Source organism: Streptococcus pseudopneumoniae (genome assembly GCF_001068775.1).
Lineage (GTDB): Bacteria > Bacillota > Bacilli > Lactobacillales > Streptococcaceae > Streptococcus > Streptococcus pseudopneumoniae_N.
The window spans coordinates 1-41,190 of sequence record NZ_JWAJ01000075.1; the positions used below are offsets into that span (position 1 = coordinate 1).

35 protein-coding genes and 1 pseudogene are annotated in these 41,190 nt (G+C 39.7%); 13 read left to right on the forward strand and 23 right to left on the reverse strand.

The window, feature by feature from the left end; genetic code table 11:
- Together ADF68_RS02680 and ADF68_RS02685 are read right to left on the reverse strand one after the other, a co-directional pair.
- Positions 1-336: transcriptional regulator (locus ADF68_RS02680; protein WP_049548525.1), on the reverse strand; the 336-nt coding region annotated here is incomplete at its 3' end.
- A gap of 401 nt (positions 337-737) precedes the next feature.
- Positions 738-1,064 (reverse strand): helix-turn-helix domain-containing protein, encoded by a 327-nt coding sequence (locus ADF68_RS02685; RefSeq protein WP_042901951.1) that lies wholly within the window; start codon positions 1,062-1,064, stop codon positions 738-740.
- Positions 1,065-1,251: 187 nt separating this feature from the next.
- Here ADF68_RS02685 and ADF68_RS02690 point away from each other — a divergent pair, with 187 nt between their 5' ends.
- From ADF68_RS02690 to ADF68_RS02710, 5 genes are read left to right on the forward strand one after another with little or no spacing between them, the layout of a single operon-like run.
- Positions 1,252-2,106, forward strand: a complete 855-nt coding sequence (locus ADF68_RS02690) for an excalibur calcium-binding domain-containing protein (protein WP_239665527.1) — start codon at positions 1,252-1,254, stop codon at positions 2,104-2,106.
- Positions 2,084-2,536, forward strand: a complete 453-nt coding sequence (locus ADF68_RS02695) for a thioredoxin domain-containing protein (RefSeq protein ID WP_239665528.1) — start codon at positions 2,084-2,086, stop codon at positions 2,534-2,536. The genes ADF68_RS02690 and ADF68_RS02695 overlap by 23 nt, the downstream gene beginning before the upstream one ends.
- A 3-nt stretch (positions 2,537-2,539) precedes the next feature.
- Positions 2,540-3,334 carry a hypothetical protein gene (locus tag ADF68_RS02700; RefSeq protein ID WP_049548526.1) on the forward strand — a complete coding sequence of 265 codons (795 nt, stop codon included), beginning with the start codon at positions 2,540-2,542 and terminating at the stop codon, positions 3,332-3,334.
- Between the two features lie 10 nt (positions 3,335-3,344).
- Positions 3,345-4,082: a hypothetical protein gene (locus tag ADF68_RS02705; protein ID WP_049548527.1), complete on the forward strand. Its 738-nt coding sequence runs from the start codon at positions 3,345-3,347 to the stop codon at positions 4,080-4,082.
- A gap of 6 nt (positions 4,083-4,088) precedes the next feature.
- Entirely contained in the window at positions 4,089-5,168 is a 1,080-nt protein-coding gene (locus ADF68_RS02710; protein WP_049548528.1) for a DUF6287 domain-containing protein, read from the forward strand.
- Positions 5,169-5,889: 721 nt separating this feature from the next.
- On the opposite strand, the gene ADF68_RS02715 is transcribed toward ADF68_RS02710, so the two are convergent.
- Both ADF68_RS02715 and ADF68_RS02720 read right to left on the reverse strand, forming a co-directional pair.
- Positions 5,890-7,431 carry a DNA primase family protein gene (locus ADF68_RS02715; protein WP_049548529.1) on the reverse strand — a complete coding sequence of 514 codons (1,542 nt, stop codon included), beginning with the start codon at positions 7,429-7,431 and terminating at the stop codon, positions 5,890-5,892.
- Positions 7,432-7,559: 128 nt separating this feature from the next.
- Positions 7,560-7,847 (reverse strand): hypothetical protein, encoded by a 288-nt coding sequence (locus tag ADF68_RS02720; RefSeq protein ID WP_065426685.1) that lies wholly within the window; start codon positions 7,845-7,847, stop codon positions 7,560-7,562.
- A gap of 182 nt (positions 7,848-8,029) precedes the next feature.
- On the opposite strand from ADF68_RS02720, the gene ADF68_RS02725 reads away from it, so the two are divergent.
- Both ADF68_RS02725 and ADF68_RS02730 read left to right on the forward strand, forming a co-directional pair.
- A complete protein-coding gene (locus tag ADF68_RS02725) occupies positions 8,030-8,569 on the forward strand; it encodes a helix-turn-helix domain-containing protein (RefSeq protein ID WP_049548531.1) in 540 nt (179 codons plus the stop codon).
- A 55-nt stretch (positions 8,570-8,624) separates the two neighbouring features.
- Positions 8,625-9,788: a tyrosine-type recombinase/integrase gene (locus ADF68_RS02730; protein ID WP_049548532.1), complete on the forward strand. Its 1,164-nt coding sequence runs from the start codon at positions 8,625-8,627 to the stop codon at positions 9,786-9,788.
- Positions 9,789-9,883: 95 nt separating this feature from the next.
- On the opposite strand, the gene rpsD is transcribed toward ADF68_RS02730, so the two are convergent.
- The 7 genes from rpsD to ADF68_RS02765 all read right to left on the reverse strand — a co-directional run bounded on the left by rpsD (position 9,884) and on the right by ADF68_RS02765 (position 18,273).
- Positions 9,884-10,495, reverse strand: a complete 612-nt coding sequence (rpsD, locus tag ADF68_RS02735) for a 30S ribosomal protein S4 (RefSeq protein ID WP_000092756.1) — start codon at positions 10,493-10,495, stop codon at positions 9,884-9,886.
- A 201-nt stretch (positions 10,496-10,696) separates the two neighbouring features.
- On the reverse strand, positions 10,697-11,731 hold the full coding sequence (locus ADF68_RS02740) for a sensor histidine kinase (RefSeq protein ID WP_049548533.1): 1,035 nt from the start codon (positions 11,729-11,731) through the stop codon (positions 10,697-10,699).
- Positions 11,728-12,426: a response regulator transcription factor gene (locus tag ADF68_RS02745; protein WP_049548534.1), complete on the reverse strand. Its 699-nt coding sequence runs from the start codon at positions 12,424-12,426 to the stop codon at positions 11,728-11,730. Before ADF68_RS02745 ends, ADF68_RS02740 begins: the two co-directional genes overlap by 4 nt.
- Before the next feature lie 123 nt (positions 12,427-12,549).
- Positions 12,550-15,261 carry an SSURE domain-containing protein gene (locus ADF68_RS02750; RefSeq protein WP_049548535.1) on the reverse strand — a complete coding sequence of 904 codons (2,712 nt, stop codon included), beginning with the start codon at positions 15,259-15,261 and terminating at the stop codon, positions 12,550-12,552.
- 156 nt (positions 15,262-15,417) lie between these two features.
- The gene (locus tag ADF68_RS02755; RefSeq protein WP_049548536.1) at positions 15,418-16,083 is read right to left on the reverse strand and encodes a potassium channel family protein; all 666 of its coding nucleotides are present in this window, start codon (positions 16,081-16,083) and stop codon (positions 15,418-15,420) included.
- Positions 16,084-16,096: 13 nt separating this feature from the next.
- A complete protein-coding gene (locus ADF68_RS02760; protein ID WP_049548537.1) occupies positions 16,097-17,476 on the reverse strand; it encodes a TrkH family potassium uptake protein in 1,380 nt (459 codons plus the stop codon).
- A gap of 32 nt (positions 17,477-17,508) precedes the next feature.
- On the reverse strand, positions 17,509-18,273 hold the full coding sequence (locus tag ADF68_RS02765; protein WP_049548538.1) for a nucleoside phosphorylase: 765 nt from the start codon (positions 18,271-18,273) through the stop codon (positions 17,509-17,511).
- Between the two features lie 188 nt (positions 18,274-18,461).
- Between ADF68_RS02765 and ADF68_RS02770 the strand changes: the two genes are divergently transcribed.
- From ADF68_RS02770 to ADF68_RS02780, 3 genes are all read left to right on the forward strand, one after another.
- Positions 18,462-18,914 carry a DUF3290 family protein gene (locus ADF68_RS02770; RefSeq protein WP_049548539.1) on the forward strand — a complete coding sequence of 151 codons (453 nt, stop codon included), beginning with the start codon at positions 18,462-18,464 and terminating at the stop codon, positions 18,912-18,914.
- Complete coding sequence (locus ADF68_RS02775; RefSeq protein ID WP_006154046.1) at positions 18,911-19,543, forward strand: DUF421 domain-containing protein; 633 nt, start codon at positions 18,911-18,913, stop codon at positions 19,541-19,543. The genes ADF68_RS02770 and ADF68_RS02775 overlap by 4 nt, the downstream gene beginning before the upstream one ends.
- A 116-nt stretch (positions 19,544-19,659) precedes the next feature.
- Positions 19,660-19,863: a CsbD family protein gene (locus ADF68_RS02780; RefSeq protein WP_006153995.1), complete on the forward strand. Its 204-nt coding sequence runs from the start codon at positions 19,660-19,662 to the stop codon at positions 19,861-19,863.
- 162 nt (positions 19,864-20,025) lie between these two features.
- Here ADF68_RS02780 and ADF68_RS02785 read toward each other — a convergent pair whose 3' ends face one another.
- From ADF68_RS02785 to ADF68_RS02800, 4 genes are all read right to left on the reverse strand, one after another.
- A complete protein-coding gene (locus tag ADF68_RS02785) occupies positions 20,026-20,649 on the reverse strand; it encodes a TetR/AcrR family transcriptional regulator (RefSeq protein ID WP_049508119.1) in 624 nt (207 codons plus the stop codon).
- Between the two features lie 39 nt (positions 20,650-20,688).
- Positions 20,689-21,771: an ABC transporter permease gene (locus ADF68_RS02790; protein ID WP_006154045.1), complete on the reverse strand. Its 1,083-nt coding sequence runs from the start codon at positions 21,769-21,771 to the stop codon at positions 20,689-20,691.
- Between the two features lies 1 nt (position 21,772).
- A complete protein-coding gene (locus tag ADF68_RS02795) occupies positions 21,773-22,489 on the reverse strand; it encodes an ABC transporter ATP-binding protein (protein ID WP_021144116.1) in 717 nt (238 codons plus the stop codon).
- Positions 22,490-22,624: 135 nt separating this feature from the next.
- Positions 22,625-23,851 (reverse strand): carbohydrate-binding domain-containing protein, encoded by a 1,227-nt coding sequence (locus ADF68_RS02800; protein WP_049548550.1) that lies wholly within the window; start codon positions 23,849-23,851, stop codon positions 22,625-22,627.
- A 207-nt stretch (positions 23,852-24,058) separates the two neighbouring features.
- Between ADF68_RS02800 and ADF68_RS02805 the strand changes: the two are divergent.
- Together ADF68_RS02805 and ADF68_RS02810 are read left to right on the forward strand one after the other, a co-directional pair.
- Positions 24,059-24,835: pseudogene (locus tag ADF68_RS02805) on the forward strand (polyphosphate polymerase domain-containing protein).
- Positions 24,828-25,511, forward strand: coding sequence for a DUF4956 domain-containing protein (locus ADF68_RS02810; protein WP_049548540.1), 684 nt, complete (start codon positions 24,828-24,830; stop codon positions 25,509-25,511). The pseudogene ADF68_RS02805 and the gene ADF68_RS02810 overlap by 8 nt, the downstream one beginning before the upstream one ends.
- 137 nt (positions 25,512-25,648) lie before the next feature.
- Here ADF68_RS02810 and ADF68_RS02815 read toward each other — a convergent pair whose 3' ends face one another.
- The 3 genes from ADF68_RS02815 to ADF68_RS02825 all read right to left on the reverse strand — a co-directional run bounded on the left by ADF68_RS02815 (position 25,649) and on the right by ADF68_RS02825 (position 33,770).
- Positions 25,649-26,212 (reverse strand): sugar O-acetyltransferase, encoded by a 564-nt coding sequence (locus ADF68_RS02815; protein WP_007554540.1) that lies wholly within the window; start codon positions 26,210-26,212, stop codon positions 25,649-25,651.
- Positions 26,213-26,463: 251 nt separating this feature from the next.
- Positions 26,464-30,126, reverse strand: a complete 3,663-nt coding sequence (rpoC, locus tag ADF68_RS02820) for a DNA-directed RNA polymerase subunit beta' (protein WP_049548541.1) — start codon at positions 30,124-30,126, stop codon at positions 26,464-26,466.
- 32 nt (positions 30,127-30,158) lie between these two features.
- Entirely contained in the window at positions 30,159-33,770 is a 3,612-nt protein-coding gene (locus ADF68_RS02825) for a DNA-directed RNA polymerase subunit beta (RefSeq protein WP_049548542.1), read from the reverse strand.
- A gap of 428 nt (positions 33,771-34,198) precedes the next feature.
- Here ADF68_RS02825 and ADF68_RS02830 point away from each other — a divergent pair, with 428 nt between their 5' ends.
- Positions 34,199-35,056 (forward strand): 5'-nucleotidase, lipoprotein e(P4) family, encoded by an 858-nt coding sequence (locus ADF68_RS02830; protein WP_049548543.1) that lies wholly within the window; start codon positions 34,199-34,201, stop codon positions 35,054-35,056.
- A gap of 143 nt (positions 35,057-35,199) precedes the next feature.
- On the opposite strand, the gene ADF68_RS02835 is transcribed toward ADF68_RS02830, so the two are convergent.
- From ADF68_RS02835 to nt5e, 5 genes are all read right to left on the reverse strand, one after another.
- Complete coding sequence (locus tag ADF68_RS02835; RefSeq protein WP_049548544.1) at positions 35,200-36,702, reverse strand: zinc ABC transporter substrate-binding protein AdcA; 1,503 nt, start codon at positions 36,700-36,702, stop codon at positions 35,200-35,202.
- Positions 36,703-36,710: 8 nt separating this feature from the next.
- A complete protein-coding gene (locus ADF68_RS02840; protein ID WP_049548545.1) occupies positions 36,711-37,517 on the reverse strand; it encodes a metal ABC transporter permease in 807 nt (268 codons plus the stop codon).
- Positions 37,510-38,214, reverse strand: a complete 705-nt coding sequence (locus tag ADF68_RS02845; protein ID WP_049548546.1) for a metal ABC transporter ATP-binding protein — start codon at positions 38,212-38,214, stop codon at positions 37,510-37,512. The genes ADF68_RS02840 and ADF68_RS02845 overlap by 8 nt, the downstream gene beginning before the upstream one ends.
- On the reverse strand, positions 38,214-38,654 hold the full coding sequence (adcR, locus tag ADF68_RS02850; protein ID WP_049548547.1) for a zinc-dependent transcriptional regulator AdcR: 441 nt from the start codon (positions 38,652-38,654) through the stop codon (positions 38,214-38,216). Before adcR ends, ADF68_RS02845 begins: the two co-directional genes overlap by 1 nt.
- A gap of 244 nt (positions 38,655-38,898) precedes the next feature.
- Positions 38,899-41,073 carry a cell surface ecto-5'-nucleotidase Nt5e gene (gene nt5e / locus ADF68_RS02855; protein ID WP_049548551.1) on the reverse strand — a complete coding sequence of 725 codons (2,175 nt, stop codon included), beginning with the start codon at positions 41,071-41,073 and terminating at the stop codon, positions 38,899-38,901.
- Between the last annotated feature and the right edge of the window lie 117 nt (positions 41,074-41,190).

Here is a 41,190-nt window from a genome sequence, read left to right on the forward strand (position 1 = left end):
CAATTCATGAAGGGCGTAGTAATCATCCAGCCACAATCCTCCTTCTGGTAGGCGATGGCTAATTTCCCCTACTTCTTCATAGGCCATACGGTCCAGGCGACGTTTTTGACTCTCTTGTTTTCTGACGCTATCTAGGATTCGATTGCGGAATTTTGTTTTGAAGTAGACGTAGAGTTTCTTTTCCTCTTCCACTAATTCTGGATGGGCCTCAAGGAGTTCATAGAGACAGATCAGTCCTTCTTGGTCCCAATCCTCTTTTTCCCACAGGTGGAGATAGTAATCTTTTCGACATCTATGGACAATTCCTTTTACCTTCTCATAATACTTTTCAAGCATTTGCTTTCCCCCTTTCTCTGCTTGTAGTATAGCAGAGAAAGGGGGAAAGAAGGGCTTTGGTTTCTGTCTTGTGTTTTTGAGTCTGTAATGTTATCGATTATAAGTTTGTAATTCACGTAAAGTTAGCTAGTTTTTCATAATCTAATTTTAAGACAAAGCAAAAAGCCCACTGTTGTAGGCTTTCTGTAAGACATTTCTTAAAATTAAAGCATTTTGTTGTAGAATAGATTTTATATAAGTTATACTTCATCATACTTTATAAAAGTTGATTCCATCAAGTTTTTATAATTCCTTCATTAAATAGAGTAAATTAAACTTCACTCAATGGTAGACAAATTAGAGTACAAATTTCAAAATTGATGAGTTCAGCAGGCAAGCAGAAAGTACCGTTTAGGTGCTTTTTAGTTTTCCTGACTTAATTCCAATATTTCTATCACCTTTTGAACAATTTCCCTATGCTGTGGGTACTTTTGAACTTTTAATAGAAGCTCTGTCATCTCTGTATCTTGTACTACCGAATAAGGTAAGAAAAAATCGCTTAATGGAATATCTAAAGCATCTACAATCTTGATAAAAGTTTCTAAAGATATATTCCTATGCCCATTCTCTATTTGACTAATATAAGGAACGCTTAAATTTGTTCTTTCTGCTAATTCTTGTTGTGTAATCTTCTTTGAAACTCGTAAATCTCGGATTTGATTACTTATAGTTTCTAGTATATCATTCATCCTATTGACCTCTGTGTTAAATCTACTATCTATCTTATAGATTAAACAATCTGGTTTACACTCTCTATAGTTAAATTTTGTAGAAAAACTTATTCTATAGTTTAACTTTGTGTGATATAATTATAACTATAGGGAAATAATATTTTAATTTATTTAATTAAAGTTAAAACACAGGAGATTTATAAAAGTGAATAAGAGATTTATAAGAATAATTAAGAAACTTAAAGAACTGAACAAAGACGTTAAAATAGCAGGTGGTATTGCATTACTGTTTATCCTCTTTATGTTTTTTACACTAATAATTACACATGAAAGCAAGCCATCACAAGTCGACAATAAAAACAGTAGTTCCGTAACACAAACTTCACAAGTTAAACAGTCTAGTTCATCTTCCTCTACTTCATCTTCCAGTAGTGAAACTAACTCTAAAATAGAGAAATGGTCTCCAACTGGACATATAGCTGTGGATGCTTACTTAAACACACCTCAAATCAAAGTCATCCTACGAGCCAAAGCACTAAGAGAGGTAGAATATAAACACTCTAACACAGATAAAATCTATGAAGTTGAAGCTGAAGTAATTGGGATTGAAGAAAAAGACGAATATCGTGAGTACAACATAACAGGTAAGAAGCTCCTAATGCGTACACCTAAATCACTAGCTGTGAAAATAAATGAACTTATGGTCTATACAGGAAACACAGTATCTATAGAAAAATATGGTTCAATTGGTAAAGGTTCATTAGTAATCAGTGAAGTGAGAAAAACAGAGAAAGCACAAGAAGAGGAAAAAGCAAGCATCGAAGCCTCAAAATCAAAAGAGGAAGAAAACAAATCATCTTCACAAGAAAAAGAACAAGTTCCATCTGACACTACAACCACTCCTACACAATCGTCTACAACTGCTCCACAATCAAATTTAAGACCTTTTAAAAACTGTAGGGAAGCACGTAAAGCAGGACGTGTAAACATACCTGCTAGCGACCCACAATATGGTCCATGGTTAGATAGAGATAAAGATGGATACGGATGTGATGAATAGCAAAAAAAATCTTATTCTACTATTACTACTACTTATTGTAATTACCACATTCACAGCATGTTTGACTACTAAGCCACAGACAAATTACCAGACAACTGTGAACAAGCTACAAAAGATAAGTTTAGAGAAAGTAGAACAGAAAATACAACAGCAAGAAACTTTTTACCTATATACAGGGAGGGAAAGTTGTCCTTACTGCCAAGAGTTTGCTCCAAAACTAGCAAAAGCAGTCGATAAAACTAAGAGAACTGTGTATTACTTGGATAGTGAGCATATAGACAAGTCTAGTTGGAATAACTTCAAAAAAATCGTAGGATTCAAAACAATCCCTAATCTCACTTACTTCACAAATGGTACAGTATATGACATATTACCGAAAGCAAGTCAAGCCAGTGTTGAAGTGATTGAATCATTTATAAGAAAGGAATAAATAATGAACCAAGAAAAAATTTCTAAATATATTGTAGGTTTTCTAGTGATATTTACTTTATTATTTGGATTATTTGCTTATATTGCAATAAGCTATGGTAATCAACAATATGTGAAAGATACGGAACGTGTTACTAAGCTAGTTGAAGCACTAGAAAATAACACAACAAATATAAAACAAAATATAACGTTAGAGGAAGCTTTGAAGCTTGTTTCTGATGATAGTGAATTGTCATCTGTTAAAAAGGAAATTAAATACCTAGAAGATAGATATCCAAACGACCACGAGTACAAAATTAGTAGTTTGTCCTCCCGTGTAAACGAAGTGGAATTAAAACTTAATAAACAAATCGAAAAGATTAAAGAAGAAAAAGAGCGGCAAGAACGGGAAGAACGGGAAAAACAGAAAAAATTGAAAGAGGAATCTGAGAAAAAATCTAAAGAATCTGAGAAAAAATCTAATGAAGAAAACAGAAAAGTAGATTTAGATGCTTTCTATAATGCAATTCAAGAAGGTGTAGATAAAGTAAATACGCAATTAGGAGCAAATATGCTTGAAATGGAAAAAATATCTGTAACACCTGGCATCAGAATCATTCTCACAGAAAATAATGCTTCGTATTCAAACAAAGAACTTAGAGCAATTATCAGTGCATTAAACAAATCTTTATATAAAATTGCCAAATCCCACGGAGTAAATAGCCCTAGATTCTATTACACTCTCAGTGGGGAAGAAGTCGCTGTAAATCGTTATGTAATGGCACCTGATGAAGTTAAGTTTTCTGGAATATTAAAATAGGAGAGTACTAATGAACATAGGGAAAATAATTAAAATAACTGAAGATACTATTTATATAGGTTATGAGGATGGAAGTTTAAAGGAAATTGCTATTGAAACTTGTGACTTTGAACCTAGTATAGGGGATTATGTAGAAGTTTATGAAGGTGTTGTCATAAAAGTCGACATCAACAAAAACAACATAGAGAAAAAGAACCAATATAAAAAAATAGGAATTATAGTCACTCTACTATTACTGTTTGTAATTATTGTTATAAGTTTTATAAATACTAAAGAACAAATTTCAAACAATCAAACAACTTCAAGTTCAACATCAAAACAAATTTCATCATCCAAAAAAAGTAGCTCTACCTCTTCATCTTCCTTAAAGGAAAGTAGTTCCAGTTCATCATCCTCAGTACCATCAAAACCTAAGATTACTGTAGATAATGATAAAGCAAATTATGGTGAAGTAGACTATAACAAGTGGAATCATGATGAAATAGCCGTAGATACTAAAGTAAGAGTATATGGTAAAGTTTTACAAGCTATGGAAGATGGGAAAGCCTATACACTGCGTGTAGCCATAAATGATGACTATGATAAAATTATTTTGGTTTCTATTCCTTCTGAATACAACAATAGAGTTATAGCCGAAGATGACCATATAACATTGTACGGACTAGTAAAAGGAAGACAAAGTTATGAAACGGTCTTTAAATCCACAAAAACACTACCTCTCATGGTTGCCTATATGTACGAGAACTAATACTACATGAAAAATAAAAAACATAACCAAATTATTCACGTTTCAGAAACACATATTATCATTCGACTCCACACAAACGAGACTCTAAATGTTCCTATCAATGAGTTAACTTTTCATCCTAAAGTAAATGATATTGTTGAAGTTTACCAAAATCAGAATCACGTAGTAGTTTGTCCTCTACCACAGAACAACAAGCTTTGGATTCTTATATCCTCAATTACACTTCTACTTCTTATCATTATAGGAGCTACTTTTTTATTCTTTAGACATTCAGATAGGAATATAGAAACCGTAGATAGTCACTCTTCACAACAAATCTCATCTACTACTTCTAGTTCCTCTGCATCATCCAGCTCTTCTTCCAGCACATCTACTACAAGCTCTAGCTCAAATGAAGATACTATCATAGATACGACAGCCGAAGAGCTTCGAGAAATGGAGAATGATGGTAGATTAAAGACTGGTCAACGATACCGCTTCACAGCAGAACTAACACGCCAAAAGTTTTGGGAAGCATACGTAGGACACTTTAAAGCTCTAAATACATACCATACTATTTGGGTAAAAGCTAGTAATGCTCCTATGACTGGTGTACAAGTACAAATTAAGAAATCTATGATTGAGGGATGGCAAGAAGGAGCGACCGTTACTTTCACAGTCAAAATCATGGAAGACTCTGAAAAATTTCAATTCTGGGTTGCTACTGATGCCACACTTATCACGACTCCCACAGAAGAAAAGCAAACAGAAACTGAGCCACTAAAACTTGACTCACAGGCTATTTTACAAGGAGATTACTCAAGTATAGCTGGTACGTGGAGGAACGGATTTGGAGAAGAAATAAAATTTGATAAAAGTGGTTTAGTAAATGGTGAAATAATTACAATTCCAACAATTGGGAACCAAGGTGTCATCAGTTTTAGTATGAGATTAGATTCTGTAAAAGGTGGCATCATGATTTACCCGCCTAAATCTACTGTCATTACTAGGAGTGGTGACAGTTCGGATAAAAACCAAATTAGAATTATGGTCATAAAAGATGCACCCCGCTCTAGTAAAGAAGCTTACTATTACATAGGTAAATAAATCGTTCTTACATACAGTAGTAACCTGTAAGCACTTGATTATATAACGTATGCAAAATCCCTGCAATTACTCATTGCAGGGATTTTGTATATCCGTTATATCACATGAACCTCCTTCAGAAAATTCCACATTACTAACATATTTTTGATATAGAGAGTTAATCGGTGAACAGCAAAATTCACATACATCCTTTACTATTCTATTTTTTAATCGACCCTTAGAAATCCCATTATCACGCGCATTACTAACCACAAACATAGAGAGAGAAATTGATACTATTGTACAGTAAAAACTGATAGCTGAATCAAGTCAACACTACAAAAACATGAAATCCTATAATGTAAAACCTCTTTAAATAGCTATTTTTATTCTCTATTTTATCTCACAAGCATACGCCTTTATGCCGTGAAAGCAAATTGACAGTAAGTAGGCACAAAGTACGCTAAGAACGTCTCAGACGAAAGGCTTTAGTTTTTCGGATGGACAGTTCATTTGTACGAGAGTGCCTTGTTTCTTGCTGTCAATTAGACCATGGAATAAATTAGGCGTGTTTGGTACTTAACAAAGTGTTTCACTCCTTTGCCTTCGCTCGTGGCGGGCTAGTCGTTCACACTTTGTATATCTCCAGAATGATACACTTGATACACTAATTTCTAACTTCTTAGAATAAATAAAACAAATAAAATTGAAAATAGAAATGAAATTTACTGTTTCAAGTGTATCAAGAGCATGACTTCATTACATACCCTTTATATCTCTTTGTAGAATCCAAATTAAAAGACTCAGAATGAATAAAATAAACAGAATCACCCTCATCAAAATCTTTACAAGTAGATAATGTTGGCTTAAATACCCAGTCTGATGGAAGTGCATCTTTTAATTCTTTGTGAAAGGCTTCCTTAGTTTCTCGTTCTAAACCATTTCCTTCACAGAATTGTTCATATGCCCATAGCATAAATGAATTCGGCAAGAAAGTAGATTTCACACGACTAAACAGATAAGATGAAAACTGTTCAACACTTGTCATAGACTTCCCATGAATTTCCTTGATAGCAGGGTGGTGACTGATATCCTTGAATCCATCACTGATATCATATTCTAATGCATTCTTCAATACATATTCTAATACATCCTGACGTTTTAGATAAACCTGCTTTATTTCTCTCTTGTAACCATCTTTGTTAAATTCAGAAACGAAGGGAAGTATGAAAGTTCTTCTTGCTATAGCTTCTTTGTCTCCTTGAATCTTAATCAATCGATTAGATGATTGAACAATCACAGGAGTAAGTCGAGCAGAATAGGCCTGTTTGCCTTTCTTTTCGATTGTGACAATATCATGAGTAACTAGAGAAAACATAGTAGAAGGGTCTGTTACCACCTTATCAATAGGATTATCATCTCCAATAACCAGATGTTTACCTATTAACTGTGAAGTGGCAAAACGGTTTCTGCCATCTAATTCAATTAGTTTCATGGAGGCTGTATTTCTCCTACCTACTAAGTTAATTAACAACTCTTGGAAACTACCCTTACCTGTTCCTCCTTTTCCAATCAGCCAAATAATTCTCTCATCAGCATAACCACGTATCACTGCCAAAATTGTTTGCCATGCTAAGTGAATTAGTTCAGCATCATTATTAAACAGTTCAGTTAACCAAGAATCAATAGACCAATCACCTAATACTGGAGAAGTTGCTTCTGGATTATAATTTACTTGTACTTTATGTGTAAACACAATTGAAGGACTGTATTTCATTCCATACCGATGATAAGTATCATAAATACAATTCCCTAACGCTACGTAACGTAAACCTTGGTATATACTTACATTTTTACAGTTACAACTTAGTGCACAAATAATCTCGGATATATCAGCACTTCTAAAAGAAGGTTCTAATCTTCTTACTAATTTAGTAACTATATCCCAAGCAGGTTGATAAATCCCCTCTTTTGGATTGTACACAAATAAGCTACCTTCACCAGTATCCTCTATTTCAGCTATAGTAACCACAATGAGATGAGCCATTAAAAAGTCTGCCATAATATGAAACGGAGGTTTTCTCTTTTTCAGCTTCTCTTTTTCTGAAACATCTATGTGAGGGATAGAATCAATTACCTCATTTTTAAATATTCGCCATTCTTCCTTATATTTATCTATTGGAGTAGAGTTATCAAAAGCTTGAATAGCGCTCTCAGGGTAAGTTTCAAAATCATAGTCCAATTCTAACACAGAATCCTTTGGTTTAATTTTAATTATTGACATATTTATGTTCCTTCCGTTTATAAATAGTGTATTTGAGCGATTGAATTTGTAATTCAACATGGCGACCACTTCCTATGTATTTCAAGTAAGCATAGGAAGTTTCAACTATATTTCTTCACATAGTATAGTTACTCCCTTCTAGTAATTGAAAGGAACTTCATAACATCTGATTTCTTATAGAAGACTTTACGAGTTCCTTCTATTGGTGGACAGTATCGGATTAACCCTAAACGCTCCCACTCATGCAGAGTTACTAAACTAATACCTAGTTCTTTGATTAACTCTTTTTGTTGTATCAAGCCAAACGAGTCACTGTGAGATGAAAGCACTGCGTGTGATAGGTAATCTTTTATTAAAGATTCAATCTTTCTCAACAATGCTAGTTCTGCTTCTTGCGATAGTAATCCTTGTGTCATACTATATATGTCTACCTTCTTTCTTTCTTATTTATGCAAAACCGTTTTCACACCTCATTACAGCCTGCCTTTTTACCTAGGTTATTAAACCTTGGTTATGTTTTAGATTTTATCAGTTTTTAATTTACATGTCAAGAGTTTTTTGATAAAATATTACTAAAGTTATTAAACGGAGGTTAAAAATGATAGGAGCTTATCTAAAAAAATATCGTAAGGAAGCAAACATAACTACCAAGAAACTTGCTGAATCACTAAACGTATCTCAATCCTACATCTCACAAATCGAAAATGACAAAAAGATTCCCAGTGTAGACAGTCTATATGAGATTGCACTTAACATTGCTCAACACGCCATAAAGGAACAGTGTCAAAGAGACGGACTAGATTCTGTTGGTTTCTATGCAGAATCCCAAACTTCAGCTAGTTCTTATATCGATGACATAATTAGCCATGTCAACATGGATTCAATTCACAATGATAAAGAGAAGCAACTTTTAAAGGATTTAATCGAACTAAGGAATAGCAAATCCTTGTTCTCAACATTAAGAACATACAAAGACATTAGTCAAGATATTATCAATGGAGAAAATATTAAGATTAACCTTGATTATATCTTTAGAAAAAATGTAAAAATAACTATTAATGGTCAAGCACTCACAACTGAGGACTTAACCGCTCTACAAATACTAATTGACGGTATTCGTTCTAGACACAAATCATAATATCTATTTTCATAACCTCTTACAGCTTGCCTGCTGATGTTAGAAAGGTTAAAAAATGAAAATAGCAGAAATAAAGAAACAAAATGGTAGCACTGTATATCGTTCTAGAGTATATCTTGGTATAGATTCACAAACTGGAAAAAGAATACAGGCTAATCTAACCGCTAGAACTAAAACTGAATTGAAGAAAAAAGCTCAATTAGCTAAAGCTGATTTCCAAAATAATGGTTTTAGTAAGAAAGAGAACATTCCACTAACAAGCTATGAAGAAGTAGCTCAATTATGGTGGGAAAGCTATCAACACACAGTAAAACCAAACACACAAGATTCTGTAAAGCGACTACTATCTAACCATGTGATTCCTTTATTTGGGTCTTATAAGCTAGATAAATTAACTACCCCTACTATTCAGCGTATTGTTAATCAACTAGCTCTACGCGCTAACAAAAGAGAAGACGGAGCATTTCTGCACTATGATAAAATTCACGCGCTAAATAAACGTATCCTACAATATGCTGTCACAATGCAAATTATTGATATAAATCCAGCCCGTGAAGTCATTCTTCCTCGTAAAATAAAAAAAGGGAGAACAAAAGTTAAGCACTTTAATAACTTAGAGTTAAAGCAATTCCTCAGTTATTTAGAAGAGGCTGACTTAGCAATATACAGAAATATCTATGAAATTACTTTGTATAAGTTTCTTCTTGCTACTGGTTGCCGTATTAACGAAGCCTTAGCTCTACATTGGTCAGATATTGACCTGCATAATGCGACTGTGAATATCACAAAAACACTAAATCATTTAGGTGAGATTAACAGTCCAAAGTCTGAGGCAAGTTATCGTACAATTGATATTGATGCACAAACTATAGAGGTCTTAAAAGTGTATCAAAAAAGACAAAGACAAGAAGCTTGGAAACTTGGTCGAACTGAAACTATTGTCTTCTCAGATTTTATACATAAATACCCAAACAATAAAACACTAGCAACTCGTTTAAACACACGTTTCAAACATGCTGGTGTACCTAATATTGGATTCCACGGTTTTAGGCACACACACGCTAGTTTATTGCTTAACTCTGGAATACCCTACAAGGAACTTCAGCACCGTTTAGGTCATTCCACATTGGCTATGACCATGGACACTTACAGTCATCTCTCCAAAGAAAAAGCAAAAACAGCCGTCTCATTTTATGAGAAAGCTGTTCGTTCATTATGAGTGATGACAAAAATGATGACAAACCCAGAAATCAACGTTTTAAGACAAAGCAAAAAGCCCACTGTTGTAGGCTTTTTGTAAAACAAATCTTAAAATTAAAGCATTTTGTTGTAGAATTCAACGACAAGTGCTTCGTTGATTTCTGGGTTGATTTCATCGCGTTCTGGCAAGCGAGTCAATGAACCTTCCAATTTTTCAGCATCGAATGATACGAATGCTGGACGTCCAAGAGTTGCTTCTACTGCTTCAAGGATAGCTGGAACTTTCAATGATTTTTCACGAACTGAGATCACTTGACCTGGAGTTACACGGTATGATGGGATATCAACGCGTTTTCCGTCAACAAGGATATGGCCGTGGTTTACGAATTGACGAGCTTGACGACGAGTAGTCGCAAGACCAAGACGGTAAACAACGTTATCCAAACGACGTTCCAAAAGAAGCATGAAGTTGAAACCTAGGATTCCGCCTTTGATTTTTGTAGCTTGTACGAACAAGTTACGGAATTGTTTTTCACCTACACCGTAAGTGAAACGAAGTTTTTGTTTTTCAGCCAATTGCAAACCGTATTCTGACAATTTAGAACGGTTGTTTGGTCCGTGTTGTCCTGGTACATAGTTACGACGTGCCAATTCTTTACCTGTACCTGTAAGTGAAAGGCCAAGGCGACGAGCTTGTTTCCAAGATGGTCCTGTATAACGTGACATGTGAATGTCCTCCTGATATAAATAATATTTCGGTGGAAATAGTCACTTAGAAAGCCCTGATTCGTGCAGATGCCCTTCGCCTAAACAGCCAAGGTTACTTATCATAAGACACCTGTTGACGAGCTTCATGCTTTCCTGCTGATATTTCACACAAAGGATATTGTACCATGAATGGTTAGATTTGTAAAGGGGTTTTAAGCTTTATTTTAGATTGAGAAGGAGGGTAAAGGTGCTTCCTAGTCCGTACTGGCTACTGACTGTAATTTCCCCACCCAATTGATGGGCCAATTCACGCGCAATCGCAAGTCCTAATCCATGACCACCTGTTTTCATATTGCGCGAAGTTTCGACACGATAAAGGCGTTTGAAAATATTCTCCAAATCCTCTGGGGCAATCCCCTGCCCCTCATCCGTCACACTGATTGAAAGCTGGTTCTTCTCCAGCTTAGCCACCACTTCCAGCTTGGTTCCTGTAGCCGAGTATTTAAAAGCGTTATTGACCAGATTTACCAAGATACGAGAAAGTTTAGCATAATCTCCTTCAATCCGGGCAGACTCTGGGACTACCTGCAAGTGAACATCTCGCTCCTCCTGCTCAATCAAGAACTGAAATTCACTCATACACTCAATCAAGAGCTGATCCAGAAAAATGCTGTCTTTACTAGTCGTCTCCGCCTGATTGCTAGCTGTGTTTAAAGTCAAAAAATTCAACTCTTCAACCAGTTTATTGAGTCTTTCCGTCTGACGCCCAATGGTTGCTAGATAATGGTCCTGTTCTCCTTCCTTGATAACCCCATCCAAAATCCCTTCTACCGTCGCTTGAATCGAAGTAATGGGGGTCTTAATATCATGCGACAACTGTGCAATCATCAAGCCCTTTTCTCGTTCGCTTTCTTCCAAGGAATCAAAGGTCGCCTGCAAATCATGGGACATTTCATTAAAAGCTTGGCCTAATTGTTGAAATTCTACAGGGCCTTGAACCTCCAGATTGGAAGGAAAGTCCTTGTCTGCTACCCGCTTAGCATGTTCCTTAAGTTTGCTCAACGAAGTAAAGACAGGCGATAGGAGAAAGAGACTAATCCCAGCACCGACAAAACTAGCCATGAGAGTCATCCCCACTAGGAAATAAATTTCTCTTTCTTCAATTAACATTCGCTGGATGGCCCAAAAGACCACGATAATCGTTAGGAGTGTTGAAATGACATACCCCACTAAAATGTAACTTTTTAATTTCATTGACTCCCTCGTGCTTTCTCAATTTTGTAGCCCAAGCCCCAGACGGTTTTGATGTTGGGCGTTTCTGCACTGGCATGTTTAGCCAACTCCTGTCGAAGAGCATGAATATGAACATTTAAGGTATTGGTATCATCCACATAGTCTTCTTGCCAGACCTTTTCATAGAGATCTGTCTTAGAGAAAACTCGCTTTGGATTGCTGGCTAAAATCCATAAAAGCTCGAAGGATTTGACTGTCAAATCAAGTGCTACATCTCCTACTTGAGCCTCATGACTACCGTGATTCATTCGTAAATCCCCGAGACTGACAACCTCTATCTCACCCCCACGATGAAGGCGACGCAAGATATTGTGGACACGTAAAACAAGCTCACGAGGACTAAATGGCTTGGCAATAAAGTCATCTGCCCCCAGGCTTAGGCCGTAAATCTTGTCCTGCTCGCTTGTCTTAGCCGTAATAAATAGAAAAGGCTGATCTGGAGATTGATACTGAACCTCACTAATCAAATCATAACCATCCATCCGAGGCATCATGATATCTGTAATAATCAAATCAATCGATTTTCGATTGAAGATTTCCAAGGCCTCTACTCCATCATGAGCCACCAAAACCTGATACCCTGCCTGAACCAGATAGCGTTGATGAATATCTGTGATTTCTACCTCGTCGTCAACGAGTAAAATGGTCTTTCCCATCTGTCTCTCCTTTGAAAAAAACAGTGCTATACTACAATAGTATAACACTATTTTAATCACTTTACGAACATTCTAAACCATATCTGGATTTTTCAAATCCTGGATAGAAAGTCTGTAACTGGACTAGTCATTCTCCTCTTTTTTAGCTTTCAAACTGAGGCCACCTAACAGTCCGGCCAAGGCGAGTCCAAGGAAGCCAATAGGAGCCATTGATGTTTGGGCTTCACCAGTATATGGAAGCATGTCTTTTTGGTCTTTCATTTGATCAGCCATCATTGGACTTGATACCTTGTTATTAGATGCCATCTTGCCTTCATCAGACATTTTACTTGAGGCTGCTGGATCTTGATCTTGTTTCATGCTTGGTGTTGCCATAGGCTGACTAGCATTCATGGTTTTGTCCTGCTCTTTGTTAGGCATCATCTTATCCTGACTAGCAGCTGGCATTTTAGATTTCATATCATCTTGATTGACACTAGGCATTTGAGCGTTCATCTTAGACGCATCTTGATGACTATTCATCATTGGAGCCGGCATAGCTGAACCATTAGAAGATGGGACGAAACCTGACTGCATCTGAGTAAGAGACTGATGTCCATTCAAGTTTACTGTCAAATCCTTAGTCGCTACAAGGTTGCTCAAATCGGCCTTGCCGTCTTTGGCACCGTACACTTTGATGGTTGCCTTGTAGCTTTGTGTACCATTTTGTTTCAACAAGTCAAGAAGCTCTTTATCTGATTTACCTTGAGTACCTGCCAAGTCCACTTCGTAGAAGTAGAGGCCTTTGCCCAATTTCTCTACTGGTGGGAGAGCAGGATTTTTAGCCGAACCATTGTCTGACCATGGAGCTTTGTCGGAGGCTTTCAAGATAAGGCGAGTTAACATACCGTCACCAGCAAAGAATTCATATGGAATGACTTGGTTGACACCAGCTGTGAATGGGCCAGGGAAGTTGGCTTTATCCAAGTAAGTGGCTGGAACATCTACTGTGTCTTTAGTGTTGTCGGCCACACCTTTTTGTACTTCAGCTGGAGTAGTCAAGCCATTCAAGTTGACATCCAAATCTTTAGTCGCTACGAGGTTGCTCAAATCAGCCTTGCCGTCTTTAGCACCGTACACCTTGATAGTAGCTTTATAGCTTTGTGTACTATTTTGTTTCAAGAAGTCAAGAAGCTCTTTGTCTGATTTTCCTTGAGTACCTGCCAAATCTACTTCATAGAAGTAAAGGCCTTTGCCCAATTTTTCTACTGGTGGAAGGGCCGGATTTTTAGCTGAACCGTTGTCTGACCATGGAGCTTTGTCTGAGGCCTTCAAGATAAGGCGAGTCAACATACCATCACCGGCGAAGAATTCATATGGGATGACTTGGTTGACACCGGCTGTGAATGGGCCAGGGAAATTCGCTTTATCCAAGTAAGTGGCTGGGACATCTACTATGTCTTTGGTATTGTCGGCTACGCCTTTTTGCACTTCAGCTGGAGAAGTCAAGCCATTCAAGTTTACTGTCAAATCCTTAGTCGCTACAAGGTTGCTCAAATCGGCCTTGCCATCTTTTGCACCGTACACTTTAATAGTAGCTTTATAACTTTGAGTGCCGTTTTGTTTCAAGAAATCAAGAAGCTCTTTATCAGATTTTCCTTGAGTGCCGGCCAAATCCACTTCATAGAAGTAGAGGTCTTTGCCCAATTTCTCTACTGGTGGAAGAGCGGGGTTTTTAGCTGAACCGTTGTCTGACCATGGGGCCTTGTCAGTAGCTTTCAAGATAAGGCGGGTCAACATACCATCACCTGCGAAGAATTCGTATGGAATAACTTGATTGACACCGGCTGTGAATGGACCTGGGAAGTTGGCTTTGTCCAAGTAAGTTGCTGGGACATCTACTGTGTCTTTGGTATTGTCTGCCACACCTTTTCGAACTTCAGCTGGAGTAGTCAAACCATTCAAGTTGACATCCAAATCCTTAGTCGCTACTAGATTACTCAAATCAGCCTTGCCGTCTTTCGAACCGTACACTTTGATAGTTGCTTTATAGCTTTGCGTACCATTTTGTTTTAAGAGGTCTAGAAGCTCTTTATCTGATTTACCTTGGGTACCTGCCAAATCCACTTCATAGAAGTAAAGGCCTTTGCCCAAGTTTTCTACTGGTGGAAGGGCAGGATTTTTAGCTGAACCGTTGTCTGACCACGGAGCTTTGTCTGAGGCTTTCAAGATAAGACGAGTCAACATACCGTCACCGGCGAAGAATTCATATGGAATGACTTGGTTGACGCCAGCTGTGAATGGACCTGGGAAGTTGGCTTTGTCCAAGTAAGTTGCTGGGACATCTACTGTGTCTTTAGTGTTGTCGGCCACGCCCTTTTGCACTTCAGCTGGAGTGGTTGCTGGTTGAGCTTCATTTGCTTCACGGTCTTGTCCAGAAACTGTAGGCGCAGGATTTGTCGCAGGTTTAACCGCATCCTCTGTTTCTTTCTTAGATTCTGGTTTTGCTTGCACTTCTTCTTTTGGCGCTACCACTTGGTCTTTATCAGCTACATTCACTTTTTCTGGAGAGCTTGTAGTATCCAAGCTTGCTTTAGGTGCTGAGTCTGCCTGTTCTGAAGGAAGAGCAGTATCGACTGCTTCTTTGAGAAGTTCTACTGGTAAGTCACTCTTTTCACTCACCGAAGTAGCATCTGGCCCAACTTGAGCCGGGGTTGGATTGACCACATCGGCACGTACAGAACTTGGTTGACCAACTAGGACAAAGAAGCCACTAGCCACAACAACTGAGGCAACACCGACACTAAGACGGCGGATAGACCAACGAGTATATCTCTGATTTGGATTGAATTTCATAGGATTCTCCTTAGAGTTTTTCTTTATTTGATGACTCTAGTATAATCTCCTAAAATTAAAAAGGATTAAGAAAAAGTTAAAATTTTTCTTAAATCCCTCTTATAAATTACTTATATTGACTCAATAGTCGTTGAAAAAAGAATAGTCATTCCTCTTCTACTCACTAAGGCTTGCTAGGGTATCCAAATATTGGTTATTAATCACCGCCATGATATAGGTATCCGGTTTTAATAAATCATTTGGTCCAAACTGTACATCTAAGGGAGCATTTTCGTAGTCACGAAAACCGAGGATATTGAGATTGTATCGTCCTCGAAGGTCTAGTTGACTAAGACTCTGCCCTGTCCAGGACTGTGGAATTTTCATCTCGACAATTGAGACATTCTTGTCCAACTGAAAGACATCTACACTGTTATTAAAGAGAATCGTCTGTGCCAACGAACGACCCATCTCAAACTCTGGTGAAATGACTGAATCTGCACCGATTTTTTCAAGGACTTTTTTTGCTGTATGACTTTTAACCTTAGCAATAATAGTCGGTACCCCTAGACTCTTGCAATGCATGACTGCAAGAACACTAGACTCTAGATTTTCACCAGTTGCGACGACTACGGTATCGCAGGTATCAATTCCAGCCGATAGCAAGAGGTCCTCATCTGTTATATCTCCAACAACACCACGCACCAAGACTGGTTCAAATTGATTGATTCGTTCCTCATGGTTGTCAATAGCGATAATATTTACATCATGCTTGGCGAGAGCAGCCAGAACACTACTCCCAAAAATACCCAAGCCTAAAATTCCGATTGTCCGATCTGACATAGTTTATCCTTTCTTATCCTATGGTAATATCTGCTTTCATATAGTGGATCATATCTTTCTTATCTGGTCGATACTCAGCCAAACTAACTAATAGCGTCAGAGGTCCGATTCGCCCAATAAACATCAGTAGCATGATGACACTAAGCGCTAGCTTACCTAACTCTGGTGTCAAATTAGCAGTTACTCCAACCGTGGCAAGCGCTGAAATAGTTTCAAACATCAGGTAGATAAATTTCGGATTCCCTTCTGCTGTTATTCCTAGTAAAATCAAGCCAACCAGAAAAGTCAATAAAAAAATAATGAAGACACTGAATGATTTTTGGACTGTCCGAGGTTCAATCGTTCTCCGAGCTACATTGGCATGGGGTAATCCTAAAAGTTCACTGCGTGCAAATACTAATAATACAAAGAAGGTTGTGATTTTAAGCCCCCCGGCTGTTCCTCCAGGTGCCCCACCCAGAAACATCTGCAAAATATAGATCATCAAGGTAACAGGTCTAGCCTGAGTAAAATCAATAGAAGCAAAACCGGCTGTTCTCATGCTGACAGTTTGGAAGAAACTAACCAGCAATTTATCAGGGAAGCTGAGATTGCCAATCGTTCCCGAATTGTTCCACTCTATCAAGAGGGTTGAAACTGTTCCAGCAAATAAAATCCCCGCTGTTAAGAAGAGGACTAGCTTAGTATGGAAACGAAGACGACGCTTTTTCTTCTTTCCTAATTGGGTAGCCAAGTCGAACCAAACCATGAAACCTAGACCACCCGTAATAATCAATCCTGCAATCACTAAATTAATCAATGGGTCTGTCTGAAAGGCTAGCAAACTCGTGCTACCAAAATTATCAAATCCAGCATTACAGAAAGCTGAAATAGCTACGAAAATGGAAGTAAAAATCCCCCGTCCCCAACCAAACTCGGGGACAAAACGAAAACTTAGCAGAAAGGCTCCGAATCCTTCTACTAGAAAAGTCGTCACGAAGATGGAACGTAGAAAATCCCTCAGAGACTGGGTTTCTTCGAAGCTAAAGCTCTCCAGAATCGTTTCTCGACCTCGAAGACTGAGTTTTTGCTTGCCCTGGATATAGAAAATTCCGATAAAGGTCATGAGACCCAAACCACCAATCTGAATCAAGAACATACAGATCAGCTGCCCCCAGACATTGTAGGTCGAAGCGACAGGTAAGGTAAAAAGTCCTGTCACACAGACCATAGATACGGCTGTAAATAAATGATCAAAGTAACCGGCATGAGATGTTGGAGATTGTGCAAATGGCAGACTCAAAAGGAGAGACCCCAAGAGAATAACCAAAGCAAAACTTAAAAAGATTCTCCGAGCGGGTGATAAACGTCCTAGAATGGTATTTATTTTTTCAACAATTGATTTTAATAACATAGCTACATTGTACCACAAAAATCTGAGAATACTCACATATGACTAACAATCTCAAGGCAGAGACCTAGCGCCTTATCAAAAGCTTCTGCACCCCAATCGCGTTGGTCATAGTTATCAAGATCTGCCAAAGAATCTGCCGTAAACAACAACTCACCCCAAACTGCTCCGCGAAGCTGAGCTACTGCCGCAAGAGCTGCACACTCCATCTCTACAACAGCACAGCCTTCTTCCTTGCGATAGGCAACTTTTTCAGCTGTTTCCCGGTAAAATCCGTCTGTCGACCAAGTCATGACTTCTTCGTAAGGGACACCTAGTTGTTCCAAAACTTGCTCGATAGCAGAAACAACTTCTACATGCACATCCATATAACGAGAAGGTGGTGCATAATGGTAGCTGGCTCCTTCATCGCGTAGGGCTCGAACTGGAACTAGAAAGGCATTTTCTTCTATATTACTCAGCACCCCGCAGGTTCCCGTGGAAATGATTTTCTCCACACCGTAACCAATCAACCAGTCCATAAACTGGGCCGCAGGGGCAGAACCAACAGGAGCTTGGGCCAGACACACTTCCTCACCCTTGTAACTCATGACATAAACGGGGTAGGTCTTAGTGGCAGACACAAACTCCCCAACACACTCCGCCCCTACTTCCTGAGCAAAGCGGTCAATCTCCTCCTCCAAAAATGCATAAACACACTTCTTTGGTAACTGTAAATCCAAGCCTTCATGGTTGGGCATAATAACTGCCTGAGGATTGTCATCAAACTCTAAAATAGGAATAGCGTGTTTTTGAATCATAAAGTACCTCCTCTAAATTTTTACTATTGTATCAAATACAAAGGGAAAGTCAAGTTCTGGTCTAAGTTCAATAAATAAACCTACCTTAAGTAGGAAACAACAATTAAATGCTTTTTTCGTCATAATAAACTTGCTATAGCTTAGGAATTATCTTATAATAGATTTAATTTGAAAAAGGGAGAAATCTTATGAAATTCTATTCCTATGACTATGTGCTCAGTCAGATCAGTCAACAGAATTGGGCCATGATTATCGTATCAGCTTTACTGCTTATCGTGACTGGATTTTTTGCATTTAAAGCTTTCAAAGATAAAAAAGGGAGCAAGTTCCGTGAATTATCGCTCATTTCTATTTTGACCTTAATCGCATTCGTTTTGATAAGCATTACGAATCTTCAAAACAGTCAATCCAACGATAATCAATTCCGCTCTTCCCTAAACTTTATCGAAGTCGTTTCAAAAGAATTAGGTGTAGATAAAAAAGAGGTCTATGTCAACACATCAGCAGTGACTGATGGGGCGATTATTAAGGTTGGCAACAATTTTTATCGTGCCATTAGCGGGACTGACCAAGATAGCTATTTATTAGAAAAAATGGAACTCTATAAATCAGATGTTGAACTCGTGGAGGTTGAAAAATGATAAGCTTTTTTGCTACGATTGCAATTAAATTAGCCTTGGGGCTACTTTCTCTTGTTTTTGTTATTAACGTAACAGGTAAAGGAAATTTAGCACCAAGTTCTGCAGTAGATCAAATCCAGAACTTTGTTCTCGGGGGTATTATCGGTGGGGTTATCTACAATAGTTCTATCACCATCATCCAATACATTGTTATCCTCATTATTTGGACTATTCTCATTTTACTCCTCAAATGGTTGAATACCAATGTTTCCTTCATTAAACATCTGATTGACGGAAAACCTACGATTATCATTAAAAATGGAACATTAGATCCAGAAGCCTGTCGCTCAAAAGGTCTAGCTGCTGCTGATGTTGCTCTTAAATTGCGCGCTCAAGGAATCTTTCAATTAAAGGATGTCAAGAGAGCTGTGATTGAGCAAAACGGACAACTAATTGTCGTAAGAATGGGTGACGAAAATCCTAAGTACCCAGTCATCACAGACGGTGTTGTCCAAGTTGAAATCCTAGAAACCATTGGCAAATCCGAGGAGTGGCTAACTGAGAAATTGAAAGAAGAAGGTTTCGAAGAAGTCTCAAATATCTTTATCGCTGAATATGATAAAGGTCAATTGAATGTTGTAACCTATTAAAAAATAAACTGATGCTTTTCGTATCAGTTTTTTGCTTTTTAGCATAAAAGGGTATATACTTAAACCAATATCTGATGTAATTTAGATAATACAAAAAATTAACGGAGGTATCCCCCATGTCAATCGAAGAAAAATTCAACCAAGCTAAAGGTTCTGTTAAAGAAGGCTTTGGTAAACTAACTGGCGATACAAAAACTCAAACAGAAGGAGCTGCAGAAAAGGTAGCTTCAAAAGCTAAAGAAGTTGCTGAAGATGCAAAAGAAGCTGTCGAAGGTGCAGTATCTGGCGTAAAAAACATCTTTAAAAAAGACGGAGAATAATTCTTTCTCGTCCTAATAACATAAGAAACTCTTATTCCAAGCTGTTAATATGCTAGGGATAAGAGTTTTTTCTTTAAATTATTATGTTTTTTAATATTAGAAAATACTTCTTATGATGTGTTGCTCAACCTAAAGCAAAAAGAACTAATTCCTATACTCCTCCTATTTCCACAAACCACCTAAGATTTGTTTTTCCAATAAGCCTAAGTCCTCTTCTCTCATTTCGCCATTGACGCCAACGACATATAGTTGAGAGAAGTAAGCTAACAATGGACCTATACAGATGCGAACCATTTGAGGAATCGTTATCTCTGGATTTACACGTGGATCTGCTAGCAATTCCTTATGAAGCACTCGAAGTTTATCTTGAATAGCATTCCAGATAAAAATCTGTTCATTTTTTAGTTTTTTATTTGAAAAACTCTCTTGTAGAATGATTTTCATCAAGGCACGATTTTTTTTGAGATAGCTCATACGATTATGGACGAGATAACGAACCCTCTCTTCTGTCGTTTCAAAAGCTAAGAGTTCCTCAAAAAAACTACCGAGAATGCCTGGGACTACAGGATGTAAAATAGCCGTCAGTAAATCATCCTTCGTCTTAAAATACTTAAACAAAGTTGCCTGGCTTAGTCCAGCACGCTCAGCTATGTGAAGAGTTGAGGTCCCATGGTAACTCCTGGTTGATATGAGATCCACTGCTGCCTGCATGATTTTTTTCTTTCCTTGAGGGTAATTCGCTTCTTCTAAGTAATCTTCAAACGATTCAAAAACAGTCTTATCCATCCAATCTTCACACCTTTTTAGCATTATTTATGTTGATTTCTAAACTTTACGATAACGACGCAATCCAACAATATTGAGAATTGTTAAAATGATCAAGAAAATCATTAAAACACCAAGATTTGACAAAATATCACCAAGATTGTGTCCGTAAAGAATAATCTGGCTTATTGCATCACCAGAATAGGTTAATGGCAAAAATTTCCCCACAGTTGGAGCCCATTCTCCCATGGATGACAATGGAATAATTCCTGAGAAAAAAAGTTGGGGCATAATCACGAGAGGAATAAATTGCATCATTTGGAATTCTGATTTTGCTAGAGTAGACAAGAGAATTCCAAAAGCTAGTGCTACAAGAGCCAGTACCACATTAACTATTATAACATTTAAAATATTTCCTACAACTTCTACATCTAGTAGCCAAATTGCTGCTAAAACGACAACTGCCGTTTGAAAAATCGCAATAATACCGTAAGACAACATATAGCCATAGACGATTTCAGAACGTTTCACTGGGGTTGCTAACAAGCGATCCAAGGTTCCACTTGTTCGCTCTTTCAACAGTGCCATACCAGAAATCAAAAAGACAAAGAAGAAGACCACAAAGCCAATTAAAATTGGAATCATACGTGCAAAGAATCCAGTATTTTTATCTCCATATTGGTAAGATTCTTTGATTTCAGGCGCCTTTTCATCTAATTTCAATTGTGGAAGAGCTTGTTTGACACGAGATAATAACTGATCGGTGCCTTCATTGACGATACTTGTTCGTAACACTTGTCGTGTCATAGTTGTTTTAGAAGCATCCGTATTTGCGTAGTCGACCTGATACTCACCATCTTTATACGATATGACTGCATCTACTTTCTCGTCAGCTAGAGCTTTTTTAGCCTGATCTAAGTCTTGATAAGTCTCGACGTCCACATGATCGAGCTCATCCATTTTTGTTACCAAACCAGTTGGTAGATCTTGTGTCGCTAACTTGACATTCACGGTTGTACTAGCTGAAAACATGAGGTTCATCAGCCACATAATAAATACCGGCGCTACAAACATCATAGCCAAGGTTCGTTTGTCACGAAGCAATTCTTTGATAACTTTTTTAGCAATAGCAATGGTTCTCATCTTACTCTCCTTCTGCTTTCAAAAAGACTTCTTCAATACTTGAAACTTGATAACTATCTTTTAAGTGTTGCGGTGTATCAAAAGCAATGATTTTTCCACCTAATAATAAGCCGACCTTATCCGTTAACTCTGCTTCATCCATAACATGGGTAGTAACTAATATCCCTACCCCATTGTCTCTAAGCGCGAATAATTCTTTCCAGATTTTCTTTCGAAGAGAAGGGTCGATTCCAACTGTCGGTTCGTCCAAAATCAAGAGCTGAGGATTCCCCAGAAGCGCGACGGCTAAAGACAAGCGTCGCTTCATTCCTCCAGAATAACCGGATACCGTTTTATTCAAATGCTCTGTCAGATCCACAACTTGAGCCACATGGGCAATTTCAGCTGTCAGATCTCTTTTGGATAGCCCTTTTAGCTGACCAAAAAATTCTAGATTTTCTTGACCTGACAAGGCCTCATAAAGAGCATCAGACTGAGCCATATAGCCAATATCACCTAAAATATGACGATTTGGCATAGTATGGTCCAAGACTAAAGCGATACCGCTATCCGCCTTTTCCATTCCTAGCATGGTTTTAATCATAGTTGATTTACCAGCACCTGATGGACCGATTAGACCAATGATTTCTCCAGGCTGTAAATCAAAACCAACGTGATCTAAGACCATTTGACGACCAAAAGATTTTTCTAAATCTTTTAAATGTAACAATTTTTTCATTTGAATCCTCCTAGGTGAGTATTTACTCACTTTTGAAATATAAAACTATTATAGTGAGTATCCACTCACTTGTCAAGTTGAAAGTTGATAGTTGAAAAAAATCTCCCTTCTCTTTCGAGAAAGGAGATTTTTATTTTATGGTCGTCCACCAGGGCCTCCATTTCCTTGAGGGCCACCGCCAGGTGCCCCTCCGCCTCCAGGCATAGAACTGACAATCTCAGTTTGTTTTTCACCATTGAGATAGATATCTCCGCCTGTGTAGGTCGCTGTTCCATCAAAGTCAAAACCAGTTTGACCAGTCATTTTGATGGTTCCTCCATTAACTGTAATATTACCATTTGAGTCAATTGGATCCGTGTCCCCTTGACCAACTTCAACCGTCAAGTTCCCACCATTCATAGTGAAGAAAATTTCACTTTGTTGAGCATTTTTGTTGGCTGCATTGACACCATCATCCGTTGAATAGATGGCGATATCTCCACCGTTGATAGTAATTGACTTACCTTCAAGCCCTTCTGTAGAATTCTTAACGGTATAGGTACCACTATCAATAACCAAATCACCTGATGCGTGGATACCATCATCTCCAGCAGTAACAGTGATGGTATTGTCAGAGAGATACATGGTTCCTACAGATGTGTCCTCATCATTGTCGACCTTAACTCCGTCTTCCTTGGCATCGATAGTCATAGTTGTGCCGGTAATGTTGAGTTCATCATTAACATTAAAGGCATCCCCGACTGCTGTGATGTTGTAGCTTCCACCTGTGATGTGAAGTGTATCATTTGCCTTGATACCATTGTTTTTCTTACCATCTACATTGAGAGTTCCTTTACCGTTGATGGTCAAGTCCACTTTAGAGAAGAGCGCTGCATCCGCTTTTTCGTCACTATTAGTTGCTGAATCTGATAGGCTATTAGTTGTGCCATCTGCTAGAGTTAGGTAAACATGACCGGCTGATGTTGCAGATATAGCAGCATTGGTATTGGTCATGGTCACACCCTTTAGAACAATATGTACATCATCAGAACTTCCAGCTTCGATCTTGATTTGAACGCCATCGGATTGACCAGAAATCACATAGGTACCTGACTTAGAGATTGTAACGGTAGATCCTGATACGGCCACTCCGTCACCTGATACCGTCGCCGTTGATCCTGACAAAGTTACAGTTGCAGCTGTTTTTTCATCATAAGAAGTATCATAGTCCTTATCTGTAAAGTAACTAGATGTTTTCTTATTGGTAGTTACTGTTGTCGTCGCTGCACTATTGCTTGTGCTTGTAGTTGACTGGGTACATGCTGTTACCAGTGCTAGAGTTGTTATACTTGTTAATAGGAATGTCCATTTTTTTGCTTTCATGCCCGTTTCCTCGTCTTTCATTTTACATGCTCTTAGTCTACGGATCTTTCCTAAAAGAAGCCTAAACTTTTTCTGAAAGTTTTCTTAAGTTTAGTTTCAATTAAGTTAAATTTAACAAAAGTTTTAGATAAACTCTTTAAAATCCTATCCAAACAAGTTCATCCTTGTTTAAAAATAGTATAACCTAAGATTAGAGGAGAAGGAATTATGAAACCAATCGAAACAAGGTTCAAACGGATTGAAACCAAATATATTGTCTCCAAAGAAATTTTAGATAAACTCATCCAAGATTTAAAGGAATATTCGGTAGAAGACGACTATCCAATTTCAACTATTTCAAATATCTACTTTGATACGGAAGACTTTGATGTCCTACTAGATGATGATTTTGGAGCTAAACGAAAAGAAAAGGTTCGGATGCGGACCTATCTCAGCCAACCCAAAGCAGATAGTCAAGTATTTTTAGAAATCAAAACTAAGGACCAAGAAGGAGTTGGTCGCAAATTTAGACTACTCTCAACTCCTATTTCTATCCTTAATTTTATGACCAAAGGGCACTTGGATGCTAGTATTACTGATACAGTCGTCATTGAAAAAGTGAAAAAGCTTCACCAAGATTACAAGCAGGCTATCAAGCCTCGTATGTACATCTACTACGATCGTTATTCATTAAAAGAAAAAAAATACATCGAGGGCTACGACTATCATAAAATTCGTATCACCATTGACCAAAATCTAATCTATAGAGATGAAAATGTCAGTCTCTTCGCAGGAAATCAAGGGGCTCCTCTATTAGATGACAATACTGTGATTATGGAGATTAAAGCTCCTGGAAACAAACCTCAGTGGTTATAAGACATTCTAGACAAGTATGGTTTGATGGAGCACAAATTTTCAAAATACAGTTGTGCTTACCACAAATCTCATGGCCTTCCTTATGCACCACGTCCCAGTATAGAAAGCGCAGGTACCGCTTATGCTTAATCTATTTAATTCCATTTTCAACAACGCCACTGCAAGTGCAGACCCCTTCCAACTACTGCTGGCACTTCTAGTCAGTCTAGTCCTCGGTTTGGCACTTACTTGGACCTACAAATATCGGACCCTCTACACCAGAGAATTTGCTATCAGCTTGACTCTGCTTCCCTGCCTTATGACCTTGGTTATTTTTCTGGTCAATGGGAGCTTGGGAACTTCAATTGCCGTAGCCGGAACCTTTAGTTTGATTCGTTTCCGTTCTGCAACGAGTGGTTCAAGAGAACTGATTGCGATTTTCCTTGCCATGATTATCGGTTTGGCTTGTGGAACAGGCTATCTCTTCCTGGCTATTCTCTTCACCCTCTTTATCTTGGGTGTTTGGTTCCTTTTGGAAAATCAACAGGTAAAAACTGACAATCAACGCCGTAGACTTTTAACAATCACGGTAACTAATCAAGAGAAGATTCAAGATGCTATCCAATCTGCTCTTGACCAATTCTGCTCAGAAATTGACATGATTACGATCAATAGCACAAATGCAGGGGACAACCTTAGCATTGTCTATGAAGTCGAGCTAAAAACAGAGGTCGATGATTTCCAAGTGACTAGCTATCTTACACAAAATATTGATCAATGCGATGTGGCATTGACTAAAAAAGCTAAAAAGAGAAAAAATCTCTAAAGACGAAAAACGAGGCTGGGATAAAAATTCCGACCTCGTTTTTTGCTAGCAATAAGTTTTTGATACTGAGACTGGTTAGGCTTTTCGATTTCAAAGAGCTCTTTTGAAAAAGACTTCACTTTCTCTTTCTACAACCTTTAATTTCCTTTAACTGGAATCTCTTTGATAACTCGTGCTGGATTTCCTGCTAGAACTACGTTGTCACCAAAGGATTTGGTAATAACCGCTCCTGCTCCTGCAACGACATTATCCCCTAAAGTAACACCCGGTAGGACAATGACACCACCACCTGCCCAAAAGTTCTTACCAATCGTGATGGGTTTGCCAAATTCTAGTCCCGAGTTTCGTTCGTCGGGGTCCAGTGGGTGAAGGGGTGTTAAAAATTGACAGTTGGGACCAATCATGGCATTGTCACCGATGGTTATAGGACAAACATCTAGCATAGTTAAATTCCAATTGGAATAGAAATTTTCTCCCAGATGAATATTGACCCCGTAATCTACCATCAAGCGAGTGTTGATGTAGAGATTTTCACCAGTAGAACCAAACCATCCTTTGATGATTTCCATACCTTTTACTGGATCGACTTCTTCATTAAAAGCTGCTTGCTTTTGTCGCGCTGTTTGCGCTAAGGCACGGAGTTCTGGATCAAACGGGTGATAGGGTTCCCCCGCAATCATTTTTTGATATTCAGTTTTCATATTTTGACATCCTCGCTTATTTTAGATGATTGTAGCATAGTATTGTATCTCGAGCAAGTTAAAATAAGTCACTCTTTATGAATTGAAAATGTGAGTAGAACGCAAACCTAACATTAAATACAAAAAGCGAGCAAAGCTAGTTTTCTGACAATCAGAATTCTGCCTTGTTCGCTTTTTTATCTAGTGGATCCTTCTTAAGAATCTATAGTGAATGATTAATCTTTTCATCTCAGATCTTAAGTAACACCTACTTATTCGCTTACTTCAACAGTTTCAACGACTTCTTCTACAGTCGTATCTACTGAAGTTTCTTCTTGAGAAGATGCTAGGTAAGACTCTTCATTGATAGCATGTGGTTCAAGGTTACGGTAACGGGCCATACCAGTACCAGCTGGGATAATCTTACCGATGATAACATTTTCCTTAAGACCAAGGAGATGGTCTTTCTTACCACGGATAGCTGCATCTGTAAGGACACGAGTTGTTTCCTGGAAGGAAGCCGCTGACAAGAAACTATTTGTTTCAAGTGAGGCTTTGGTGATTCCCATAAGGACTGGACGACCTGTTGCTGGAACTCCACCTGCGATAAGAACATCTTTGTTTGCATCTGTAAAATCGTTGATATCCATGAGAGTACCCATGAGAAGATCTGTGTCACCTGGATCCATGACACGGACTTTACGGATCATTTGACGAACCATTACCTCGATGTGTTTGTCACCAATTTCTACCCCTTGGCTACGGTAAACTTTTTGTACTTCACCGAGAAGATAAGTTTCAACTGACAAGACATCACGGACTGCAAGGAGACGTTTTGGTTGGATAGAACCTTCTGTAAGAGCAGCACCACGCGCTACTTGGTCTCCAACTTCAACACGCATACGAGCTGTAAATGGAACGACGTATTCACCTTCGCCAGTTTCACCCTTAACAAAGACTTTCTTGGTACGAGTTGATGCATCTTCTTCGATAGCGGTAACTTGTCCTTTAACCTCTGTAATAACTGCTTCCCCTTTAGGATTGCGGGCTTCAAAGATTTCTTGGACACGAGGAAGACCCTGAGTGATATCGGTATTTGAGGCAACCCCACCCGTGTGGAAGGTACGCATTGTAAGCTGTGTACCAGGTTCCCCGATAGATTGGGCAGCGATTGTACCGACTGCTTCACCAACTTCAACCGCATCACCAGTCGCCAAGTTGATACCATAACAGTGACGGCAGACACCGTGACGAGTGTTACATGTAAATACGGAACGGATAGTCACTTCTTCCACACCAGCATTGACAATTTCACGCGCCTTGTCTTCTGTAATCAACTCATTTGGACCAATGATCACTGCACCAGTTTCTGGATGTTTAACAGTTTTCTTAGTGTAACGACCATTGAGACGCTCTTCGAGAGACTCGATCATCTCTTTTCCTTCTGCGATAGAACGGATCAGGAGACCACGGTCTGTTCCACAGTCATCCTCACGGATGATAACGTCTTGGGCAACGTCAACCAAACGACGAGTCAAGTAACCTGAGTCGGCTGTCTTAAGGGCCGTATCGGTCATACCTTTACGGGCACCGTGAGTTGAGAAGAACATTTCGAGTACTGACAAACCTTCACGGAAGTTTGAAAGGATTGGCAATTCCATGATACGTCCGTTCGGAGCAGCCATCAGACCACGCATACCGGCAAGCTGTGAGAAGTTTGAGATGTTACCACGGGCTCCAGAGTCCATCATCATAACGATTGGGTTCTTAGGATCTTGGTTGGCAATCAAACGTTTCTCCAATTTTTCACGGGCAGCACGCCATTCAGCTGTAACAGCATTGTAACGCTCGTCGTCTGTAATCATACCACGACGGAATTGTTTGGTGATTTGTTCTACACGTTTGTGTGATTCTTCAATGATTTCAGCCTTATCTTCAACCACTGGAATGTCAGCGATCCCCACTGTCAATCCTGCAAGAGTTGAGTGGTGGTAACCAAGGTTCTTCATACGGTCAAGCAGGGCAGATGTTTCTGTCGTACGGAAACGTTTGAAGATTTCAGCGATGATATTTCCAAGGTTTTTCTTCTTGAATGGTGGGTTGAGTTCAAGGTTGCGAATAGCTTCCTTGATATCTCCACCTAGTGGCAAGAAGTACTTAGCTGGAACGCCTTCTGTTAAGTTAGCATTTGTAGGTTCTTGCAAGTAAGGCAGACCCTCTGGCATGATGTCGTTGAAGAGGATTTTACCAACTGTTGTCAGCAAGACCTTGTGTTTTTGCTCTTCAGTCCATGGTTTGTTGAGGCTGTCTGTTGCAATACCAACACGTGAGTGGAGGTGAACATAACCATTACGGTAAGCCATAACAGCTTCGTCACGGTCTTTGAAGACCATTCCTTCACCTTCACGACCAGCTTCTTCCATGGTCAAGTAATAGTTACCCAAAACCATGTCCTGAGATGGAGTAACAACTGGTTTACCATCTTTCGGGTTCAAGATATGCTCAGCAGCCAACATCAAGATACGAGCTTCTGCTTGAGCTTCTTCTGAAAGCGGTACGTGGATGGCCATTTGGTCCCCGTCAAAGTCGGCATTGTAGGCTTCACAGACAAGTGGGTGCAAGCGAAGGGCTTTACCGTCAATCAAGACAGGTTCAAAGGCTTGGATACCCAAACGGTGAAGGGTCGGTGCGCGGTTCAAAAGCACTGGGTGTTCCTTGATAACTTCTTCGAGGATATCCCAGATACGCTCATCTCCACGTTCCACCAAGCGTTTAGCGGCTTTAACGTTTTGCACGATATCACGCGCTACGATTTCACGCATGACAAATGGTTTAAAGAGCTCAATAGCCATTTCACGTGGCACACCACATTGGTACATCTTAAGCGTTGGACCAACGGCGATAACGGAACGCCCTGAGAAGTCAACACGTTTACCGAGCAAGTTTTGACGGAAGCGTCCTTGTTTACCTTTGAGCATGTGGCTCAATGATTTAAGAGGACGGCTACCTGGTCCTGTGATTGGACGACCACGACGACCATTGTCAATCAAAGCGTCAACCGCTTCTTGAAGCATACGCTTCTCATTTTGAACGATGATACCAGGTGCATTCAACTCAAGCAAACGAGCCAAACGGTTGTTACGGTTGATAACACGACGGTAAAGGTCGTTCAAGTCAGATGAGGCAAAACGGCCACCATCCAATTGCAACATTGGACGAAGATCTGGTGGAATAACTGGAAGGATGTTGAGAATCATCCATTCAGGTTTGTTTCCAGACTTGTAAAAGGCATCCAAAACATCCAAACGACGGATAGCTTTGACACGTTTTTGTCCAGTAGCTGTTTTCAACTCTTCTTTGAGTTCAGCAATTTCTTTTTCAAGATCTACTTGTTTCAAGAGGTCTTGGATAGCTTCGGCACCCATTTTAGCAACGAATGATCCGTAGCCATATTCACGCAAGCGCTCACGGTATTCACGCTCTGTCATGATTGATTTGTGCTCAAGTGGTGTATCCTTGGGATCAATCACCACATAAGCGGCAAAGTAGATAACTTCCTCAAGTGCACGAGGACTCATATCAAGGGTCAAGCCCATACGGCTTGGAATCCCCTTGAAATACCAGATATGAGATACAGGAGCTTTCAACTCGATGTGTCCCATACGTTCACGACGAACTTTTGTACGCGTTACTTCAACACCACAACGGTCACAAACAATCCCTCTGTAACGAATGCGTTTGTATTTTCCACAAGCACATTCCCAGTCTTTTGTAGGACCAAAGATGACTTCGTCAAATAGTCCTTCACGTTCTGGTTTCAACGTACGGTAATTGATTGTTTCAGGTTTTTTGACTTCTCCATAAGACCATGAACGGACTTTACTTGGAGAAGCTAGGGTGATTTGCATACTTTTAAAACGATTTACATCAACCACTATTTCTTCCCTTTCTATTCTAAGTGAACTGCTTATTCTTGTTCAGCAGCTTCTTCTGTTTCTTCCGCTTTTGCTTCTTTCTCAGCTTCTTCAGCTTCAAAGGCTGCTTTAGCCTCTTGGGCTGCTTTTTCGCGGGCTTTTTCAAGATCATCTACGTGGATGACATCTTCGTCCATTCCTTCATCCAAGTCACGAAGTTCCACTTCTTGGTCATCTTCGTCAAGGACACGCATGTCAAGACCAAGAGATTGCAATTCTTTCACAAGAACTCGGAAGGATTCTGGAACACCTGGTTTTGGAATTGGTTTTCCTTTTGTAATAGCCTCATAAGCTTTCAAACGTCCGTTAATATCGTCAGACTTGTAAGTCAAGATTTCTTGAAGGACATTTGATGCACCGTAGGCTTCAAGAGCCCAAACCTCCATCTCACCGAAACGTTGTCCACCAAACTGAGCTTTACCTCCGAGTGGTTGTTGGGTAACAGTTGAGTAAGGTCCGACTGAACGCGCGTGCAATTTATCGTCAACCATGTGGTGGAGTTTGATCATGTACATGACTCCGACAGAAACACGGTTATCGAACGGTTCCCCAGTACGGCCATCGTAAAGGATCGTTTTGGCATCACTATCCATACCAGCTTCTTTAACAGTTGACCAAAGATCTTCAGAACTTGCTCCGTCAAAGACTGGTGTTGCGATGTGAATACCAAGGGTACGAGCTGCCATACCAAGGTGGAGCTCCATAACCTGACCGATATTCATACGTGATGGCACCCCAAGTGGGTTCAACATGATGTCGACTGGAGTTCCGTCTGGAAGGTAAGGCATGTCTTCTACAGGAACGATACGAGAGACAACCCCTTTGTTTCCATGACGTCCGGCCATCTTATCTCCGACCTTGATCTTACGTTTTTGAGCGATGTAAACGCGAACCAGCATATTCACACCTGATTGTAATTCATCACCATTTGCACGTGTAAAGATCTTAACATCACGAACGACACCATCAGCTCCGTGTGGTACACGAAGAGAAGTGTCACGTACTTCACGAGATTTGTCTCCGAAGATAGCGTGCAAGAGTCGTTCTTCAGCTGAAAGGTCTTTCTCACCCTTAGGCGTTACTTTACCTACAAGGATATCCCCTTCTTTAACTTCAGCACCGATACGGATAATACCCATTTCGTCAAGATCTTTAAGGGCATCTTCACCAACGTTTGGAATTTCACGAGTGATTTCTTCAGGCCCAAGCTTTGTATCGCGTGTTTCTGATTCGTATTCTTCAAGGTGGACAGATGTATACACATCATCTTTAACCAAGCGTTCGCTCATGATAACGGCATCCTCGAAGTTGTAACCTTCCCAAGTCATGTAGGCAACGATTGGGTTTTGTCCAAGCGCCATTTCTCCATTTTCCATAGAAGGTCCGTCAGCGATGAAATCACCTTTTTCAACGATATCGCCAACTTTTACGAGAGTACGTTGGTTGTAGGCAGTACCTGAGTTTGAACGACGGAATTTTTGGATGTGGTAAACATCCAATGAACCATCTTCACGACGAACTTCTACCTTGTCAGCATCTGCATAGGTAACCTTACCACCATGTTGTGCAATAACTGCAGCTCCTGAATCGTGGGCTGCTTGGTATTCCATACCAGTACCAACGTAAGGTGCTTTGGGATCAATCAATGGTACAGCCTGACGTTGCATGTTGGCTCCCATAAGGGCACGGTTGGAGTCGTCGTTTTCCAAGAAAGGAATACATGCTGTCGCAACGGCAACTACCTGCTTAGGAGAAACGTCCATGTAATCAACGCTTGATGCTGGATATTCTTGGTTAACCCCTTGGTGACGTCCCATGACAACTTTTTCAGTAAAAGTGCCATCTGCGTTCAATTTAGAGTTAGCCTGCGCTACTGTGAACTCATCTTCTTCATCGGCTGTCAACCAGACGATTTCGTTGGTTACTTTGCCTGTTTCACGGTCAACCTTACGGTATGGTGTTTGAATGAAACCATACTTGTTGAGGTGTCCGTATGAAGACAAGTTGTTGATCAAACCGATGTTTGGTCCCTCAGGTGTTTCAATCGGACACATACGACCATAGTGAGTGTAGTGCACGTCACGCACTTCATATCCAGCGCGGTCACGTGTCAAACCACCAGGTCCTAAGGCAGACAAACGACGTTTGTGTGACAACTCAGAAAGCGGGTTGTGTTGGTCCATGAACTGTGACAATTGAGAAGAACCAAAGAATTCTTTGATTGCTGCAGTTACTGGACGGATATTGATAATTTGTTGTGGTGTTAGTACTTCGTTATCTTGAACAGACATACGTTCACGAACGTTACGTTCCATACGAGAAAGTCCTAGACGTACTTGGTTAGCAAGCAATTCACCAACCGCACGGATACGACGGTTCCCAAGATGGTCGATATCGTCCACACGACCAATACCTTCTGCTAAGTTTAGGAAGTAACTCATCTCAGCCAAGATATCTGCAGGTGTTACAATACGAACTTTATCATCTGGATTTGCATTACCGATGATTGTTACAACACGGTCTGGGTCAGTTGGTGCAACAACCTTGAATTTTTGAAGAACAACTGGCTCTGTTACTACAGCAGCATCATTTGGAATGTAGACAATCTTGTTCAAGTCGCCATCCAAATGACTTTCGATACTTTCAATAACGCTGCGAGTCATAACTGTCCCAGCTTCTACCAAGATTTCACCAGTTTCAGGATCTACCAATGGCTCTGCAATAGTTTGGTTGAGCAAACGTGTTTTAACATTGAGTTTTTTATTGATTTTGTAACGACCAACTGCTGCCAAGTCATAACGACGTGGGTCAAAGAAACGAGCCACTAGCAAGCTACGTGAGCTTTCAGCAGTCTTAGGCTCACCTGGACGAAGACGTTCGTAAATTTCTTTCAAGGCTTCGTCTGTACGAGAGTCCATTGGGTTCTTGTGGATATCTTTTTCAACAGTGTTGCGAACAAGGTCGCTGTCACCAAAGATATCAAAGATTTCGTCATCACCTGAGAAACCAAGCGCACGAACCAAGGTCGTAAATGGAATCTTACGAGTACGGTCGATACGAGTATAGGCGATGTCTTTTGAGTCGCTTTCAAGCTCTAACCAAGCTCCACGGTTAGGGATTACAGTTGAACCGTAGCCCACTTTACCATTTTTGTCTACCTTATCATTAAAGTAAACACCTGGAGAACGAACCAACTGTGATACGATGATACGCTCACCACCATTGATGATGAAGGTACCCATCTCAGTCATGATTGGGAAGTCACCAAAGAAGACTTCCTGTGTCTTGATTTCGCCAGTTTCTTTGTTAATCAAGCGGAAGGTTACAAAGATAGGTGCTGAGTAGCTAGCATCGTGGATACGAGCTTCTTCTAGCGTGTATTTTGGTTCCTTGATTTCATATCCAACAAATTCCAACTCCATTGTGTCTGTGAAGTTTGAAATCGGCAATACATCTTCAAATACTTCCTTCAGACCATGGTCTAGGAAATCTTTGAATGAATCAGTTTGAATTTCAATCAAATTTGGTAAGTCAAGAACTTCTTTGATTCTTGAAAAACTACGACGGGTACGATGTTTCCCGTATTGAACGTCATGTCCTGCCAAGATGATTCTCCTTTAAAATAAAGTTTCAAGCCTAGTCGTCTAGGCCTTTCTAATCGTCATATGGTTGTAAAACCCCTATCACCGTGTCCTCTTGATGAATTTTCAGAATCTTTAAGTCTTTGTTACAAATGTTCGAAATCCTGAAAAAAAGCACAAAAAGAGCAGCTAAATCTGACTTTTTCAGAAGATTTAACTGCTGTGAGCCTTGTCCGGACAATATTTCAGACAAAACCTACGACAAATGATTATTCATATTATACCCTATTTAGCTAGATTTTTCAAGGTCTTTTAAAGATTTTTCTCTTCCTTAAATCCGTTAATTATCAGCATCTTTCTTTGAAAAACTAAGTCCATATTTAGGAAAACGCTTGCCTTAACTATTTCCTCATGCTATACTGTTATTGAAATTAATAGACAGGAGACATTTTATGAAAACAGCTAAAACCACTGTTACAGTCGTTTCTGCACTTGCATCTGTCATCTTATTGACCAGTTGCGCTACAAAATCCACAGAAACACAAACATCCGCTAATAACTCATCTGACAATCAGATTACAATGACTTACGACCAGTTACGGTCTAGAGAAAATACCATGTCAACTCTCTGGTATCAAAAAGCAGCTGAAACAAAAGCTTTGTATCTACAAGGCTATAATGTTGCTACAGATCGTCTAAAGGAATTACTGAAAACAGAATCAGACAAGCCTTATTCGATTGTTTTGGACTTGGATGAAACAGTCTTAGACAACAGTCCTTACCAAGTTCAAAATGTCAAAGATGGAACAGCATTCACACCTGAAAATTGGGATGTTTGGGTCCAAAAAGCTGCAGCTAAAGCCGTCCCAGGTGCTAAAGATTTTCTTCAGTTTGCCGATCAAAATGGTGTCCAAATCTACTATATTTCTGACCGCTCAGTTGACCAAGTAGATGCTACCATTAAAAATCTAGAAAATGAAGGTATCCCTGTACAGGGACGTGACCATCTCATGTTCCTAGAGAGTGGTGTAAAATCTAAAGAAGGTCGTCGCCAAGCTGTTCAAGAAAAAACAAATCTTGTGTTACTATTTGGTGATAACCTTGTAGACTTTGCAGATTTTTCTAAAACTTCTGAAGCTGATCGTGACAAACAACTTGAAGAATTGCAAAAAGAATTTGGCGAAAAATTCATCATCTTCCCAAATCCAATGTATGGATCATGGGAAACAGCAGTTTACGGTGGTAACAAACTAGATGCCAAGGGACAAGTAGAAGAACGCGAAAAAACTTTACAAGGCTTTGACAAATAAAGTAAGCTTGAAACTGAATAAATTTATAAGCACATAAATAGGGACAATGGCTCTTTAACTTACAAAACTCAAAAAAAGCGGACAAGAGAGGATTCTGATAACCAGAAAACTTTCCTGTCCGCTTTTATCATGTGATTCGTATCTTAATGAGCCAACATTTCTTGGGCAATTTCTTGACCAGATAAGCCATCTGGATAATAGGTTGGCCAATTATCCATCTCTTCAAAGAGGGCTTCTTGGCTCGTGCCTCCAAAGAAGATATGGAAATGTCCAGTCTTAACTGGTGCGATATTATGGTCGCTAAACTGAACATACTTAAATTGTCCAGCGTTTTCATCTGTCGTTTCAAAGAGGTAGCGAACACCTCGATTGCCTTTCTTATAAGTCAAGATTTTCTTGCCAACATACTTGTAAGTATATTTCTTACTTTGGTCGCCTTGGATAAATTCCATGGTGTTATCCGTAATGTTAATCTTGGTCACATCTGTTTGATAACCTTTTTGATAGTAAGCTTTATACTCATCCTTGGTCATCTTGCCAGTCAATTTAGCCTTATAGTCAAAGACTTGATCAAGAGTACCATTTTCAAGGAAAGGATAAACAGACTGCCAGTTACCAGTATAGTCACTCAAGGTGCGATCCTTAACATCTGCATCCTCAAAGTAACCATTTTGAACTGTTTTAGTTTCCTCAGCTTTTTCTGGCTCAATTTCTGCCCCTGCCTGGTCAGTTGTTTGCTTGAGGGCCTTGAGATTTTTCTCCATGATAGAGATATAGTTCTCGCCGTCCTTCATATCCTCTTCGGTCAAGCTTTCCAGAGGATTCAGAACGTCTAACTTAACTCCTGTTTCTTTTGAAAGAGTATTAGCTAGAGCTTGTGAGGCATTTTCTTCAAAGTAGATATAAGAGATCTTGTTCTTCTTGATATATTCGGTCAATTCTGCCAAGCGGCTTGCTGAGGGTTCCGCATCTGGCGAAAGCCCAGAGATAGAGACTTGAGTGAGTCCGTAGTCCAAGGCAAGATAACGAAAGGCAGCGTGCTGAGTCACAAAACTCTTTTGTTTAGCGCTAGAAAGTCCTTCAATATAGGCCTTGTCCAGAGCTTGCAATTTCTCGATATAGGCAGCTGCATTTTGCTCAAAGGTTGTTTTTTTATCAGGATAGTCAGCTGATAAACTGTCACGAATGTGCTCTACAAGCTTAATGGCACGCGCAGGAGACAACCAGACGTGAGGATCATACTCGTGATGATGACCTTCTTCACCATGGTCATGGTCCTCCTCTTCTTCACTTCCTGGAAGAAGCAACATATCCCCAGTCGCCTTGATTGTTTTTACTTTTTTCGCATCTAGGGAATCTAACAATTTGGGAACCCAAGTTTCCATGTTTTCGTTCTCATACACAAAGGCGTCGGCGTCTTGGATTTTAGCGACTGCCTTAGGAGATGGTTCATAATCATGTGGTTCTGTCCCTGCCCCAATCAAGAGCTCGACATTGGCTGTATCGCCTGCTACTTGCTCGGTAAATTCGTAGACAGGGTAGAATGTTGTGACGATATTTAATTTCCCATTTGCCTGTTTTTGATTGGAACAAGCCACTAAGAATACCGTCACGAGACTTGCCAAAAGTAGGCCTAGTTTTTTCATTTTTTCTCCTATTTGATAAAACGTTTGAGTAAGCTGACTAACAAGAAGACAACTACAAAGATAAGGGTGATACTTGCACTCGGTGGTGTCTCTGCATAATAGGAAATATAAAGTCCTGCCACCATGCCTAGAAAACCAATAACGCTGGCAAGAATCATCACCGAACTAAAGTTCTTCCCTAAACGCAAAGCGATACTAGCTGGCAAGACCATGATAGTCGATACCAAAAGTGCTCCCGCTGCTGGGATCATGAGGGCAATAGCCACACCCGTTACCATGTTAAAGAGAATAGACATGGTACGCACTGGAAGACCATCTACAAAAGCTGTATCCTCATCAAAAGTTAGAATATACATGGGTCTTAAAAAGAGGAAGGTCAGGATTAAAACAACCGCCGCAATGACAAAGAGCCCAATGACCTGCTCTTGACTAATGGTCACGATAGAACCAAAAAGATACTGATCCAGACTCATCGAACTAGAACTCTTGCCCTTACTCATCACAATAAGTGAAACTGCAAGTCCTGTAGACATGAGAATGGCTGTCCCAATCTCCATAAAGCTCTTATAAACCGTACGCAAGTATTCAAGAAAGACCGCCGCAATCAAGACAATAGCAATAGTTGAGATGGTCGGAGAAATCCCCAAAACCAAGCCAAAGGCAACACCCGAAAGCGAGACGTGACTGAGAGTGTCGCTCATGAGACTTTGACGGCGCAAGATTAGAAAAGTTCCAAGAACTGGTGAAAAGAGACTCATGGCAATAACTGCCAAAAAGGCTCGCTGCATAAAATCATAAGACAGTAGATTAAGCATGGTCCACCTCCTGATCACTTTCATGGACGTTGAAGCAACGCCATGGCGAATCTTGGTCACGAACAAGGTGGATATTACGATCTGCGTAATCCTTGACTTCTTCAGGATCGTGAGTAATCATCAAAACAGCCTTGCCATGATGGTGGGCACTATGGTGCATGAGCTCATAAAATTCATTTTTGGTGCCAGCATCCATCCCTGTCGTTGGTTCATCCAAGATAAAGATATCTGGATCTGAAGCAAACATACGTGCAATGACCGCTCTTTGCTTTTGCCCACCAGAGAGAGAACCAATGCGTTTATCCCGATGTTCCCACATGCCAACTGAGTTTAAACTAGCCTTGATGTGTTCTTCATCATGGGCATTCAAACGACGGAACCAACCTTTTCTTGGGTAGCGACCTGATTTGACAAATTCATAAACGGTACTTGGAAAGCCTGCATTGAAACTAGCAATTTGCTGAGGAAGATAGGCAATTCTTAATTTTTTCCCATGAATATTTGTCTTTGAGATGGTTACTTTCCCAATTCTCGGTTGTAAAATACCTAGACTAGCTTTGATAAGAGTCGTCTTAGCTGCTCCATTTTCTCCTGTCAGTGTGACAAATTCCCCACTATCAACACTGTAATTGATATGCTCAAGAACAGGTTCCTTGTCATAATAGAAGGACAAATCCTCTACTGTGATGTATCTCATTACTTGATTTCTCCTACTAAAGCAGTTAAAAACCGCTGGATAATTTTTTGTTCGTTTGGTGTGAACTGAGTGGCAACCTGCTCATAAGTCGAGAGGGTATGCTCATGATGATGGTGGTGTTCCTCAGCAATTGGTCGTGCCAAGTCTGTCAATTGATAGAAGATAACGCGAGCATCCTTGGGATCCTTAGATGTCTCCAACATCCCCTCCTTGACCAAGGATTTGATAGCCTTGGTAACGGCAGCTTGACTGACATTGAGACGACGCGCTAACTCAGAGTTGGTTAGCGACTCCTCTGATAAAAGCATGAGAATATGCTCCTGGGTATTGGTCAAGGCTACATCACTGGTACAATGACCAATGAGAATTTCATGCTGATTTTCCGCCTTTAAAATAATCTCGTTTAAAAATTGATCGATATCTTTTGCCAACTGTCTCATGATTTGCTCCTTTCTTAGAACGGAATTTCTATAAATACAAGGTTTTCATACTCTTCAAAAATCAAATTCAAACCACGTCAGCTTCGTCTTGGCGTACTCAAGTACAGCCCGCGTCTCGCTTCCTAGTTTGCTCTTTGATTTTTATTGAGTATCACACCATTCCTTTACTAGTTAAGTATATCACATCCAAGTAAGGAGTCAAGAAAAAAGATGAAAACACCTGAGATGTTTTCATCTTTTAGAATTATTTTTCTTGTTTGCGGCTAGTCCAGAGGGCTGTCGCTCCAAGAATCATACCCAATAGCATCATGAAAATAGATTGTTCACTACCTGTATTCGGAAGTAATTTTTCTGATACGACTGTCTTGTTGGCAAATTTATCTGCAACCTTATAATCAACTTTTACAGTTGATGTTTGAGCAGGAGTTGTTCCCTGATTTTTTCCTGATGGAGTTGTTTTTGTTGCTGAGTCCTTCTCAGTTTTAGCTGGAGTTGTCTCTTGAGTTTTTCCTGGCTTAGTTGCATCATTTCCTGAATTAGCCGGAGTTGTTCTCTGATTTTTTCCTGGTTGAGTAGGAATTATTGCTTGATCTTTTTCTGGTTTAGCTGGATCTTGCTCTTTACCTTGATCTTCAGGCAGTTTAAATGTTTTTGAATCCACAGAAATCGTGCGTGAATTTGGATTTACCTTTTCATACTGAGTCAAATCAGCTGTTTTAAGGTAATCTTCAAAGGCAGCATCCATTGAAGGGCCTTCTTCTCTGGCACCACCAAGCATGGTGTAACCGTCACCACCTGCTGCAAGGAAGTCATTGGTTGCTAGGTAGTAGATTTTCGCCAAATCTAGTTTTTCATAAAGACCAGTTGCACGATTCTTCACTTGAATAGCCAAGACGCGTTTACCTGCGACTAGGTTTGTATCGTAGTAGACCTTGGCTCCTGAAATCTGTAAGAATCCACCACTTGGTTCTAGCAATGGTTGACCATTTTCATCCAAGACAGTTTTTCCTGCCTTATCAACCTGCAAGATAGAGCCGAGTGATTTTTCAAACATATCCAGAACTTGCTGACCAGTTACTTGAATTTGTGAGATTGTGTTTCCAAATGGCAAGACTGCAATGACATTTCCTTTTGTAATTGGTTTATCCTTGGCAATTGTTTCACGCAAGCCTCCACCATTTGTCACAGCAATATCTGTTGGATGACTAAATCCTGTTTGACCATACTGGTAGAGAGAATCTGCGACGACATTTCCAAGGTTAGTTTCACGGACACGAACATTTTCACGGACACCGTTCAATTCAACTGGGCTATTTGAAACAACTTCTACAGCATTTTCAGCATCATATTTTTCTTTGATTTCTTTGACCATGGCTGCAATCTTTGGATTGGCTTCTAATTTCTTAGCATCTGCAGCAGGTACCTGGCTTGGATTTCCCAATAATTGTCGAGATTTGTAAGTGATTTTTCCGACATTATGGAGATAGCTTCCTGTCTGGTTGTAGGTCACATTGTTCCCATAGGTAGTCGATTCTACTGTATGAGAGTGACCGTCAATCACTGTAACACGCTTACCTTTCAAAAGAGGATTTTTTGAAAGTGCTTCTGCAAGTGTTGAACCACGCCATTCTACAGGTGTTGTTGTATCGACTCCCAAGTGAGCGAGAACAACATAGTGTTTGTAGTCTTTGCCTTCTGCCAAGGCTTTAGCTTGAATTTCTTCGATAACCTTGTTAACCTCTGCAATAGGTTCTGTAAAGGTTACGCCTTTAACATTTTTAGGGTGGGTCTTAGTAGCTGTTTCAGGTGTTGTCACACCGATGACGACAAACTCATCACCTTCAACATTCTTGTTCTTATCAACAATTGTTGCTGCTTCAAATAGACGAGCTCTATTTACATAAGTATTTGAGCTAAGCAGTGGGAAGTTCAAGATTTCTTTGTATTTTTTAGCTTCGTCAAGTCCAAAGTCAAACTCATGATTTCCTACAGCCATAGCATCGTAGCCCATCTCATTTAGGATTTTGGCACGAGCTTCACCCTTTGTAGAGTTTGAAATAGGCAGACCTTGGAAGGCATCACCTGCATCCACTACTAGAGTCGTTTGGTTGCCCTTTTCTCGCTCCTTCTCAATAACTGTCGCAAGTTTGGCATCTCCGATTACTACTTTTTCTTCTACGATACGACCATGCACGTCATTGGTGTGCAAGATAACAGTATCTTGTTCTTCTTTTTGAGGTGTAGCTTCTTCAGCTGGCGTTGCTGGACTTGTAATAACCTCAGGAGTCGCTACTACTGGTGCTTCTGCAGCGCTCACAACTTCTGTAACTTCTGAAGAACTAGTATTTTCTTCAGCATAGACTTGTCCAGCTAAAAAGGCTGGAGCTAATAGGGCTGTCGATAGGACACGTTTATTCATTTTGAAATCCATTTCTTTTCTTTCTTTTGCCATTATACGCTATTTATCATGATTTTATAGTAGATTGAATTAAGATGTGAACAAAGAGATTAGGAAAGTCAACTTAATTTCTAGAAG

Bases quoted from the DNA above. Each gene is read 5' to 3' on its own strand.
- ADF68_RS02705 (WP_049548527.1), top strand. From the start codon at position 3,345: ATGAACATAGGGAAAATAATTAAAATAACTGAAGATACTATTTATATA.
- ADF68_RS02800 (WP_049548550.1), bottom strand. From the start codon at position 23,851: ATGAAAGCAAAAAAATGGACATTCCTATTAACAAGTATAACAACTCTA.
- ADF68_RS02765 (WP_049548538.1), bottom strand. From the start codon at position 18,273: ATGATTCAAAAACACGCTATTCCTATTTTAGAGTTTGATGACAATCCT.
- ADF68_RS02840 (WP_049548545.1), bottom strand. From the start codon at position 37,517: ATGCTTAATCTACTGTCTTATGATTTTATGCAGCGAGCCTTTTTGGCA.
- ADF68_RS02710 (WP_049548528.1), top strand. From the start codon at position 4,089: ATGAAAAATAAAAAACATAACCAAATTATTCACGTTTCAGAAACACAT.
- ADF68_RS02695 (WP_239665528.1), top strand. From the start codon at position 2,084: ATGGATACGGATGTGATGAATAGCAAAAAAAATCTTATTCTACTATTA.
- ADF68_RS02810 (WP_049548540.1), top strand. From the start codon at position 24,828: ATGCTTAATCTATTTAATTCCATTTTCAACAACGCCACTGCAAGTGCA.
- ADF68_RS02785 (WP_049508119.1), bottom strand. From the start codon at position 20,649: ATGGATAAGACTGTTTTTGAATCGTTTGAAGATTACTTAGAAGAAGCG.
- ADF68_RS02790 (WP_006154045.1), bottom strand. From the start codon at position 21,771: ATGAGAACCATTGCTATTGCTAAAAAAGTTATCAAAGAATTGCTTCGT.
- ADF68_RS02770 (WP_049548539.1), top strand. From the start codon at position 18,462: ATGAAATTCTATTCCTATGACTATGTGCTCAGTCAGATCAGTCAACAG.
- ADF68_RS02795 (WP_021144116.1), bottom strand. From the start codon at position 22,489: ATGAAAAAATTGTTACATTTAAAAGATTTAGAAAAATCTTTTGGTCGT.
- ADF68_RS02845 (WP_049548546.1), bottom strand. From the start codon at position 38,214: ATGAGATACATCACAGTAGAGGATTTGTCCTTCTATTATGACAAGGAA.
- ADF68_RS02750 (WP_049548535.1), bottom strand. From the start codon at position 15,261: ATGAAATTCAATCCAAATCAGAGATATACTCGTTGGTCTATCCGCCGT.
- ADF68_RS02725 (WP_049548531.1), top strand. From the start codon at position 8,030: ATGATAGGAGCTTATCTAAAAAAATATCGTAAGGAAGCAAACATAACT.
- ADF68_RS02740 (WP_049548533.1), bottom strand. From the start codon at position 11,731: ATGAAATTAAAAAGTTACATTTTAGTGGGGTATGTCATTTCAACACTC.
- ADF68_RS02835 (WP_049548544.1), bottom strand. From the start codon at position 36,702: ATGAAAAAACTAGGCCTACTTTTGGCAAGTCTCGTGACGGTATTCTTA.
- ADF68_RS02715 (WP_049548529.1), bottom strand. From the start codon at position 7,431: ATGTCAATAATTAAAATTAAACCAAAGGATTCTGTGTTAGAATTGGAC.
- ADF68_RS02720 (WP_065426685.1), bottom strand. From the start codon at position 7,847: ATGACACAAGGATTACTATCGCAAGAAGCAGAACTAGCATTGTTGAGA.
- ADF68_RS02755 (WP_049548536.1), bottom strand. From the start codon at position 16,083: ATGTCAGATCGGACAATCGGAATTTTAGGCTTGGGTATTTTTGGGAGT.
- ADF68_RS02780 (WP_006153995.1), top strand. From the start codon at position 19,660: ATGTCAATCGAAGAAAAATTCAACCAAGCTAAAGGTTCTGTTAAAGAA.
- ADF68_RS02830 (WP_049548543.1), top strand. From the start codon at position 34,199: ATGAAAACAGCTAAAACCACTGTTACAGTCGTTTCTGCACTTGCATCT.
- ADF68_RS02760 (WP_049548537.1), bottom strand. From the start codon at position 17,476: ATGTTATTAAAATCAATTGTTGAAAAAATAAATACCATTCTAGGACGT.
- ADF68_RS02775 (WP_006154046.1), top strand. From the start codon at position 18,911: ATGATAAGCTTTTTTGCTACGATTGCAATTAAATTAGCCTTGGGGCTA.
- ADF68_RS02730 (WP_049548532.1), top strand. From the start codon at position 8,625: ATGAAAATAGCAGAAATAAAGAAACAAAATGGTAGCACTGTATATCGT.
- ADF68_RS02745 (WP_049548534.1), bottom strand. From the start codon at position 12,426: ATGGGAAAGACCATTTTACTCGTTGACGACGAGGTAGAAATCACAGAT.
- ADF68_RS02700 (WP_049548526.1), top strand. From the start codon at position 2,540: ATGAACCAAGAAAAAATTTCTAAATATATTGTAGGTTTTCTAGTGATA.
- ADF68_RS02815 (WP_007554540.1), bottom strand. From the start codon at position 26,212: ATGAAAACTGAATATCAAAAAATGATTGCGGGGGAACCCTATCACCCG.
- adcR (WP_049548547.1), bottom strand. From the start codon at position 38,654: ATGAGACAGTTGGCAAAAGATATCGATCAATTTTTAAACGAGATTATT.
- rpsD (WP_000092756.1), bottom strand. From the start codon at position 10,495: ATGTCACGTTATACAGGACCATCTTGGAAACAAGCTCGTCGCCTTGGC.
- ADF68_RS02685 (WP_042901951.1), bottom strand. From the start codon at position 1,064: ATGAATGATATACTAGAAACTATAAGTAATCAAATCCGAGATTTACGA.
- nt5e (WP_049548551.1), bottom strand. From the start codon at position 41,073: ATGAATAAACGTGTCCTATCGACAGCCCTATTAGCTCCAGCCTTTTTA.